Source organism: Streptomyces sp. NC-S4 (assembly GCF_054353315.1).
Window position 1 is genome coordinate 168,024 of the sequence record NZ_CM135937.1, and the last position, 56,429, is coordinate 224,452.

A 56,429-nucleotide genomic window follows, 5' to 3' on the forward strand; every position below is an offset into this window, starting at 1 on the left:
CGACGAACGGTTCCGCGGGCAGGTCGGCGTGCTTGCGGGCGATTTCCAGCAGGCCCGTCTCGTCGAGGCGGTCGGAGCCGGGTCCGATGCGCCCTTCGATCAGGCCGTCCGTGAAGAGCATCACGGCGCCGCCCGCCTCCACGGCCACCTCGGTGACGGGCCAGCCGGCGCCCCAGCCGGGCAGGATGCCCAGCGCGGGCCCGCCCGGAACCGTGCGCAGCTCCACGTCGGCCGTCGAACGGACCAGGAATCCGGGGTGGCCGGCGCGCTGTACGGAGACGGCGCGCGTGCCTGCCGGACGGGTCAGGGAGACGAGGGTGGCGAAGATCTCGGGGCCCGAGCGTTCCGCCAGCAGGATCCGCTCCAGGAGCCCGAGCAGTTCGGCGCCGCGGGCGCCGGCCATGACGAACGACCGCCACGCCACGCGCAGGCAGACGCCGAGCGCCGCCTCGCTGGGGCCGTGGCCGGACACGTCGCCGACGACGGCGTGCGTGGCCCCGTCCGGGGTCTGGACGACGTCGTAGAAATCCCCGCCGAGCAGCGTCTGGGCGCGCCCCGGCTGGTACCGGGCGCAGACGGTGACGGCGTCGGCCGCGTCGTCGAGCAGCAGCGGCGTGGGGAGCAGGCCGCGTTCGAGGCGGGCGTTCTCCTCGGCGCGCAGTTTGCCCGCCTGGAGGGCGACGGCCGCCAGCTCGGTGCGCTTGCGCTGGATCGCGTAGCGGATGGCCCGCATGAAGACGTCGGCCTCAAGGCGTCCCTTGACCAGGTAGTCCTGGGCGCCGGCCGCGACGGCGGTCAGTCCCGCCCGTTCCTCGGACAGGCCCGTCAGGACGACGACCGCGGCCTCGGCGGACACGGCGAGGACCTTCTCCAGCCCGTCCAGGCCCTGGGCGTCGGGCAGGTGCAGGTCCAGCAGGACGCACTCGGGGGCCTCGGTCTCCAGCAGGTGCCGGGCGTCGGCGAGGGAGCGGGCCCGGCCGAGGCGGACCTCGATCCCGCTGTCCGCCACGAGTTCCTCGACGAGCACGGCGTCGCCTTCGTCGTCCTCGATGAGCAGGACGTACGGGGGCAGGCCGTTCCACAGCGCCAGCGAATCGTCCGGTCTCCCGGCGGACTCCTGCCGGGGCCGGACCACCGGCGGCTGGGGCGTGCGGGCGGACGGGGGTTGGGCCCCGAGCCCGGAGAGGCTCACCATGGCGTCTCGTCTGTCCCTTCTCATCTCGGACGGCGGACGCCCGACGGACGCGTGGTTGCGTCGGACAAGCCTAAAGTGATCATTTGCCGTTCGGCAATATTTTACAAGCTCAATGATTCTGTCATCCCGCGGAGGGACCGGGAACCACCCATGGACAGGGAGCCGCCGACGGGACTCGAAACCAGCCCCGGACCAGGAGCGGCCGGCGGGGCCCGGACGTCAGGCGCTGTCGGGGACAGGGGCCGGCGCCGACGCGGCGGTGGGGCCGGCGCCCGCGGGCGTACCGGCACCTGCGGGCGGGCCGGCGACCGGGTACGAGCCCGCGGCGGCCTCGCGGAACGCCTCCAGGCCCGCCACCAGCGCGTCCACCGCCTCGGGCGCCATCCGCCCCAGCACCGCCGACAGCTCGCGCACCCGGATCGCCCTCCGCTCGGCCAGCAGCGCCCGCCCTTGCGGTGTGAGCCGTACCTCCACCTCGCGGCGCCGGGACGGATGGGGCGAGCGGGTCAGCAGCCCCATGGCCTCCAGCCGGTCGCAGAGCCGGGTGACGGACGGCGGACGGGAGCCGAGCACGTTGCCCAGAGTCCGCAGGTTGCCCCCCTCGGCACCCTCCACGGCGAGCAGTGCCCGCAGCTGCGACGGCGATACGGCCGGATCCACACCGTCCTGGCCCCTGGCGTGCAGCACCGCGAGGAGGTCCGCCGCGGCGGCGAGGGCCGCGGCCGGGTCCTCGTACGCGCCGGAGCGGCCGGGACGGGGCATGCCTCCACTGTGCCACCGTCCGGCGTGCTTCGGCCCCGGCCGCCTACCGCGCGGCGCCGCCGGCCTCCGTACCGGACCGGCCGCGCCAGTCGAGGCAGACGGCCATCGCGTCGTCGGTGGCGTCCACGTCGCCCCGGTACCCCGGCAGCTCCTTCAGGAGCGCCCGCGGCACCTGCGAGGGCGGCAGCAGCCGGGTGTTCATGATGGCCCGGGTCAGGGCGTGCAGGCCGTACGGCTCGCCCCCGGGGGAAAGGACGTCGTAGACGCCGTCGCTCAGGAAGAACAGCCGGTCCCCGGGCAGCACCTGGAAGCGCTGGACGGTGTAGACGGTGTCCTCGAACATGCCGAGCGGCAGCTGCGCCTCCAGCCCGACCCGCTCCACGGTGCCCCCGCGCAGCCGCCAGACCCGGGGCGACCCGGCGTCGATGACCTCGACCTCGCCGGTGTCCAGGCCGAAGCGGAGCAGCAGCATCGCCAGGTGCAACCGCCCCTGGTACTGGCCGTACAGGGCCTGGTCCGCCAGGGCCGCCTGATCGGCGAGGTCGAGGCCGGCCCGCCGGGCGTTGCGCAGGGCGCTGACGGCGAGGCTGGTCAGCAGCGCCGCGTCGATACCCTCGCCCATGCCGTTGTTGACGGTCAGCGTCAGATGGTCGGCGGAGGCCGACCAGTCGAAGCTGTCGCCGAAGATGGCGTACGCGGGCTCCAGTTGGGCCCCGAGATCGTACTCGGGCCGGGAGCACGAGCGCCCCGGCAGCAGCTGCCACTGCATCTCGGCGGCCAGGGTGAGCCGCTTGGCCCGGCGCGCCTGCAGGAAGAAATCGGTGTCGCGGTCGGCGACGAGGATCTCGTGGGCCAGCGCGTCCGCCACGTCCTGCAGCGGGCCGACCGGCCCACCGACCGGGCGGCCTGCCGGGTAACGGACGCTCAGGACCCCGAGCCGGTCGCCGCGCACGGTCACCGGCAGGTGCACGGTGATCCCGTCCTCCCCGGGGACCACGTGCGCTTCCTGGGCGCCGAACGCCCGCCCTTCGGGACTGTTGTACGCCGACACGGAATCGGCGGTGAACGGCTGTGCCGTGACGGGCTGGAGCCGTGCCGAGGCGTAGTCCGCCATCAGCAGTTCGGCGCCGGCCGCCCCGTGGTCGCGGGTCAGGATGCTCCGGACCTCCTCGAACAGCGCGTGGGGGGCGGCGCCGCGCAACACGCGCTCGACGTCCCCGCCACCCCCACCCCCCTCGCCGCGTACGCCTTCAGTCACCGGCCCCGTACCTGTCTCTCTCGCAACTGCCAAGATGGGGGACGACGAAGCCGCCGGTCCGCCGGGGAAGGGCTGCGCGTACGTCCGGTAGGGAGTGTCACATGAGTCAGCGGTCGATCGGCTCTCCGCGGCCCGCCGTGTCGGCGGTGACGGAAATGAGCGAGCTGATCGAGCTGCTGGAGGTGGTCTGGGAGCGGGGCCGGGACACGGCCAGCGCCGCGCCCGTCTCCTCCGCGCAGGCCCGGGTGCTCTTCCTCGTCGAGGCGAACGACCAGCTGAACCTCCGCGAGCTCGGCAGGCTGCTGGAGGCAGCCCCGCCGTCCGTCACCCGGCTGTGCGACCGGCTGCAGGCCGTGGGCTTCCTCGAACGGCACCCCGGATCCGACGACCGCCGCGAGGTGCTGCTCGGCCTGACTCCCGCGGGCCGGACGTATCTGGAACGGCTGCGTGCCCGCAGGCAGGAGGCGCTGGCCGAGGCGATGTCCGCGATGCCGGAAGCCTCCCGGGCCGCCCTGGCGACGGGGCTCGCCGACTTCTGCGCGGCGGTCGCGAAGCCGCTGCGGCTGCCGCCCCCGACCCCCTCCTTCAGCACCAGGACGGCCTGAGCGGGGGCGTGCGTAAGGCCGGGCGACCGCGGGCGCAGCGGGAACGGGCGGGCGCGGTTCAGGTGATCGCGGAGGCGAGAGCGGCCACCACCGCGGCGGCGGCCAGGATCGCGGCCGCGACCTGCGTGGGGCGGCGCGGCTTGCGGGCGAACTTCTCGGTCGTGACGATGCCGGTGAGCAGCACCATCCAGCCGAGCATCCCGGTCCCCCCGCCGGTTCCGCTCGCCACGGCCATCACGAGCATCAGCGCCCAGCAGGAACGGAAGCAGGCTCCGCCGTGGCGCAGCCCGAACCGGGCGGCCCCGGCCACCGCGGGCCAGCCGCTCAGCGGTAGCGGGGAGGATCGGTGGCAGTCCCTCAGGGCACGCCGTTTGCGGACGGTCAGCTGCCATGCGGCCGCGAGCGCCAGCGCCGAGGCGAGTACGACCTCGTCGGGCAGCGACGACCACAGCGGTGCCAGCCCCAGCAGCAGCGCGCCGTATCCGATCCAGACGGCCAGGAAGACGGCGGCGAACGTCGCCATCGCGCGCTGCCGTCGTCTCCGCAGGCTGTTCGTGCCCACGTGCTCGAGCACGGGGACGGCCGCGGGCAGCATCATCGCGAGGCTCATCAGCGTCCACATCGCCAGGTCCATGGGACCGGATGCCCCGAAGCCGGCCGGGGAGCCGCCCGGTTCCACGGCGCCGGCCGCTCCGTGCGTGTGGGTTGCGCCATCCGCGCCGTGCATCCGCCCGGCCACGACCGGCGAGAGCAGGACGACCCAGGCGGCGAAGGCCACCAGCTCGAAGCCGAGGGAGACTCGCGGCCGCAGCAGCCGCCGCACACGTATCGTCCGCGGGGAGCGCACCCGCTGCGCACGCTCCTGCGTCATCAGGTGTAACCGAGGCTGACGCGTCCGATCTGGACCGGCGGGTCGTCCTCGCCCTGCGGCTCCGTGAAGCCGAGCGGCAGGAAGGTTACGCGCACCTCGCGATCGTCCCACGCGTTCTCCGCTTGCAGTCTGCGCACGAGTGGGGTGATCTCCACGGTCACCCGCAGACCGTGCGGGTGTTCATCTCCTCGCGGATCCTGTGCCAGCTCGATACCGAAGAACGGCAGGTTGCCCACTCGGTGGCTCTCCGCCACCTCGTCCGATGCTCCCTCGGGCAGATTGACGTAGATCCCGTAGACGGTGTCGGGGCTCTCGTCGCCCTCGATGTCCTCGACGCTGAGATAGACCCTGCCCTGGGCTTCGGCGGCCATCGCTCCGAGACCCATGCCGAGCGAGCGCACCGTCCGTTCGTCGATGAGCACATCGGTGCTCACGGCGCGGCCGACGAGGCGTACGGGGCGCTGCGACGCGCCGACCAGCTCCCTCCGCTCGGGCCGGGCCGGCCCGGAGGCGTTCGGATTGCTCATCGACATCTCGGGCACCGGGAACGGGGCCGGGGTCGGGGTCGGGGTCGGGGTGGTGATCGCCAGGTTCGACTCGTACGTGTACCCGAGCTGGTTCACGATGTCCTCGATGCCGGCTCCCGTCAGACGCTGCTCGGTCCCGTCGGCGTCGAAGAACCGGTATTCCTGGTCCGTCCAGCGCGGGTCGGTCGGGTTGCTGTGCCCCGGGTGGCTCGACCATTCGAACCACAGGCGGTCGATGTTGGCGTGGTGAAGCCAGAAGACGGGATCCTGCGCGGCTGTGCGGGGGTTCTTCATCAGACCGCCGAGGTGGTTGTGCACGGTGCCGTGCGGCGTGAGCTCGATCTGTCCGTGTCTGTTCCAGATGGAGTCGCCGTCCGGCGTGATGCCACCGCCGAATTCCGCTTCCCCGACGAACTGGGGGCGCGCCAGCGCCGACACCGCAGAGGTGACCTGGAAGGGCAGGGCCTGGCCCAGATTGATGTTGTTGCCCCGCTGGGCGAACAGGGGGTTGGTGCCGCCTTGCGACTCACGAAAGGCGGGCGGGATCCGGGCCTGCGTCCCGCCGGCGTCGTAGCCCCAGTACGGCAGGACCCAGTCGGCCGGGCCGCCGAGATCCTCGACCGTCGCGCGGACGATCCGCTCGAAGAAGTAGAGGTACATGCGGTGCCACGAGAGGAAGAACCAGGACCCGTGCTGGCAGCCGTTCCACAGCGGCTTCGGTGGGGTCACCGTCGTCTTGTGCATGGCTGCCTGGTAGAACCAGCTCGTGGGGTTGTCCGGGTCCCGGCCCTTCATCTCGCGGACGGCCGCGGCATAGTGCGCGAGCGTCTGATCACCCTCCGGAAGTTTCCACACGTTCCTGCGTACGTGCACCACCATTGCGTCCGCCTCCGTCACCCGGCATGGTTCGGTCGCTCGCATCGCCCGGCCGCCCGTCGTCCATCCAGCGGACGGCGAACCAGAATCGTGAGAAAACTACCGAAACGACACGCCTGCACGGATTCGGCGCGCGGGCGACAGGGCCAGAGGGAGGGCGCCCGGGTGGGTCAGCGCAGTCCGGCGAAGAGGTCGTTCTCGGGCAGGTCGGCGTCGGTGGTGTCCTTGACACGGACGAAGGTCTCCACGCCCATCAGGTCGGCGAACCGCTCCTTGCCCATCCTGAGGAAGATGATGTTCTCGCCCTGACTGGCGTGTGCGGCCAGCGCGTCGAACTTCTGGCCGCTGAACGCGGTGGTGTCCACCCACGTGGTGATCTCGTCGTCGGGCAGGCCGATCTCGGCCATCGCGGCAGCCTCTGCGGGATCCGGCTCCGGCATGTCCTCGTGGAACTCGCGCATGATCTCACCGAACCGCCGCATCCCCGAGTGGGGCATCGTCGTCCAGTACACCTTCGGTGTCAGCTCGGTCATCTCCAGCGCCGCCATCGTGATGCGGTGGGCCTGGATGTGGTCGGGGTGGCCGTAGAAGCCGTTCTCGTCGTAGGTGACGACCACATCGGGCCGGTAGTGCCGCATGAGTTCCGCAAGCCGGGCGGCGCCTTCCGCCACGGGGGTCTGCCAGAAGGATCCCGGGGCGTCGTTGCTCGCCCAGCCCATCATCCCGGAGTCGGCGTAGTCCAGCGTTTCCAGATCACTGATCTTCAGGACATCGCGGCTCACTTCCAGTTCTTGACGGCGCATCAAGGCGACGGCCGCAGGGTCGTGGCCGGGATCGCCCGGCTTGACACCTCCCGGTCCGTCACCGCAGCGGCCGTCGGTACACGTCACGAGAACCGTGCGGATGCCTTCCGCCGCGTACCGCGCGAGGACCCCTCCGGTTCCGGTGGCCTCGTCGTCGGGGTGGGCGTGCACTGCCATGAGCGTCAAGGGCCGGTCACTCACGAAACAATCCTCCTGGAGAAGTACTTCTCGGTCCGAGTGCGCGGCGGGCGTACCGCGATCCTGGGGGCCTGGGCCGGGGGCCGGGGCCTGGCGGGGCGGACTACCTCACGGTCTCCGTGTTCCCCAACCGTGCAACCCCGCCGGCCGGACCGGCTGTTCCCGACGCGGCCGCGCGGCCTTCCGGACGGCCTCCGTCCCGGCCCTCCTGGCCGACCCCGTCGCTGATCGTAGCCAGGGAGTCGCCCGAGGCGGAAACGGGCGTTCGACGCGGCAGCCCGCTCGCTGACCGCTCCCGGGAAACCGGGTCGCTGTTGTCCGGGACACGGACCAGACTGTCCCGGTGGATACGCGTCGCCCCTGCCCCTGCTGTGGTCATCTCGTCTTCGATGTCGAAGACGGCTGGCCCGGTTCCCATGCCATCTGCCCGATCTGCTCCTGGGAGGACGACCCGGTGCAGTTCCGCCGGCCGTTCAGGCCGGGTGGCGCCAATCAGTGGTCGCTCGCCGAGTCCCAGCAGAACTTCCGGGCCTACGGTGCCTGCGACCAGCGGGGGCGGCGGTTCGTCCGGCCTCCGGCGGATGACGAACCCGTCGACCCGGCATGGCGCCCGATCGACCCGGCGATCGATTTGTTCGAGGATTTCGCGGGCGAGGACAGCCGTCCATGGCCTGCTGACGGGTCGGCCCTGTGCTGGTGGCTCCCTTCCTTCCGGGGAGTTCCCGAAGAGCCGGAGCACGATCCGAACCGCGAGGTGGTGATCGACGTCGGCTCGGTGCGCGGCGAGCGTGACCTCCATGAGGTCCTCAAGCGGGAGCTGGGTTTCCCGTCGTTCTACGGCATGAACTGGGACGCGTTCTGGGATGCGGTGACCGGCCTCGTCGCGATGCCCGAGCGACTGCGCTTCGTCCGCTGGGCCGAGTTGGAACATCGAGTACCACTGGCTGCGACCACGCTCAGGGACCAGCTGGAGAAATACGACGAGACGGTCCAGGGCTTCAGCGTCGCCTATGAGCAGTAGCGGCGAACAAGGCGGAAGGAACGATCCTCTACGGGGCCTCCCGGGTGACACGGGCCGGCGCCCGGCCCGGCATGCCGACCTGTGGTGATCCGCTTCACCACCATGTGCCGGTGATCCCTTCCCACTTGATCGGTGCGCTCTCCGCCCTCGCCCTGCTCGCACCCGCCTCCGCGTACGCGGCCTCCGCGCCCGCCCCCGTCCCGCCCCCGGCCCACGGGCCGGGCCGGGCCGGGGACTTCTTCGCCGACCTCCCCAAGGGTGGTGACCTGCACAACCACCTGTCCGGAGCGGTCACCACCGAGTTCCTGATCGAACTCGCGGCCGGGGACGGCCTGTGCATCACCACCGACACCACCACCGCGGTGCCCCCGCCGTGCGGGGCCGGCACCCGGCCCGCCGGCGACGCCGTCACCGACGCGGCCTTCCGCCAGCAGGTCATCCGGGCCTGGTCGATGCAGGACTTCCCGGCGGACGGCAACGGCCACGACCACTTCTTCGCGACCTTCGGCAAGTTCGGCGAGGTGACCTGGCGACACCCGGGCCGGATGCTCGCGGAGGTCGCGGGCTCCGCCGCCCGGCAGAACCAGTTCTACCTGGAGACCATGATCTCCCCGGCCTCCGGCCAGGCCCGTGCGCTCGCCGACCGGGTCGGCTACGACGCCGACCTCGACCGCATGCACGACAAGCTCCTCGCCGACGGGGGCCTGGACGCGGTCGTACGGCAGGCTCGTACCGACGCCGACAGTACAGATGTCGAGTTCCGCAGCGCCGCGCACTGTGACACTCCGCGCCCCGACGACGCGTGCTCCCTGCCGTACCGGTGGATCTCCCAGGTCGCCCGCGCCGGCACCCCGGAGCGGGTGTTCACCCAGATGGCGCTCGGCATGCGGCTGGCCGAGCGCGACCCGCGCTTCGTCGCCGTCAACCTGGTGCAGCCGGAGGACGACCCGGTCGCCCTGCGCGACTACCGCCTGCACATGCGGATGCTGAACTACCTCAAGACCCAGTACCCGAAGGCGCACATCACCCTGCACGCGGGCGAGCTGGTGCCCGGCCTGGTCAAGCCGGAGGACCTCACCTTCCACATCAGGGAGGCCGCCCAGACCGGCCGCGCCGAACGGATCGGGCACGGCGTGTCCGTCCTGCACGAGGACCGCTGGGAGTCGCTCATGCGCTACATGGCCGAACGGCGCATCGCGGTCGAGGTCCCCTTCCACAGCAACGAGCAGATCCTGCGCGTCTCCGGCGACGCGCACCCCTTCGCCACGTACCGCCGCCACGGCGTACCGGTCGTCCTCGCCACCGACGACCCGGGGGTGTCCCGGATCGAGATCACCGACGAGTACCGCAGGGCGGCGGAGATGTACGGACTCGGCTACCCGGAGCTCAAGGACCTGGCCAGGGCCTCCCTGGAACACTCGTTCCTGCCCGGCCGGGGCCTGTGGAACCGTGACGTCCGTACCGGATACCGTCCCACCGGGGCGTGCGCCAAGGACCAGCAGGGCGCCGAGCACCCGAGCGAGCGGTGCGCCCGGTTCCTGAAGGCCAGCCCGAAGGCGCAGGTCGAGTGGCGGCAGGAGGCGGCCTTCCACCGCTTCGAAGCCGAACACGCCCGCGCCACCCGCCCCGGATCCCACTGATCCCGGGACCACCCGGCCGGAGCCGGCCCGCGCCCCTCACGGGCGCGGGCCGGTCCGCGTTACCGGACCGGCCATGAATGTCTCGCCCTTCGCTCCCGCGTCGGCCGTGACGCCCCCGCACCCGGACCGTTCTCCAAGGCACCAGTGAAGGAGCTTCGATGAACGATTCCGTCGAACCGCAGGGCACCGCCGCACTCCTGGTCGACTCGCGGGGCCGGTACCTGCTGCATCTGCGCGACGCCAACAAGAACATCTGCGATCCGGGCACGTGGTCGGTCCCGGGCGGAGGCCGGGAGGGCGGGGAGACTGCGGCGCAGGCCGTCGAACGGGAACTCCTCGAGGAGACCGGCCTGACCGTGCCGTTGGAACCCTTCACGATCGTCGCCTGTCACGGGCCCGGGCCGGACGGGCCCGCCGAGGGCCGTATCCAGGTGTACCTGGGGGCCTGGGACGGCGACGCCGACGAACTCCCTTGTCCCGAAGGCATCATGTTCCGCCACTTCGACGCGGCCACGATCGCCTTCCTGACCATGTGCTCATGGACGAAGGAGGTCATCGACCTCCACCAGGCCCGGGGCCTCGCCCCGGCCGCCGTACCGGACCGTGCCCGGCCCGGCACCCGGGCACGGCGGAACATCGTCGGCGTCCACCTCTACCTCGAACGGGACGGGCAGATCCTGCTCGGGCTGCGACACCCGGACTCCGCCTTCGCCGCGTCCACCCACCACTTCCTCGCCGGACACTGCGAGCAGGAATCCGCCGTCGCCTGCCTGGTGCGGGAGGCACAGGAGGAGGCCGGCCTGGGCATCGAACCGGGCGACGTGGAGCTGGTACACGTCGTGCACGTCGTGGACCGACCGGGCGGCCGACCCCGTATCCAGCTCGTGTTCCGCGCGCGCCGCTGGCGCGGCACACCCGAGGTGTGCGAACCCGACCGCTGCCTGTCCTGGGGCTGGTGGCCCGCCGACGACCTCCCCGAACCGGTCGTCCCCTACGCCCGGACCGCGGTCGAGGGCATCCGGGCCGGCCGCCTCTACTCCGAGCTCGGCTGGGCATGAACCACCCATGACCACGATCCGCTTCGCCGTCACCGCAGTGCCGGGCCACCCGCACGGCCGCGGTCGCCGCGAGCCCCGCGTCCGCCGCCTCCGCCGCCCCCGGACCGCGCCGTGAGCGGCGGCCCCCGGCACACGGTGCCGGTCGACGTCCATCTCCTGCTGCGCCGCGAAGGAGCCCGCGGTCCGCAGGTACTGCTGTCGCGCCGGGCCGGGCCCGTGTACGCGACGGGCCTGTGGCACCTGCCCTCCGGGCACCTCGACCCGGGCGAGGACATGGTGGAGGCGGTGATCCGGGAGGCCCGCGAGGAGACCGGTGTCCTCATCGCGGCGCAGGACGTGACCGCGGCGGTCACCGTCCACCACCGCCCGCCACGGGGCGGCAGTTCGCGGATCGGCGTCTTCTTCGAGGTACGGCGGTGGACGGGCCAGCCCCGGGTGCGCGAGCCGGACCGGTGTGACGGCATGGGCTGGTACCCGCTGGGCGCGCTGCCCGAGCCGATGGTCGCGTACTGCCGGGCCGGCCTGGAGGCCTACCGGGCCGGCGCGCCCGCCGCCGTGCACTTCCAGCAGCCCGGCGACCCCGTCGAGTACGCCGCGGACGGCGCCGACCGCACCCGTCTCCTGCCCGGCCCGCCCCCTCCCGGGCCTCTCGGGGAACGGTGAGGTGCACCGGATGACCGTGGGAAGCGAAGGGACCCGGCTCGTGGTTCTCCGGGGGAACTCGGCGTCGGGCAAGTCCTCGGTGGCGGCGGGGATCCGCGACCGCTTCGGCCGTGGCCTGGCCCTTGTCGGCCAGGACAACATGCGACGGACCGTCCTGGGAGAGCGTGACGTGCCCGGCGCCGCCAACATCGGGCTGATCGACACCGTCGCCCGCTACGCGCTGCGCGCGGGCCATCACGTGGTCGTCGAGGGAATCCTGTACGCCGACCGGTACGGCGACATGCTCGCGGGCCTGCTCGGCGACCACCGTGGGGTGTCCCGCTGCTACTACCTCGACATCCCGTTCGAGGAGACGCTGTCCCGGCATTCCTCGAAGGGCGACGCCGCCTATCGGGCACAGGTCACCGAGCGAGAACTGCGCGACTGGTACCGCGAGCGGGACCTCCTTCCCCGTGGCGTCGAGACCGTCATCGGAGCCGACAGCACGCTGTGCGACACGGTCGAACGCATCCTGCACGACACCGGTCTCGCGGGGTTGCCCGGACGCGCCGGCTGACTCTGCCGCTCCTTCGTGCCGTCCTCGCCAGGAGCGTTCTTGACCTGAAGTGCGCTTGGGTTTCCAGCGTGTCCTCGAGTCGACCGACCGCCGACTGGAGAACGCGCCCATGATTCTCGTGACCGGAGCCACCGGAAACATCGGCAGTGCGCTGATGAAGGAGTTTCACAAGTGCGGTGCGGGGCCGCTGAGAGGTTTCACGCGTGACGCCTCACGGACGACGTTCCCCGGGGGGGTGTCGAGGCCGTCGAGGGCGACCTGTCGGTGCCGGAGTCGTTGGGGCCCGCTCCGGGCGGGGTGCGCTCGTTGTTCCTGGTGTCCCGTGTGGGCCCGGACGCGGACGTCCTCGCGGCGGCCCGCCGCCGGCGAGAACCTGGCGGTCGAGCGGCCGCTCAAGGACAGTGGCATGGCGTGGACGATCCTGCGGCCGACGCAGTTCGCCTCGAACGCCATGATGTGGGCGGCGACGATCCGCGACGGTCAGGCGGTCCGCGCGCCGTACGCGGACACCGGGCTGCCCACGATCCATCCCGCTGACATCGCGTCGGTGGCGCGGGTTGCGCTGACCGGGCCCGGCCATCGGGGGCGGACGTACGCCCTGACCGGTCCCGAGCCGGTGACGGCCCGGCAGCAGGTCGAGGCCATCGCCGCGGGGCTCGGGCGGGACGTGCCCTTCGTCGGGACCGGCCGGCGGGAGGCACGTGCCCGGATGGCCGCGGTCTTCGGGGAGGAGGCCGCGGATGCGGTGCTCGATGTCACGGGCGGAGACGTCAATGCCGAGCTGCTGGCCGTGCGTGACACGGTCTCGCACATCACCGGCTCCCCGGGCAGGCCGTTCCGGCAGTGGGCCGAGGCGAACGCCCACCTGTTCCGCTGACGGCAGGGCTCCGCGTCGCCCGCCGTCGCCGGCTGCGGAGGGTCAGAGCGTCTCGCTCAGCGAGTCGGCCGGCCGCCGTCGGGCCGCCCGGGTCGCCGGCAGCGCAGCCGCCACCACGGCGCCCAGCACCGCCCCGACGATCACGGTGAACAGCACGGGGAGCGTCGGCAGCTGGGCGATGCCCGCGCCGATCCCGCTCGACGCGCCCTGGGCGTCCACGAGCCATCTGCCGGACAGCACTCCCACGGTCGTGCCCACCACGGCGGATGCCAGCGCCGTCAGCCCGGCGGCCGTCACGATCATCGCGCCGATCTGCCGGGGGGTGAGCCCGATCGCCTTCAGCGCGAGCAGGTCCCGGCCGCGGTCCCGTACGCCGGTACCGATCAGTGTCAGCAGCTCGATCAGCCCGATCAGCGCCAGGACCGCGATCAGGGCGGCGATCACCGCGCGCGCCGGTTCCAGCCGGTCGACGGGGTTCGGCGTCTCTCGGACCTCGAGCGTTCCGGCCGCCGCCCCGGCGAGCGCGGCGCTCACCGCCTCGGGGTCCGCGCCCTCGCTCAGCACCAGGGCGTGGAAACCGGGCCGCAGCCCCGGGTCGCGCTCCCGCAGGGCGTCGATGGTCGTGGTGATCACCCGGCCCCCGGATTCGGGTTCGATGGTGCGGCCGACGACGTGCAGGATCTGTGGCCGGCCCTCGACGGTCATCCGCACCCACGCGCCGACCCGTACCCCGAGGAGGTCGAGCAGCCCCTGCCCGGCCACCGCCTCGTCCGGACCGCTGACGGCCCGCCCTTCCACCACCTCTGCGGGGTACGGGTCCCGGGCCGTACCCAGGCCGCGCAGCGTGATGGTGCCGGTCTGCCCCGGCACGAGCGCCGCCATCTCGGCGCCGGGGTGGACCGCGGCGACGCCTCGGACCCCGGCGAGGGTCCGCTCCAGTTCCGCGTCGGACGCCCCGGCCGGCTGTCCGGCCCGTACGGTCAGGGCCGCGGCCAGTCCCATCTGCGCGGGCCGGCTGCGGAACTGGTCCAGCGTCGACCAGGCGACGAGCGCGACGGTGATGAGGACCAGGGGCAGGGCGAGCCGGGCGACGGGGACGAGCGTGCGGCCGCGCCGCGGGAAGGCCGCACGCCAGCCCAGGACCAGGGCGGGCGGCACGCGTACGCCGAGGGCCCGCCTGCCGAGCGCGGTCATCGGCGCGGCCGACGGCAGCGCCGCCCGGGCCACCGGCACGGGCGGGACCCGTCCGGCCCGCCAGGCCGACAGTCCGGTCGCGGCCGCGATCAGCAGCACCGCGCCGCACGGGATGCCGATCATGAGCGCGGTGTGGCCGGGCAGGTCCTGCCAGACCGCGGTCGCCTCCCCGATCCGCCCGGGTATCCGGGCACCCAGCAGGGCGATCGCCGCCGTGCCGAGAGCCACGCCGAGGAAGGCGAAGGCCAGGTGCTGCACGAGGAAGCCGCGGGTCACCTGGCCGGGGGTGAATCCGACGGCCTTGAGGATCGCGATGTCCCGCAGCTGGCCGCGGACGCGGGCGCCGATCGCTCCGGCGGCGGCGAGCGCGGCGGCGAGCAGCGCGCCGAGTCCGAAGACGGCGAACATCTGCCCGAGCAGCCGGTCGTCGCCGCCCGCCTCGGCCCGTGCCTGCTGCCATTTGGTGACCTGGGCGACCCGGTCGGCGCCGAGGACGGTCACGGCCCGCTGGACGGTGAAGTCGGTGTCGTCCGGATCCTGCAGTCGCAGGCCCACGCTCTGCCCGGTGTCGCCGTGGGCGACCTCGTCGAGGGTGTCGTCGAGGACCCAGCCGATGCCGGGCGCGCCGCCCGGGTGGTAGCGGGGCTCGGCCACCTCGGCGATCCCGCTGACCCGCAGGGTGTGCGGGGCTCCGTCCGGGCCGGTGACCCGTACGGTGTCGCCCGGCTCCGCCCAGAGGGCCCGGGCGACCGAGGCCTCCAGTACGACGGCGCCGGTGCCGGTTCCGGTTCCGGTGGTGTCGGGCCGCGCCAGCCAGTCGCCAGCGGTGACGAGCGGCCGTCCGGTCTGCGGGGGCACGGTCGTGGCCGCGCGCAGCGTCACCCCGGCCCGGGCGCCGCGCGACTCGACCGTCGTCGCCGTCGTGCGGTAGGGCCCGGAGAGAGCGGCGACCCCGTCCACGCGGGACAGGGCGGCCGTGTCGGCGCCGGCGCGGGTGTGCAGCCAGATGTGGGCGCCGCGGGACTGGTTGAAGACGCGCTGCCAGGGGTTGGCGGCGTAGCCGAAGAGGGCGCCGGCGAGCAGGAGCGAGGCGATGATCCCGGCGCTGGCCAGGACGACGAAGAGGGCTTCGCCGCGGTGTGCGCGGAAGTCGGCGTGCGCCCAGCGCAGCGTGGCCCGCACGGTCACTGCCTTGGTTCCAGGTCCAGGTCCAGCACACCGGAGACGCCGCGGCCCGGCCCTCGGCGTCCGCCGCCGAGCTGTGCGTCGTCGGCTATGCGCCCGTCGAAGAAGGAGATGACGCGGTCGGCGGCGCTGGCCATCCGGGCGTCGTGGGTGACCATCACGATCGTCTGGCCGCGCTGGTGGAAGCGGGAGAGCAGCCGCAGCACCTCGCGGGTGCCCTTGCTGTCGAGGCTGCCGGCCGGCTCGTCCGCGAGCAGCAGGGCGGGGTGGTTGACCAGGGCGCGGGCGAGTGCGACCCGCTGCTGTTCGCCGCCGGACAGTTCGCCGGGCATGGAGCGTTCGCGGCCTTCGAGGCCGAGTTCGGCGAGCAGCTCGGCGCGGGATGCGCGGGCGGCCTTGGGGGACGCTCCGGCGAGCAGGGCGGGGAGTTCGACGTTGTCGGCGACGGTGAGGTTGGAGACCAGGTTGAAGAACTGGAAGACGACACCGATGCTGCGGCGCCGCAGGACCGCCCAGCGGGCCTCGCGGTACGCGTCGACCCGCTCCCCGCCGATCCACAGTTTCCCGCTGTCGGGGCGCTGGAGGCCGCCCATCAGGTGCAGGAGCGTGGACTTGCCGGCTCCGGACGGTCCGGTGACCGCGACGAATTCGCCGGGCCGGACGGACAGGTCCACCCCGCGCACGGCGTGCACCGGTACGCCCTCGCCGTGGTGCGTCTTGGTCAGGCCCTCGGCCCGCAGTATGGGCTCGGCGGACGTGCCGGGAGCGGCGGTGGCGGCCTCGTCGCTCATTCCAGCTCCTCCTGGCAGCGTTCCAGCCAGTCGAGGTCGGCCTGCAGGTGCAGCATGGCGCCCTCGATCAGCAGTTGGGAGATCTTGTTGTCGCGGTCCTCCGCCGCGGCCAGCTTGGACAGGTCCCGCATGGTGTTGAGGTACTGCCGCCGCTGCTTGTTGATCAGCGCGACCGGATCGGCCAGACCCGACTGCGGCGCGAGCGCGAGTTTCATGAAGAACTCGTCCCGTACCCGGGGCTCCTCGGTGGTGTCCTCGAACCAGGCCAGTACGGCCTCGCGTCCTGCGTCCGTCAGTTTGTACGTGCGCTTGTTGGGGCGCCCCGACTGTTCGACGTCCTCGCCCTCGATGAGGCCGCTCTTCTCCAGCCGTCCGAGGGTGACGTAGATCTGGCCGACGTTGGGCTGAGGGTACGCGGCGCCCAGGAGCTTCTCAAGGTCCTGCTTCAGCTCGTAACCGTGCGCAGGGCTACGGGTGAGGAGCGCAAGGAGCGCCAGCCGCACTCGCTCCCCCTCCTTCCCGCTCCGTAGTGAACGGTTCACTCGGCAGCGGGCCGAGTTGCGCCGCCGTCCGTCTTGTCTGCCTGGGCGTCTAGTATCGCCCATGCCTAACGGGTATATATAGGCCACGGTGGTCGGCGACGCAGCCGGATCGTGTACTGGGAGGAATCTATGCGGTGGATACGTGCCGCGGGTAGAGCTCTCCTGGTCGGGGCGGTGGTCCTGGCGGGGTACACAGGTCTCGGCGTCCGTGCCGACGGCGTCGGAGCGGGCGCGGCTTCCGGGGACCGTGGCCGCGGTCCACTGACGCTCGTCACGGCGGGCGATCTCACGGACTATCTCCCTCCGCTCCTGGCGGACTGGAACGACACCCATCCCGGCGAGCGCGTCACGCTCGTCGAACTGCCCGACTCGGCGGACGAGACCCGGGCCCAGATGATCAGTGAGCTGCGATCCGGTCGCGACCGGTTCGACGTACTGAACATCGACGTCGCCTGGACGTCCGAGTTCGCGGCGGCGGGATGGATCTCCCCGCTGCGCCGCGAACGCTTCCCGCTGGACGACTTCCTGCGGCCCGTCGTCGACACCGCGACCTTCGACGGCCGGCTGTACGCGGTCCCGTACGTCACCAACGCGGGACTGCTCTACTACCGCAAGGACCTCCTGGACCGGGAGGGCGAGCAGCCGCCGCGCACCTGGGAGGAGCTGGCCCGCCAGGCGCGCACGATCGCCCCGAAGTACGGACTGGACGGCTACGCCGGTCAGTTCCTGCCGTACGAAGGGCTCACGGTCAACGTCACCGAGGCCGTGCACTCGGCGGGCGGATCCATTCTGCGCGACGACGGCGCCCGCGTGAGCGTGGACTCGGACGCGGCGCGCGCCGGGCTGCGGTTCCTCGCGGACGGGGTGCGGGAGGGCTGGATCTCCCGCGACGCGCTCGGCTACAAGGAGGAGGAGTCGCGGCGGGCCTTCCAGGACGGCCGGCTGCTGTTCCTGCGGAACTGGCCCTACGTGTACGCGGACGCGGGCGCGGAGGGCTCGAAGGTCGCGGGCAGGTTCGGCGCCGTCCCGCTGCCCGGCCCCGACGGGCCCGGCACCAGCGTGCTGGGCGGCTCCAACCTCGCCGTGAGCAGCCATGCGCGGCATCCGGCGTCGGCGGCCGACCTGATCTCCTACCTCACCAGCGAGCGGGTCCAGCGGCAGGTGCTCACCAAGGGGGCGCTGCCTCCGGTGCGCGCCGCGCTGTACGAGGACCCCGAGCTGGTCCGGGCGTATCCGTACCTGCCCACGCTGCGCCAGAGCGTGCTGTCGGCGGTGCCGCGTCCCAAGAGTCCGCGCTACGACCAGGTGAGCCTCGCCGTGCAGGCCGTGGCGCAGGACGTGCTGGCGCTGCGCCAGACGCCGGAGCAGGCGTCGGCGCGGCTCGCGCGCGAGCTCGGGACCATTTCCCGCACGGGCTGATCGCACCTTTCCGCTCCCTTCTCGAGGGCCTCTACTTACATGTTAAGTAGAGGCCCTTCCTTTTGCATGCGGGCAAACACACACAAATCACCCCAGCTTTTCGCTGTTTCTGGACACATCGTTGACACCTTCCAGTCGCCGCTACTTAACATGCATGCATAACAGCGCACCGATCCGGAGCGCTCTCGCATTCAGCAGACAGGTCGACGCGAGATGCTCAGCACCCTTCCGGCCGCTACCGGCCACCCCTCCCCCATCGCCAGCGCACCGGCCCCTTGGTGGCGTGACGCGGTGATCTACCAGGTCTACGTCCGCAGCTTCCTCGACAGCACCGGGGACGGCATCGGCGACCTGGCCGGCGTCCGGGCCGGGCTTCCCTACCTGCGCAAGCTCGGTGTCGACGGCATCTGGCTCAGCCCCTTCTACCCGTCGCCGCAGCACGACCACGGCTACGACGTCGCCGACTACCGCGGTGTCGACCCGGTCTACGGCGACCTCGACGAGTTCGACCGGCTGGTGGCCGACGCCCGCCGGCTCGGGCTGAAGCTGCTCCTCGACATCGTTCCCAACCACTGCTCCAGCGAGCACCCGTGGTTCCGCAGCGCGCTCGCCGCGGCGCCGGGCAGCGCGGAGCGCGCCCGCTTCCACTTCGCCCCCGGCCGCGGCCCGGACGCGGCGGAGCCCCCGAACAACTGGCGCGCGATGTTCGGCGGCCCCGCCTGGAGCCGGACCACCGGCCCCGACGGCACCCCCGGCGAGTGGTACCTGCACCTCTTCACGCCCGAGCAGCCCGACCTGAACTGGCGCGATCCGGCCGTGGGCGACGACTTCGAGGAGGTGCTGCGCTTCTGGCTGGACCGCGGGGTCGACGGCTTCCGCATCGATGTCGCCGCCGGGCTGTTCAAGCACCCCGCGCTGCCCGACTCGGACGACCCGGGAGCCGACGAGCGGGCCCGCGACGCGGTCAACCAGCTGGCCTGGAACCAGCCCGAGGTGCACGGCGTGTGGCGGCGCTGGCGCTCGGTCTGCGAGGAGTACACCGCCCGGGACGGCCGCGAGCGGCTGCTGGTCGGCGAGGTGTCCGTGCCCACCGCGCGCGAGCACGCCGAATACGTCCGTCCCGACGAACTGCACCAGGCCTTCTTCTTCGACCTGCTGAGCGCCCCCTGGGACGCCGACGCCTTCCGCACGACGATCACCGACGCGATGCGCGACATCGCCGGTACCGGCTCCACCGTCACCTGGGTCCTCAACAACCACGACCAGGTCCGCACGGTCACCCGCTACGCGGGCGAGCCCGGGGTGGAAGGCAGCGGACTGGGTGCCGCCCGCGCCCGCGCCGCGGCCCTCCTGATGCTCGCGCTGCCCGGCGCCGCCTACGTCTACCAGGGCGAGGAACTCGGCCTCCCCGAGGTCCTCGACCTGCCCGACGAGGTCCTCACCGACCCGATCTTCCACCGTACGGGCAGCCGCAAGCACGTCCGGGACGGCTGCCGCGTGCCGCTGCCCTGGTCCGGGCACGCCTCGCCGTTCGGCTTCTCCGGGGAAGCCGCCGGGGCCAAGCCGTGGCTGCCGCAGCCCGAGTGGTTCGCCGAGCACGCCACCGACCGCGCCCTGGCCGACACCCGTTCCTTCTGGCACCTCTACCGCGACGGGCTCCAGCTGCGGCGGACCCTGCCGCAGCTCGGCGAGGGCCCGCTGCGCTGGCTGGACGCGCCCCCTCAGGTGCTGGCGATCAGCCGTGGCGACGGCCTGGTCTGCGCGGTGAACTTCGGCACCGAGCCGGTGCCCGCTCCGGTCCCGGGGAGTCCGCTGCTCGCCAGCGGCCCCTGTCCCGACGGGGTCCTGCCGGCGGCGACCGCCGCCTGGTGGGCGGCCGAATGCCCGGCTCCCGTGACGCCCGCGCCCGTGACCCCCGGCCCCTGACCTCCCCTTCTCCGCCCGCCTCCCCTTCCTGACCTCCAGACAAGGACTCCCTCATGCGACGACCCAGCAAGACGACCCGGCGGACCGCGGCCACCGCATCGGCGGCCCTCGCCCTCGCCCTCGGTGCCACCGCCTGCGGCAACGCGACCGGACCCGCGAGCGACGGCGAACTGAGCGGCCAGACCGTGACCGTGACCGGCGTCTGGACCGGCAGCGAGCAGCAGAACTTCAAGAAGGTCCTGGACGCCTTCTCCGAGCGGACCGGCGCCAAGACGGTCTTCGTACCCTCCGGCGACAACGTCTCCACCTTCGTCGGAAGCAAGATCGAAGGCGGCAACGCGCCCGACGTGGTGCTGGTTCCCCAGGTGGGGGTGCTCCAGCAGTTCGCCAAGGAGGGCTGGCTCCAGCCCCTGTCCGAGCAAGCCACCCGGAAGGCCGGATCCACCCTCGCCCCGGTGTGGCGGAACTACGGCACCGTCGACGGCACCTACTACGGGCTCTACTTCAAGGCCGCCCACAAGTCGACCGTCTGGTACGCCCCGGAGGCCTTCGCCCAGGCCGGCGTCAACGAGCCCACGAGCTACTCGGACATGCTGAAGGCCGGCCGCACCCTCGCCGACTCCGGTCGCCCCGCCTTCGCCATAGCCGGCGAGGACGGCTGGACCCTCACGGACTGGTTCGAGAACGTCTACCTCTCCCAGGCCGGACCGGAGAGGTACGACCAGCTCGCCCAGCACAAGCTCAAGTGGACCGACGAGACCGTCGTCAGGGCGCTGACCACCCTCGGCGAACTGTTCAAGGACAAGCAGCTCGTGGCCGGCGGCGCCCAGACCGCGCTCAGCACCGACTTCCCCACGTCGGTCGCCCAGGTCTTCGGCCCCGGGCCCAAGGCGGGCATGGTCTACGAGGGCGACTTCGTCGGCGGCATCGCCAAGGACCAGTTCGGCAAGAAGCCCGGCAAGGACGCCAAGTTCTTCCCGTTCCCCGCGGTCGACGGCGGCAGGATGCCGGTCGTCAGCGGCGGTGACGCGGCCGTCGTCCTCAAGGACGCGAAGAACGGCAAGGCCGGCATGAAGCTGCTCGAGTTCCTGTCGAGCCCGGAGGCCGCCGAGGTCTGGGCCCGCGCCGGCGGCTTCCTGTCCCCGAACAAGGAGCTCGACCTCACCGCGTACGGGGACGAGGTCACCCGCAGCACCGCCGACTCGCTCATCGCGGCGGGCGACTCGATCCGCTTCGACATGTCGGACCAGGCCCCGGCCGCGTTCGGCGGCACCAAGGGCGCGGGCGAGTGGAAGCTCCTCCAGGACTTCCTGCGCGATCCGTCGGACCCGCGGGGCACGGCCGCGAAGCTCGAGGCCGAGGCCGCCAAGGCCTTCGGGAACTGAGGCGCCTCCCATGGCTGACACCATGACCGCCGCCCGTGGCGCCGCCGACGGGCGGCGCCGGGCCCAGCGCAGAAAACGCCGCCTCGCGGTCGTCTTCGTCCTGCCCGCCCTGCTGCTGCTCGGCGCGCTGGTCGTCTACCCGGTCCTCTTCTCCCTCGGCCGCAGCCTCTTCGACGCCGACGGCGACCGCTTCGTAGGCGCCGCCAACTACGCGGCGATCGTGCAGGACCCGGCCACCCTCAAGGCGATCCGCAACAGCGCCCTCTGGGTCGTCGTCGCGCCGACCCTGCTGACCGGACTCGGGCTGGTGCTCGCCGTGCTCACCGAGAAGGTGCGCTGGGCGACCGCGTTCAAGCTCGTGCTCTTCCTTCCGATGGCCGTGTCGTTCCTCGCCGCGGGCATCATCTTCCGGCTCGCCTACGAACAGGACCCGGCGCGGGGCGTACTCAACGCAGCCGTCGTCGGTGTCCACGACGGCTTCGTGGACACCGCCGCCTATCCGACGGCCCGCGCCCGGGAGGGCCAGGGCCTGACGGGCGGCCCGGGTGGCCCGTACAGCACCGGGGAGGCCGTCCGCCCCGGCCGGTCGGTCGCTCTCGGCCTCATCGGGGTGGCACCCGACGCGATGCCGGCCGGTGCGCAGCACGCGGCCCCCGCGGCGGACCGGCCCGACAGCATCGGGGGTGTCGTCTACCTCGACTTCGCCCCCGGTGGCGCCGGCACCCCGGGCCGCATAGACCCGGGCGAGAGCGGACTGCCCGGTATGACCGTCGAGGCCGTCCGGGACGGCCGGGTGGCCGCCACCGCCGTCACGGCGGCGGACGGGTCGTTCCGCTTCACCGGGCTGGCCGACGGCCCGTACACCGTCCGGTTGCCCGCGGCGAACTTCGCGGCCCCGTACCAGGGGGTGAACTGGCTCGGTCCGGCGTTGGTGACACCGGCCATCATCGGCGCCTACCTGTGGGTGTGGACCGGCTTCGCGATGGTGCTGATCGGCGCCGGCCTCGCGGCCATTCCGCGGGACGCCCTGGAGGCGGCGCGGATGGACGGCGCCTCCGAGGGCCAGATCTTCCGCAGGATCACCGTGCCGCTGCTCGCTCCCGTGCTCACCGTCGTCTTCGTGACCCTGGTGATCAACGTGATGAAGGTCTTCGACCTCGTCTACATCATCGCGCCCGGCCCCGTGCAGGAGGAGGCGAACGTGCTGGCCACCCGCATGTGGCTGGTCTCCTTCGGCGGCGGCAACGACCAGGGGCTCGGCAGCGCGCTCAGCGTGGTTCTCCTCCTGCTCGTCGTCCCGGCGATGGTCTTCAACATCCGGCGATTCCGAAGGAGTGGAGCATGAGCGGCCACGGCACCGTCGAGCGACGGCCGTCCCGGCGGACGACCGCGGTCCGCCCCGTCCCCGGCCCGTCGGCGAAGGGGCCCGCACACGGACCCGGACGCCGGCGCGGGCAGCGGTTGTCGCGCCTGCTGGGCAACTCCGTCGTCCAGGGCGTGCTGATCCTGGTCGCCCTGGTGTGGATCACCCCGCTGGCGGGCCTGCTCGTCTCCTCCCTGCGTTCCGAGGGCGACAACGCTTCCGGCGGCTGGTGGACGGCCCTGGCCGATCCGTCCCGGCTGTCCCTGGAGAACTACTCGGCCCTGCTGAAGGATTCCGGTATCGCGGCGGCCTTCGGGAACACCGTCCTGATCTCCGTGCCGACCACCGCCCTGGTGGTCGCCATCGCGGCCCTCGCCGGATACGCCTTCGCGTGGCTGGAGTTCCCCGGCCGGGACGCCGTCTTCCTGGTGGTCGTCGGACTGCTGGTGGTACCCGTGCAGATCGGGCTGCTGCCCGTGGCCAAACTCTTCGGTGCGGTGGGGCTGTTCGGCACGGTGGCGGGCGTGGTCCTCTTCCACGTCGCCTACGGGCTGCCGTTCGCGGTCTTCCTGCTGCGCAACTACTTCGCCGAGATACCGCGCGAGATGCTGGAGGCCGCCCGGATGGACGGCGGCAGCGAGTGGCGGATCTTCTCGCGGCTGGTGCTGCCGCTCGGCCGCCCGGCCATCGCGAGCCTGGCCATCTTCCAGTTCCTCTGGGTCTGGAACGACATGCTCGTCGCGCTGCTCTTCGCGGACAGCGGGTCCCAGCCGCTCACGGTGGCACTGCAGTCCCAGATGCGGCAGTTCGGGAGCAACATCGGCGTCCTCGCGCCCGGGGCGTTCCTCTCCCTGGTGGTCCCGCTGATCGTCTTCTTCGCCTTCCAGCGGCACTTCGTCCAGGGGGTGATGGCGGGCTCGGTGAAGTGACCGCCACCATCCCGCCGGAGCGGGTACCGCACCGGGATCAGGAGGTGGGTACCGGCCAGGGAACGTCGGTGGCCACCGCGGCGGTGTAGTCGACGCCCGGCACCGCGAATCCGTACAGGCGCTGGACCTCGGTGCGCAACCAGTCGAGGTCGGCGAGGGAGGCGACGGTGTCGGTCGTGGCCGCCTCCCAGCGTTCCGCGACGGCCGCCTGGACATCGTCGGCGAGTTCCCAGGTGTCCAGGCGGACCCGGCCGTCGTCGTCCAGGGCGAGCGGCGCGGCACCGGTGAGCTGGTCCCACAGGGCGGCGAGCTGACGCACCGGCGGGACCAGGTCCGCGCCGAGGACGCCGCGCAGCAGGCCGGTGTACAGCGCGATGCCGGGGACGGCGGTGGAGGACTGGGTGACGGCGGCGCCGTTGACGGAGGTCACGGCCCGTCCGCCCACCGCTTTTCCGAGCCGCTCGTCCAGGGTGCGGGCGGTGGCCTCCAGGTGGGCCTTGGCCGCTCCGATGGTGCCCTGCCGGTAGATCGCCGCCGTCAGCGGCGAGCCGATGTACGACAGCGCGGCGGTGGAGAAGCCCTCGCCGAGCAGTCCCCGGCCGGCCAGGTGGTCGATCCAGCGTTCCCAGTCCGCGCCGCCCATCACGGCCACGGTCTGCTCGATGTCATCGCCCTCGGCGGGCCCGGTCTCGACCTCGCGCACCTCGGGAACGCCCTCGTCGTCGAAGACGAGGGTCTTGGTGCGGGTCGCCCGGCCGATCGGCTTGAGGACGGAGGCGTACGCGGTGCCGGTCTCCGGGTCGGTGCGCCGGGGCGCGGCCACCGAGTAGATCAGGTGGTCCAGCCTGCCGCCGAAGCGCTGCTCGATGAGGTCGGCGACCTCGTTCTTCATCGCGTCGGAGAACCCGTCGCCGTTGAGGAAGACCAGATCCCGCCCGGCGGTACGGGCGAGGTCGGCGGTGGCGGCCGTGCGGTACCAGCCTGCCGTGGCGGTACGCCGTTCGGTGGGCGCCTTCTCGAAGGAGACCGCGATGCCGCGCACACCGGCGCGCTTCAGTCCGGCGACCGTGGCCGCGAGGCCGTATCCGGCCGAGGAACCGATGATCAGGGCCACCGGCCCGGCCCCGGCCGGAAGGCCGGCGGGGGCCGGGCAGGCCTTCCACATGTCGGCCACCAGCTGCTCGCAGCCCGCCGGGTGGGAGTCGAGGAAGAGGAAGCCCCGGTTGCGGGGGACGAGAACGCGCTCGCTCATGCTTGCAGTCCTTGGTCGATCGGGTCGGGGTGGCGGCAACCGGCCGGACCACCGTGTCCCGTCAGTCTGCGACAGGCCGGACACGGACAGTGGCCACCGCCGGGCACAAGGATCGCCAGTCGATCTTGGAGCGTTCCGCTACTTGCGGCAGCGCTCGACACGGTCGCCGTCGACGCTCAGCGCGCGGAACTCCGTCGGGGTGAGGCCGTACCTCTCGCGGAAGGACCGGCTGAAGACCGCCGGGCCGCTGAACCCCCAGCGCGCGGCGATCGCGTGCACGGGGTGACCCTCGGGCTCGGGGCGGGCGAGGTCGCTGCGGCACCGCTCCAGGCGGCGTCGGCGGATCCGGGCCCGGACGGTCTCGGGCTCCGTCCCGTCCTGCCGCCGGAAGAGCTGGTGGAGCGTGCGCACCGAGATGTGGTGGCGAGCGGCGATCGCCGACGGGGTCAGGGCCGGGTCGGCGAGGTTGCGGTCGATGAAGGCGTGGACGCGCTGCAGCAGGGCCTGCGTTCGGACTTCCGGGGGGAGCTCGGCCTCGGCGTCCAGGTGCTGGGCCAGGCAGGCGGCGACGAGGTCGACCGCGACCGTGCCGAGCCGGTGCAGTTCGGCCGGGGCGCACTGGCCGCCGTGGCCTTCGAGCGCGTCCACGAACGCGGTCAGGACCGCCGCCGCGCCCTGGTCCCCCGGAATCCGGCGGGCGAGCAGCCGGCCGAGCCGGTCGACGTTCAACGGCATTGCGTCTTGGGGCAGTTGGAGCATGGCGAGGCGCACCAGGCCGTCATCGGCGGCGGTCTGCACGTCGGAGGTGCGCGAGGTGTCCCAGAGCAGGATGTCCCCGGCGCCGACACTGCACTCACTGCGCTGCTGGGCCAGGCACGCGCGCCCGCCCCGCATCAGGCCGAGCTGGTACTGCCCGGGGTCGCCGCGCCGGATCAACGCGGGGGTGCGCCGTGAGCCGAGCGGGGAGAACTCCAGCCTGGCCAAGCGGAGTTCGCCGAGTTCCAGGACGGCGGCCTCGGCCTGGAACTCGGCGGGCCGCTCGGTACTCAGCGCGGTGGGCACCACCTCCCGCGAGAGCGTGTCGGAGAACCAGTCGAAGCGCTCCCCCGCGGGCAGCTCGCTCGCCGACACCACTGACCACATGTTCCGTCCCCGGCTCAAGACCTCCGACAGAGGCCAGGATGCAACAGGCGTACGACTGCCGACGCATGGTTCGGTGCGGCGTGGCGTGGCGTGGCGTCGCTGCGCCCGTGGCCGACGACGCCGCCTCCGACCCCGCCCGGTCCGTCAGGGCACGGTGAAGAGGACCTTGTCGTCGTCCGACGAGGGGTCCGCCCGCTTGAGCCTGGCCCTGACGCTCGCGCCGAGCAGGAGCTTCCGGCCGTTGGTCGAGGCGACCTTGGCCAGCACCGCGGGGTCGGCCAGGTACACCTTGCCCTTGAAAGGATCGTCGCGCTCCGCGTCGGTGTCGATGACCGCCGCGTCGAACACCTCGCCCACGCGGTGCATGAGCACCGCGGCCTCGGCCAGGTCCACGGTCTGCCGGTCCGCGGCACCCCCCTTCCCCCGTGCCATGTCGCACGGCAGGCAGTGCAGGGCGTCGAGCACCCACTTCGGCGGCGGTTCGTCCGCGCACGCTGCCACGCACAGCTCGCCGGCGTACCGGTCGACCAGGCGGCGCAGCGGAGCCGTGCAGTGGGTGTACGGGGCCGCGATCGCCGCGTGCGTCGTGTGCTCCGGTGTCCGGTGGTCGCGGAAGACGGTGTATTCCGCCTTGAGCATCGTGGTGGTGGCCTCGGTGAGGAAGGCCAGGTGCTTCTGGTTCTTCGGATCGAGCTTGCGGACCAGCGCGGCGTACGAGACACCGGGGTCCCAGACGATGCCCAGGCACCTTGCGATCTCGTGCAGGCGCCTGACCACGTGCTGGTCGGCCTGCTCCTTCTGGGTCCGCAGGATCCCCGTACCGCTGTCGATCATGATCTGGGCCGCGGCCATTCCGGTCATGAGGGAGATCTGTTCGCTCCAGCCCTCCACCGGCAGCGTCGCCGCGTAGCTCAGCCGGAACGATCCGCCTTCGAGGCCGACCTCCTGATCCGGCAGGTTCACCGAGATGCCCCCGCGCGTGATCTCGACGGCCTCCCGCAGCTTGCCGATCTCGCGCAGCAATGCGACGGACTCCTTGGCCGTGCCGTCCTCGATGGTCTGCTGGACGCCCTGGTAGCTGAGTTTGGCCTGGCTGCGGACGATGGCCCGCCTGACGGACGATGCGGTCACGTTGCCGGCGGCGTCGAGATCGTGCTGCCACAGGAGAGCCGGGCGGGCCTTGTACGGCAGCAGGCTGGCCGCGTCCTCGGAGAGCACCGGCGGGTGCAGCGGCACCTTGAGGTCGGGGAAGTAGAGGGTCTCGATCCGGTCGTGCGCCTCGGCGTCCAGGGGGCTGCCGGGCCGGACGAATGCGGCCACGTCGGCGATGGCGTAGTACACGCGGAAGCCGCCGCCGGGCCGCCGCTCCAGGTGCATGGCCTGGTCGAGGTCCTTGGAGGTCGGCGGGTCGATCGTGAAGAACGGCAGGTGGGTGGCGTCCTCGTGGTTCGGTAGCGGCTGGTTCGCCGCCCTGTCGGCCGCCTTGAGCACGCGTTTGGGGAAGGCAACGGGGACCTTCAGCTCCGCACGGAGCTCCACCAGCGCGGAGCGCAGGGTGTCCAGAGCCTCGTCGGACATGTGCATCGGGCGGCGGCGTCGCATGCCCCGAGCGTAGGGCGACGGTCACGCGGCGGCGCGGTGAGCGGGTCCGAGCGGGCCGCTCCGGCCCGGGCACCCGGCGCGGCGCGTTGGGGTGCGGCCGCCGGAGGGGCGGCGCGCCGGCTTCGGCGCGGCCCCTCCGGTGTGCCGGACGGTCAGTTGCCCGGGGTTTCGGGGGTCTCGCCCTGTTCCCGCATGCCCCACGGGGAGCCGTAGGCGGTGAGCAGGTCCAGGAAGGGGAGCGGCGGAAGGGCCTCGGGGCCCAGGACGCCGGGCTGCGACCAGACGCCGGTGGCCAGGAGTTCGAGGGCCACCACCGGGTTGACGGCGGTCTGCCAGACGACGGCCTGGGAGCCGTACTCGCGCATGGACCACTGGTTGTCGACCACGTGGTAGAGGTAGACCTCGCGGGAGCGGCCGTCCTTGGTGCCCTTGACCCAGGTGCCGGCGCAGGTCTTTCCGGTCATCCGGTCCCCGAGGGTCGCCGGGTCGGGCAGGCATGCGGCGACCACGTCGCGCGGCGAGATCCGGACCTCACTGCCGTCCTCGCCGCGGACCGTGACCCGTTCGGTGGAGTCCAGGCCGAGGGCGTGGAGGGTCTTGAGCTTGCCGATGAAGTCGTCGCCGAGGCCGTACTTGAAGGTGACCCGGCGGGCTCCGACCCAGCGCGGGACCAGGAGGACCTCCTCGTGTTCGACGTTGACGCACTCGACGGGGCCGATGCCCTCGGGGAAGTCGAAGACCTCCGGCTCGCTGAACGGCTCGGTGGTGAACCAGCCGCGCTCGCGCTCGTAGACCACGGGCGGGTTCAGGCACTCCTCGATCGTCGTCCAGATGTTGAAGGACGGGGCGAAGTCGTAGCCCTCTACGGCCAGGTTGGCTCCGTCGCGGATGCCGATCTCCTCGATGTCGTCGAAGAGGTGGTCGGCGGCGTAGCGGGCGAAGACGTCCGAGAGGCCGGGCTCGACGCCCATGCCGACGAGGGCGAGGCGGCCCGACTTCTCCCACTCCTCGGCCCGTGCGAACTGCTCGTCGCCGAGCTTCACGCCGCATTCGCTGTGCGGGCGGTCGGGGTGCGGGCGGGAGAGGGACATGGCCATGTCGAGGTAGTGGCTGCCGGCCGCGAGCGCGGCGTTGAACAGGGGCATCACGAAGCGCGGGTCGGTGGCGTTCATCAGGACGTCGCAGCCGCGCTCGGTGAGCAGCCGGGTGACCGCCCCCTCGTCGGAGGCGTCGACGCGGCAGGCGCTGAACCGCTGCTCGTCCGCGCCCAGGGCCGCGACGGCGGCCTCGGCGCGGGCCAGGTCGTAGTCGGCGACGACGAAGTGGTCGAAGAAGTCGCGGCGGGCGGCGATCTTGGTGATCGCGCTGCCGACACCGCCGGCACCCACAAGCAGAACACGCATGGCGAGGTCCTTTCTGTGTGAGGCGTGCGCCTCAGGGGGCTGATGGAACCGTTCCGTCCGAGTTAAGGTCAATGGTGTTGGCATAAGGATGGACGGAGGCGGGCGATGGCGAAGGACGTGGTCCCGGAGGAGGCTCGCAGGCGGCGGCGCCCGACCCGGCAGGGGACGGTGCTCTCCGAGCGGCTGATCGTCGAGACGGCCCTGCGGATGGTGCGCGAGCACGGGAGCGCGGGCCTGTCCGCCCGGCGGCTGGGGGCAGCTCTGGGGGCGGACCCCAGCACCCTGTACCGGTACTTCGACGGCATGGACGGGCTGACCCTCGCCATCGGCGAGGAGCTGATCGGCCGGGCGCTCGACGGCTGGGTCCCCACCGGGCGGTGGCGCGAGGACCTGCGCTCGCTCGGGCTGCGCATCCACGGCGCCTACCTCGCGCATCCGCAGGCCGCGCTGCTGACCGCGAGCCGGGTGAGCGGCCGCCCGCGCGAGATCGCGGCCGACGAGGCGATCCTCGGCAGCCTGCGCGGCGCGGGCTTCGCGGACGTGGACGCCGTACGGATCTACCACGCCTACATCGACCAGGCCCTGGCCTTCGCGGCGCTCGACGCGGGGCCCCTCGCCCTGACGGACAAGGCACGCGAGTCGGACGAGGAGCGGTGGGAGTCGACGTACGCCAGGCTGCCGGCCGAGGCGTACCCGAACATCGCGGCCACCGCGGGACTGCTGGCCGCCCGGATGCCGCACAGCGCGTACCCGGTGGCGCTGGAGATGCTGCTGGACACCGCCGAGCGGCAGCTCGCGGACGCGGCGGGGGCCGGGGGCGGGGACGCGGCGGGGCGCGGCTGAGCGGGGCCTGCGGGCGGGCTTATGCCAACACCATTGACCCCCTGTGCGGAGCACGGGTTTCCTCATCGCATTCACGCCCCGTTCACAGTGCACCCAGTGAGGGACCATGGTCGAAGACACCCCGCGGACGCCCGCCGCCACCGCCACGCTCAGACCGAACGCGATCGGGTTCGTCGACGCCCTCGCCATCGGGCTGAACGCGACCTCGCCGGCGTACTCCCTGGCCGCCGTGATCGGGCCGATCGTCGCCCTGGTCGGCGTCCACGCCCCCGGGGTGATGCTCGCGTCGTTCGTTCCGATGGTGCTCATCGCTTCCGCCTTCTACTACCTGAACCGGGCCGACCCCGACTGCGGCACGACCTTTTCGTGGGTGACGCGCGCACTGGGTCCCACGGCCGGCTGGCTGGGCGGCTGGGCGATCACCATGACCGGGGTGCTGGTGGTCGGCTCGCTCGCCGATGTCGCCGTCAACTTCGGCCTGCTGGCCGTCGGGTTGGACGGCTGGGCCGGGAACACGCTGATCCGCCAGGCATTCACCGTGCTGGTGATCGTGACGATGTCGGCGCTGTGCGTCCGGGACACCCAGGCGGCGGCCCGTCTGCAGAACGTCCTCGTACTGCTGCAGACCGTCTGCCTGTTCGTGTTCGCGGCCGTCGCCCTGTACCGGGTCTACGCCGGAACCGGCTCCCCGGGCGCGCTGCGCCCGTCCGCCGACTGGCTCGACCCGTTCGGGGCCGGGAGCACGGCGCTGACCGGCGGACTGCTCCTCGGTGTCTTCGTCTACTGGGGCTGGGAGTCGGCCGTCAACCTCACCGAGGAGACCAAGGACCCCTCCTCCGCCCCGGGCCGGGCCGGCATCTGGTCGACCGTGGTGCTGCTGGGCACCTACGTCTCCGTGGCCTTCGCGGTGGTCGCGTTCGCGGGCACCGGCTATCTCGCCGCGCACGCCGACGACGAGGAGGCCGTCTTCGCCTCCCTCGCCCGCGAGGCGCTCGGCGGCTGGGACTGGATCGTCCTGCTCGCGGTCGCCACCTCGGCGCTCGCCTCGACCCAGACGACGATCATCCCTGCCTCCCGTACCGCGCTGTCCATGGCGCGCAGGCACGCCCTTCCCCGCCGGTTCGGTCTGATCCACGACCGGTACCGCACCCCCGCCGTCAGCACCTGGTGGGTCGCGGGCACGGCCACCGTCTGGTACCTGTTCATCCACCAGGTCAGCGAGAACGCGCTGGCCGACTCGCTGACGGCCCTCTCCCTGCTGATCGCCTTCTACTACGCCCTCACCGGTATCGCCTGCGCGGTGTACCACCGGCGCCTGCTGACGGCGGGAGTGCGCGAGTTCCTGTTCATCGGTGCCGGTCCCCTCATCGGAGCGGGGATGCTGATCTGGCTGCTCGTCGAGGCAGTCGTCGACATGGCGGACCCGGCCAACTCCTCCGGCGGAACCTCCTGGTTCGGCCTCGGCCCGCCGCTGGTCATCGCCCTGGGCCTGAGCCTCGTGGGGCTGCTGACGATGCTCGCCCGGCGCGCGGTGTCCGGGACCTTCTGGGCGGAGCGTCCGACCGTCCACGAACGCCCGGCCGTCCCCGGAGGTCCGGCGGACCTGCCGGACACGACGGAGGGGGCCGCGGCGCGGGCGGCCGAGCCCGCGGCACGAGGCTGAACACGCGGTGGGCGGGCGGGCCGTGACGGCCCGCACGCCCACCGGGAGGAGCCGGGGGCGGGCGGGCCGGGGCGATTGTCAGTGGCACGCGAGAGGATCACTCCCATGACGAACCTTTCCGCCGATCAGGCGCTGTCCAGCACGTCCGGCCGCTCCGCCTACGAGGCAGCGCTCGGGCGCCTGCGCGACGCCTCGGGGGCGTACTACGCCGACGGCGACAGCCCGATGGACGATGCCACCTACGACCTGCTCCGGCTCGCGGTGCTGGCGTGGGAGACGGAGCACCCCGACGAGACCGCCGCCGACTCCCCCACCGGGCAGGTCGGCGACGGCGCCGCCCCGGCCGGCGATGTCGCGCACACCACCCGGCTGCTCAGCCTGGACAACGTGTTCAACCCCGACGGTCTGCTGTCGTGGGGCGAGTCCCTGCAGAGACGGCTCGGGAAGACCCCGGCCGGCGGGTTCACCGTCGAGCCGAAGCTGGACGGCGCGGCCGTCGCGGCCCGGTACCGGGCCGGGCGGCTGGTGCAGATCATCACGCGGGGGGACGGCAGCACCGGGGAGGACGTCAGCCATGTGATCGGGCAGATCGAGGGCCTGCCCGAGCGGCTGCCGGTGCCGGCGACCTTCGAGGTGCGCGGGGAGGTGCTGTTCACCCAGGAGCAGTTCGAGACGGCGAACGCGGTCCGCACGGCGCACGGCGCGCAGGTCTTCGCCAACCCCCGCAACGGCACGGCCGGCACGCTGCGGGCCAAGGACCGCCCGTACCGGCTGATGATGACGTTCTGGACGTACGGCGCGGTCGAACTGGACGGGGAATCGTTCCTGCCCGCCGGAGCCACGCACGCCGAGACGCTGGCCGCGGTCGCTCGGGCCGGAGTCCGGACGACCGCGGACACTCCGGCCGGACTGCACGTGGTCGCCACCCTCGCCGAGGCGCAGGAGCGGGTCGACGAGATCGCCGCCCTGCGCGCGGGGCTGCCGTTCGGCATCGACGGGGTCGTGATCAAGCTCAACGACGCGGCCGAGCAGGAAGCGGCGGGCCTGGGCAGCCGGTTCCCCTACTTCGCCGTCGCCTTCAAGCTCCCGGCCGTCGAGCGGCAGACGGTGCTGGAGGACGTCGTGTGGGAGGTCGGACGCACCGGGGTGCTCGCCCCGACCGCCGTGCTCGCCCCGGTGCTGATCGACGGGTCCACGGTCACCCGGGCCACCCTCCACAACCCGGCCGACATCCGGCGCCGCGACCTCCACCTCGGCGACACCGTGACGGTCTACAAGGCGGGCGACATCATCCCGCGGGTCCAGGCCGCCGTGGTGGCGCTGCGCCCGGCCGGGGCGACGGAGGTGCCGCTGCCCGAGGCGTGCCCCAACTGCGGCGGGGAGATCAACAAGACGCAGGAGCGGTGGCGCTGCGCGCAGGGCGCGGCCTGCGCCCTGCCGGCGCTCATCGAGTACGCCGCCGGACGCGAGATGCTCGACATCGACGGGCTGGGCAGGACGTACGTCAAGGCTCTGGTCGACGCCGGTGACGTCACGGACGTCGCCGACCTGTTCACCCTGTCCCCGGAGCAGCTCACCACCGCTTCCGGCAGCGCCAAGCGGGCGGCGAAGCTGGCCGAGCAGATCGAGGCGGCGAAGGCCCGGCCGCTGAGCCGTGTCGTCTGCGCGCTCGGCATCCTGGGAACCGGGCGCAGCATCTCGCGCCGGATCGCCCGGCACTTCGGCACGATGGACGCCGTCCGCGGGGCCGATGCCCTGGCCATGCAGGCCGTGGACGGCATCGGCCCGGAGAAGGCCCCGGTCATCGTGGAGCAGATCGCCGCCCTGGCCGCGGTCATCGACAAGCTCGCCGCGGCGGGCGTCAACATGAGCGAGCCTCAGGAAGCGGCGGCGGCGCAGGAGTCGGGGCCGCTGGCCGGGAAGGTCGTGGTGGTGACCGGGAAGATGACCGGAGCGCTCGAAGGCCGGGGGCGGGACGCGATGAACGCGCTGATCGAGAAGGCGGGCGGGCGTGCGGGCAGCAGTGTCAGCGCCAAGACCACCATCCTGGTCTCCGCGCCCTCCGCGAGCGGCAAGCCCAGTTCGAAGGCGGTCAAGGCCGCCGAGCTGGGTGTCGAGGTCCTCACCCCGGAGGCCTTCGCCGAGCTGATCGCCGACTTCCTGGGCTGAGCCGGGCCGATCGCGGCCGGCCGGCGGTCCGGCGTCCGGCGTCCGGCACGGAAAGACCTCCGGCCGTCCCGCGTGCTGCGGAGACGGCCGGAGGTCTCGAGTAGGCGGCGAGGAAAGCGAAGAGGCTACTTTGGGAGTGTTGAGAAGGAAGCCCCTTCATGGCCTCGCCACGGCCACGTTAACAGTCAGGCGGGGATCAGGTCACGCAGGTTTCCGGGGGTGACGATCCGCGACCCCGGGTGCAGTTTCTCCGGCCGCTCCAGGCCGAGGTAGGTGACGGGTCCCGCCGGAACGCTCTTCCCGTCCCACACGGTGACGGTCGTCGCGCTGCCGGTCATCAGCTCGACGAGGTAACGGACGGTGAGCTGCTCGCGCTCGACGACGGCGCGCATGAGCGTCGCGACCGTCACGCGGTTGTCCTCGACCCGGTTGTACGACGGAGATCCGGTGAGGCACAGGTGCAGCCACTTGGCGCGCCACCGGCCGTCGGACCCGCGCAGGAACACCAGCGGCAGCGCGACCCGGCCCGGACCGCGCAGATCGGACTTCATGCGCACCGTACGCGGCTCGAAGGGGCGTCCCTTCTGCTCGGTCTCGCGCAGCATGAACCCGAAGAAGGACTCCTCGACCTCCTCGAAGCCTTCCCCGGAAAAGATGTTGACCTGCGGGACGATGCAGGTGGCCTGCACCGCGTCCAGGTGCAGGTCGATGAACTCCGAGGCCCCGTGGGGCGCGTTCGTGATGTCGCCGGAGTGCTTGCCCCCGATCTCGGTCAGGTTGGTGTACGAGAGCCAGGAGACGGTCGAGTAGTCGGTGTCGAGCAGTGCCGCGGACAGGTCGTAGTCGGTGCTGCGCGCGGTCTGCTTCCAGTACACGAAGAAGCGCAGCAGTTCGCCGTCGACCCGGGACACCGAGCCGCGCGGCAGCACGCCGAGCCCGGACGCGGTCGCCCTGCCGCTGAGCGGCAGTGCCACGTCCAGCACGTCCGGGTCGATCAGCAGGTGCTCCGCGGCGGGCATCCGGCGGCGCAGTTCCGCGTCGATCGCGGCGATCATCCGCCCCCGCTCGGGTGCGAACACCGGCGGACGGGTGTCCTCGGTGACCCAGGCCCGGCCGGAGCGGTTGACGAACACCCGCTGTTCGCCGGTCTCCTGCCCGCGGTTGTGCAGGTGCTCGCGCACCGACAGCAGGACCCGGCCGGAGGTGTCCGGGAGGGCCTGCTCGGCGGCGGCCGCGACCGCGTCGCGCTCGTCCTGGGTGTGGGCGGAGCGCAGCAGCCGGTCCAGGGAGCGCAGCAGCTTGCCGGGCGCGCTCTTCAGCAGCTCGGCCGCGCCCGTGGGGTCGAGCCGGGCGTGCAGTTCCTCCACCCGGCTGTCGAAGGTGCGGACCGTCTTCTCGCCGCGGGCGACGGCGAACACGTCGGCCGCGTGCGGCCACTGCGGGTACTCGTGCGGGTGCAGCCGCTCGCCGAGCCGCTTCCACATCTCGCGGTGCGCGTGCACGTCGGCGAGCTTGGCGGGCGCCGCGGCGACCACGGTGTCCAGGCCGGCGAGCAGGGCCCGGCGCACCGGACGGGAGAGCCCGCGCAGCCGCGTCGGCTCCTGCAGGGCCACGTCACCGCCGGCGAGGGAACAGGCGAGCCGGAGCACGTCGGTGACCGTGTCCAGCAGGAGGCCCGCACCGGCGTTCAGCCGGGCCTCGTTGACCACGGCCCGGTTCTCCCGTACGGGGATCTCCTCGGGCTGCGGTCCGTCCGCGCAGTGGCCGGCGAGGTCCCGCAGGTCCCGCAGGCCGTCCTCGCCCAGGGGTGTGGTGCTGCCCGCCAGGGCCAGGTAGAGGGAGGTGAGTTCGTCGTCCGGGGCGCCGCCGAGGTGCAGGACCGTCATGCGGTCGCCCGCCACCGCGATCAGCTCGTCGTGGTGGGTCAGCATCTCGGCGTAGGTGTGCCGGTGGTTCCCGTACGAGGGGAGCGTGAGCAGGTCGACGACGCCGGTGCTCAGCTGCTCCAGCGTGCTCGTGCGTGCGTCGTCGTCGGCGAGCGCCTCCGCAATGCACCGCATCCAGAAGTCGAAGGTGTCCGGCACGTTGGCCGGGAAGTCGATGAAGTACACGTTGTGCTGGACGTGGTCCCCGACCATCTCGCGGACGGTGCCCAGGGTCCGTTCGGCGGTGTCGACGACCGTCCGCCCGGAAAGTCCCGACAGGTGCTCGAGCAGCTGCGCCGAGAGCTTGAAGCCCACGGACATCAGCGCGGCGTCGAACTGCTGCGCCGCGACGCCGCCTTCCCCGACGGGTCCCGTGGGGCGGGGGATGCGGTGGGTGTGCCGGAGTACCAGAGGGTCGAGTCGGTGGACCATTCCGGCATGATCCCAAGGACGTACGGGCGGCCGCACCCGGTTTTCCCGGGCCGGGGTGGATCGGTGTGCGCCGAATACCGCTCGGTTCCGGACGGGAAGCGGCCTACTGTGGCGCGATGACTCAGATGATCATTCTCAACGGTGGTTCCAGCTCCGGGAAGTCCGGGATCGTCCGCTGCCTGCAGTCCGTGCTGCCGGATCCGTGGCTGGCGTTCGGGTGCGATGCCTTCGTCGACGCCCTGCCGGCCGCGATGCGTGAGGCGGAGGAGGGGATCGAGATCGCGGCGGACGGCACGGTGACCGTCGGGGCGGCCTTCCGGGAGCTGGAGGCGGCCTGGACGGAGGGGATCGTGACGATGGCCCGTGCGGGAGCGCGGATCATCATCGACGACGTGTTCCTCGGTGGCGCGGCCTCCCAGCGGCGGTGGCGGGAGGCGCTGGGCGACGTGCCGGTCCTGTGGGTCGGGGTGCGGTGCGACGGGGCGGTGGCCGCGGGGCGGGAGATCGCGCGGGGCGACCGGGTCCGGGGAATGGCCGCGGCGCAGGCGGACGCCGTGCACCGGGGAGTGGCCTACGACCTGGAGGTGAACACCACGCGCACCGAATCCCTGGAGTGCGCACGGATCATCGCCTCTAAGGCCGGCTGACCGGGGTATCCCCTCCCGGCGAAGGGATACCCCGGCAGATGCGCCCGTGCGATCAGCGCGTGGCGCGGCCGTGGAGCAGCGTCGCGCGGGCGAGAGCGGCCAGGGCCGCGGTGCAGAGCAGGGTGCGGACGATGTTGGTGGTGACCCAGGTGGTCTTGAACCGTTCCACGATCGAGAAGTCCGTCATCTGCTCGACCGCGCCCCCGTCGGCGAGCTCGTTGTTGAGCGGGATGTTCACGCCGAAGGTGATCACCAGGACGGCGAGGTACGCGACCGCGGCCGTCCCCACCCACAGGGCGGTGGTGCGGCGGCCGCCGCGGTACTCCACGACCGCCGAGGCGGCAGCCGCCAGCAGGGCCAGCAGGAACACCGAGCCGAAGAGCGGATTGCCGTCGATGGCCTTGTTGAAGGCGCGCATCGCGGTCACGTAGGTCGCCTCGTCACCGGCCGCCAGACCCGGCATCACCGAAACGTCGAAGGCGAAGAACAGCCCGGCCATCAGGCCCACCAGTACGGTGGACAGCGTGATCAGGGTGGCGGCGAGCGGGGTGCTCCGCGGCCGGTCGGGAACGTGCGGCGTCGGGTTGCTGGTCATTCGGCTTTCGTCCTCTTCCCACAGTCAATACGGCACGGTGCGATGCAGTGCGGTGCGACGCTTTCTGGACACGAACGCCCGATCGTGACATCACCTGTTCGATGTTCTGCCAGGTTTCACCGACCCCTTGGGCGAATCTTTAGCCGCTCCTGCGCATTCCCGGGGAACGCCGGAGCCGGGGATACGCTGGGGCCATGCCAGTCCTGAACACCCAAGCACCCGGCCCGCTGCGTCTCGAGCCCGTCACCGGCGACAACTTCGACGCGGTCTGCGCGATACAGGTCCGCCCCGACCAGGCCCATCTGGTCTCCCCCGTGATGAAGTCGCTCGCCGAGGCGTACGTGCACGCCACGACGGCCTGGCCCCGGGCCATCGTCGACGGCGACGAGGTCGTCGGCTTCGTCATGGCCTTCCACGACATCGTCTGGGACCCGGCCGCCGACCCCGACGACCGGCGCAGCGGCATCTGGCGCCTCAACATCGACGCCCGCCACCAGGGCAAGGGTTACGGCCGCTTCGCCGTCCGGGCGGCCACCGAAGAGATCCGGGCCCGCGGCATCCACGACGCGTACGTCAGCTGGAACACGGGCGCCAACAGCCCCGAGCCCTTCTACCTCGGCCTCGGCTTCCGCCCCACCGGCGAACTCACCGGTGACCAGCGCGTCGCCAGGCTCTCCCTCGCCCCGGACGGGACCTGACGGCCGCCGAGCGATCCGGTGCCCCGGGTGCTCGCCTCAGGAAACGGCCGGGCCGAGCACGACCGTGCCCCGCGGACCCTGCACGATCGCCGCACCGGGCGCCGTCGCTCCTGAGCGGAACTCCCGTGGGCTGACTCCGCGGACCCGCTTGAAAGCGGCGGACAGCGCGAAGGCGCTGCTGTAGCCGACCTTGCGGGCCACCTTCTCCACCGTGGCGTCCGGTTCCCGCAGGAGATCGGCCGCCAGCGTCAGGCGCCAGCCCGTCAGATATCCGACCGGCGGCTCGCCCACGACCTCCGTGAAGCGGCGTGCCAGCGACGCCCGGGAGACGCCCACCTTCAGGGCCAGCTCCTCCACGGTCCAGCCGTGCGCAGGGCTCTCGTGCAGCAGCCGCAGCGCCGGCCCGACCACCGGATCGCCCTGCGCCCGGAACCAGCCCGGGGCGCCGGACCCGGGTGCCGCGAGCCATGCCCGCAGCACCCCGATCAACAGCAGGTCCAACAGCCGGTCCAGGACCACTTCCTGGCCCGGCTCCTCGCTGGAGATCTCCGAGGCGAGGAGCGCGATCAGGGTGGAGTCGGCGGTCCCGGCCGGCCTCACCAGGATCGTGGGCAGCGCGCCCAGCAGCCGGCCGCCGACCTCGCCCGGCGCCTGGTAGGTGCCGCTCAGCATCACGGCCGCCCCCGGGCCCGGGCGGGCGACGCCCCAGGTCCGCACACCGAGCGCCATCGAATCCGAGACGTCCTCGCCCTCCGGCGTACTGCACCGCTGGTCCGGCCCGACCGTGATCCGGACGGGGGTGTCCGGCAGGTCCGCGACCGTGTAGGGCTCGGGTCCCCGTACGACGGCCACGTCCCCGGGGCCGATCCGTACCGGATCGGCGCCCCGGCCGTCCGGCAGGAGCCAGGCAGAGCCCTGCACCATCGTCACCACCGACAGCGGGGCACGGTCCTCGATCCGCACCGACCACGGAGGGTCGAGCACCGACTTCAGCAGGAACGCGCCCCGGGCCTGCGGGCCCGTGAGGAGACCGGCCAGCATGTCCATACGCACATCCTCCCCATGACGGAACAACACCCCGGCACCGGCCCGGGCGCGGGCACGGCCGGTCCGCATCAGAGGGCCCGGACGCCCCAGACGCCGGTGGCCGCCGCCTCCCGGGCGAAGTCCGAGAAGTCCCGGGGCGGCCGCCCCAGCACCTCCTCGACCCCGTTCACGAGGTGCGCGTTGCGCCCGTCCAGGATCAGGGTGAACAGCTCGGCGAACTCCTCCGGCAGCCCGTTCTCACGCAGCACCGCACGATAGTCCTCCATCGGGATCGGCGCATAGGTGATCTCACGGCCGGTCACCTTCGAGAGTTCGGCGGCCACGTCCTCGAAGCCCAGCAGGCGCGGCCCCGACAGCTCGTACGTCCTGCCGATGTGCCGGTCGTCGGTCAGCGCGGCCACCACCACGTCGGCGATGTCCCCGGTGTCGACGAAGGCCTCGACCGCGTCCGCCGTCGGCAGGACGATCTCGCCGGCCCGAACGGCGTCGAGGAAGAAGCTCTGGTCGAAGCTCTGGTTGAACCAACTCGACCGGACGACCGTCCAGTCCGCGCCGGAAGCCTTCAGCCCTTCCTCGGCGAGCCGTGCCGCCTCCTCACCGCGCCCCGACAGCAGGACCAGGCGCCGGGCCCCGGCCGCCACCGCCACCTCCGCGAAGGCCGCCACCTGAACGGCAGCCCCCGGGAAGGCGAGATCGGGGTAGTACGTCACGTACACCCGGTCCACGTCCTCGAGCGCCGGAATCCAGGTCGCGGGGTCGTTCCAGTCGAAAGCCGGCTCGCCGCTGCGGGATCCGACCCGGACGGGGCGGCCCTGGGCGGTGAGCCGCTCGGCGACCTTCCGGCCGGTCTTGCCGGTACCCCCGATCACCAGGGTGATGCCGCCGGTGGCCTGCGCCGCGTTCGCGTTCTTCGTCGTCTTCGTCATGCCCCCAGTCAAATCCAGCGACACGAGACGCGACATAGCCGAAGAGCTCAGCCGCATACGCGTACGTCCACCGGACCGTTCGGGGTGGGGACTCCGGGAAACCGGACGACAGGGCCGCAGGAGGGGAGGAAGTGCCCGGCCGACGACGGGACCCGGAGCCGCTCGCGGCGGCTCCGGGTTCCGTACGGGCTCGGGTCTGCGCGCCCGGGTCGGTCAGTACACCAGCTTGTACGTGACGTCCTTCGGGACCGGGGCCGGTGCGGTGTCCGTGTAGAGGAGCCGGATCGTGGTGAAGCGCTGGACGTCCGGGTGGCCCGGCCAGGGCTCCGGAGCGCTCAGGGTCACCGTCACCGGGTAGGACCGGAAGCGGCCCGCGGCGCAGTAGGGAACGCAGTCGTTCACCATGTCGGTGCCCTTGGCCGTCGCGGTCTTCGGCCCCCAGGTGTCCCACTTCAGCCCGACGAGCCGGTTGTTGCCGTCCCCGCAGGCCAGCAGGTACTCCTCGGGGCGTACCTGGGACTGCGAGAAGCAGTCGACGACCACGAGGGGTTCCGCCGGAGCCGATACGGCCCGGGGACTCTGCGCGGAGGCCGGGACGGCGGCCGCGGCAAGAGCCGCCGCCGCACACAGAACGGTGGCGGTCCGCACCCTGGACCGGAACCAGGACCGGGACCGGGACCGGGGTGCACGAATGAGCCGTCCGTCTTCTGAGGTATCCACGAGGCCCTCCTCGCCCTTCTGTCCCGCTGTCGGCGGTTCGGCTAGACCAGCTTCCCCCATCCGGGCGGGCCCCGCACGTGCAGGACCCGGGAGCCGCCCTCCGCGCCGTGCGGGCCTGCTGGGGCCGAGGCGGCCGATCGCCGGACGGGAGCAGCACAGCGGGGGGACGGTACGGAGTTCGAGGTCCGGGCGGGCGTCCGGCACCGCGGTGAGTCCGGTGCCGACGGAATTGGCCCTGCTCCGGGAGGCGTGATCCCGCCCGAAGCATGTGATCATATTGCGGCATGACCACGAAGACTCTCCACCTGCTCTGCTCCGCCGCCCCGCCCGTCTTCGACGTCGCCCGGGTCATCGAGGACGCCCAGGCCCGCGGCTGGGACGTGTGCCTCGGCCTCACCCCCACCGCCGCGCACTGGCTCTCCGAGAGCCTCGACGGACTCGCCGTTCTCACCGGCCATCCCGTCCGCTGGCAGTACAAGCTTCCCGGCCAGCCCGACGTATGGCCCGAGGCCGATGCCCTCCTCTTCGCACCCGCCACCTTCAACACCGTCAACGCGTGGGCCCTCGGCCTGACCCACAACCTCGTCGTCGGCCTCGCCGCCGAAGCGACCGGCAAGCGCACGCCCGTCATCGCGATGCCCTGCACCAACACCGCCCTGGCGGCCCACCCCCAGTTCGAGGTCTCCCTGAACACCCTGCGCAACGCCGGAGTCGAGCTCCTCCACGGCGAAACCGGATACACCTCCGACCCGGCCGACCCCGACGCCCCGCTCCACTTCCCCTGGCCCACCGCCATCAATGCCCTGGACGCCCTCGACCACTTTGTGCCCCAGCTCTGAGGGAGTTCCGCCGCTGCTCGCCGGCCCCCGCGCTGCCTGCCCCAGCGCGCCCGGAGCCGGCGGACGCCGGAGCCGCGCCGCGGGCCCGCAAGCGATTTCCGGTGGGCTGATCCCCGTACCGGCGGGTTCCGGCCAACCTCCCGGGCGTCCGCGCCCGGGAGCCCGACGGCGCCCGAACACGATCAGCGGCCACGGCTGGGGAGCCGTCGCCGCGAGGTAGGCCAGATCCCGCTGCTCCGGACCTCGGCCTGCGCTGTACTCACTGCTTCCAGTTCCCGCGACCACGCAGCCGCCCCTCCGCACACCGTGGAGACGGGCTTCTCCGGCATGCGCTGCGAGCGTCGAACCGGCCTCCAGGACAACCCGGTTGAAGGAGAGGCAGCATGTCCGAGCAGCAGACCGAGAACCGCAAGACCGCCGCACCACCCGCCCCACCGGAGTTCAAGTACACCTGGGGCCAGCACAACGAGACCATGGAGGCGCTGTCGCTCGGGCAGATGGCCCGCCGTGTCCCGTCCGCCCTCCGGCAGACCGCGCGGCTCGCGCTGGCCGTCAACCGCACCGCGTTCCACGTACTGGTCGGTGCCCAGATCCTCGGCGGGATCTGCACGGCGGCGGCGCTCGCGGCGATCTCGCGGGCGATGGTCCCGCTCCTGACCGGCGACGGCATCGAGCAACGGATTTCGGCGGCGGCCTGGCCGCTGGTCGTCGCGGCCGCCATGACGGCGCTCGGGGCGCTGGCCTCCATCACCTCGGGCAGCGCGGCCCGCCGCCTCAATCCCGGCATGGCCACCCTCGCCGACCTCGCCATGGTCGACGCCCACATGGACGTCGAACTCGCCGCGTACGACGCTCCCGACTTCACGGAGCGTTCCGAAGCGGCCGAGACCGGATCCGCCCGCTCCGCCATGCTGCTGCAGGACGCCCTCGGCTTCACCGGCGGCCTGATCGACATGGTCGCCGTGGCGTCCGTCCTCGCCGTGGTGCACCCCGTGCTGCTGCCGCTGCTCCTGCTGTCGGTGGTCCCCCGCGGCCTCGGCTCGGTCTACGCCGCCCGCCTCGACTACCGCCTCCACAACCAGACGGTCGCCTCCCGCAACATCAAGCACATGATGCGCTGGCACCTGACCACCCCGAAGCTCGCCGACGAGCTGCGCGGCAACAGCATGCGCCCCTACGCCCACCACTGGTACGCGGCGGTCTGCGAGCGCATCGACTCCAGGATGGTCGGCTCCGCGCCCCGCTACCTCACCGTCCACCTGATCGCGGCCGCCGCCTCGGGGGTTTTCGTCGTGGCGACCTACGGGGCCCTCGCCGGACTGGTCGTCGGCGGGTACATGGCGATCGCCGCGGCCGGTACGGCGATCGTCGCCATGCGGACCTCCACCGCCGCCCTCTCGCAGCTCGTCGTGTACGGGGCGGCCATGTTCCAGCACGCCCTCTACCTCGGCGACTACACCACCTTCGTGGCCGAGGCCGCCGAGAAGTCCGGTCCGCGCGGACCCCAGGTCATGGAGGCGGCGCCCGAGAAGATCCGCCTGGAGGAGGCCACGTACACCTACCCCGGCAAGGACACGCCCTCGCTCGGACCGGTCTCCCTGACCCTGTCCCGGGGCGAGGTCATCGCCGTCGTCGGGGAGAACGGCGCGGGCAAGTCCACCCTGATCCGGCTGCTGACCTCATTGACCGCCCCGACGTCCGGGGTCGTCTCCTGGGACGGGGTCCCGACCTCCGACGCCGACCAGCGCACCGCCTGGCAGCACGTCGGCCTCGTCACCCAGTCGTACGGGTACTGGCCCTTCTCCGCCAGGGAGAACATCACGCTCGGCCAGCCCGGCCCGCGCGGTGAGGAGGCCGTCTGGGAAGCCCTGGACGCGGTCGGCATGCGGGAGGCCGTCCAGGAGTTCCCGGACGGCCTCGACACCCTGCTGGCCCGCTCGGTCTGGGGCGGGCACGAACCGTCCGGCGGCCAGTGGCAGCGCCTGGCGTGCGGACGGGCGTTCCACCGCAAGCCCGGTCTGCTGGTCATGGACGAGCCGACGTCGGCCATGGACCCGCGCGGTGAGCACATGGTGTTCTCCGGGCTGCGGGACATGAAGGACGACCGGATCACGGTGATCGTCACCCACCGGATGGAGAACTGCCGCCTCGCCGACCGGGTCATCGTCCTCGACGCGGGACGGATCACGGAACAGGGCCGTTACGAGGAGCTGGTACGACTCGACGGCTCCTTCGCCGAGCTGGTCCGGCTCTCGCAGGACCGGTAGTCCGATGACGTCCGGGGGACGCGCGGTCCCGCGCGTCCCCCGGGCGTGGTCACCCGACGCCGCCGGCCTGATGCTCCTGCCGGAAGTGGACGACGGTGATGGTGTCGGCCGGTCCGATACCGGGGTAGTGGTAGCGGAGTCTGCCGTGGAGCTCGGCCAGGTCACGGAAGCCGTCCGCCCGGGCGTCCGCCTCGCTGAGCCGCGCGACCGTCTTCTCGGTGACCTGAGTGACGACACCGGGCAGGACGACCTCCTCGTCCAGCTCGAACACCAGGCTGACGGGGCCCGTCTCCACCGGGTCGCGGAAGCGGACGGTGGTCGTCTTCCGGCCGGCCCGTACGGCGTCCAGGTAGTCGGGATGGAAGTACAGGGACTGCGGGTTCATCGGCAAACCCTAGCCTCTGCCGGACGACGGCGCGCTCGTCGGGGTGCGCTCGGCCCGGCGCGGGGTGAAGCTGGTCCTGACGTCCTGGCGGTTCGACGCCCTGACGTCCCGGGCGCCGCGTACGACAGCGAACCCACCACCGCGATCTGAACCCGATGACGAGACGGCCGACGGCCGGACCGGGAGGCGTGGGCATGAGGGCACGAAGCAGTTCCGGGCCATTGCGCGTACAGGCCATCGCGGGAACGCATGTGGTGGTCCTGGGATTCGACCACGACCGGGCCGCCATGGGTGACGTCCTCGGTTTCGGTGTCGAACGGTTCGACCACACGGAGGGCCAACACCGTTGGCTCGACAACCGGCTCCGATTCCCCCAGGCAAGACGCCGATGGGGCTCCAACTGGAACCCGTTCCAGACGTTCTCCTGGGCTGACTACCGCGTCAAACCCGGGCAGACCTACACCTACCGCGTGCACTCCATGACCGGCACCCCGGGGGAGGAACTCACCCCGGTCTCGACCGTCGAGCTCCAGGTGCGGACCGAGGAGCCGGGCGTCCACGGTGTCTGGTTCAACCGTGGCGTGTACGCCTCACAGGCCTACGCCGAACGCTTCAAGAACCGCCACCCCGATGACATCCCCCACCGCGCGGCCTGGCGCTGGCTGTCGCGGGGCCTGGAGGAGGCCCTGCTCTCCTTCATCGGCACCGCCGACGGCGACCGGTGGCAGCTCCACGCGGCGCTGTACGAGTTCGAGTACCTGCCCGTGCTCGAAGCCTTCCGCGTGGCCGCGGAGACAGGTGTGGACGTCCGGCTCGTCGTGTTCGACCACCCGGACAACCGCAAAGCGGTGGCCGCCGCCGGCATCGACGACCTCGTCGTCACCTGGCGGACCCGGGCCACGATCCCGCACAACAAGTTCGTGATCGCGAGCCACGAGGGTGTGCCCCGGGCCGTCTGGACCGGATCGACCAACATCACCGAGAACGGGATCTTCGGGCAGTCCAACGTCGGACACACCGTCACCGATGCTTCGGTCGCCCGGCAGTACCGTGACTACTGGGACCAGCTCGTCGCGGACCCGACGCCCGGCACCCTCAACAACTGGGTGGACGCCGAGAACCCGATGCCCGACCCCTGGCCCGCCGGCATATCGGTCGTGTTCAGCCCGCACACGCACACCACGGCGCAGGACCGTTACGCCGCTCTCTTCGGATCGGCCCGGGACCTGCTGTGCATCACGTTCCCGTTCAACTTCGATCCCCGATTCGCCGACCAGCTCGCCGGTGACCACCCCGCGCTGCGCTGGCTGCTGTTCGAGAACGCCAAAATAGCCGACGCGCACCGGAGCCTGGTCAGCGATCCCGAGACCGAGCTGGTGGCCTGCGGCCTCGTCGAGGAGGGCGGCCTCAAGGGGTGGGCGGCCGAGCACATCAATCCGTTCTCCCACAACATCGAGTACCTGCACACGAAGTACCTGCTGATCGACCCGCTCGGCGACGATCCGGTCGTGGTCACCGGCTCGGCCAACTTCAGCAATCCCTCCGCGAACAAGAACGACGAGAACATGCTGGTGATCCGGGGCGACCACGGCCTCGCGGAGATCTATTTCACCGAGTTCTCCCGCCTGTTCAACCACCACCGCTTCCGGGACTCGCTCCGCCTGGCCTCGCACCAGCCGACGCCCGGCCCCGAGACGGGAGTCGAAGCCCCGGTGCCGCTCGTCGCCGGGCACTGGTCGGACAAGTACTACGACGAACCGGCGCGGATCCACCAGCGCCGGCTGCTGGCCGGCTCGCCGTAGCGCATGTCCCTCGGGCGGCGCCGTACGGCTCAGACCTCGGGCAGGGACGGATCGGGTGTCCAGGGGCTCGGCGCGGTGACGGCCCAGCGTTCGTGGTCCCGCCAGTCCCCGTCGATGTAGAGGTAGGCGGGCGAGAGCCCCTCGCAGCGGAAGCCCAGCCGCTTGACCAGGGCCAGGGACGCCGTGTTCGCCGGCTGGATGTTGGCCTCCAGCCGGTGGAGCCGCAGGTCGGTGAAGGCGTACCGCAGGGTGGCGGCGACCCCTTCGGTCATGTACCCGCGCCCCGCGGACGGGGCGAAGGCCGCGTAGCCGAGGGAAGCGCCCTGGTACCGGCCCCGGATGACCGAGTTGATGTTGACCATGCCGACGGCCGTGCCGGTCTCCCGGACACGGACAAGAAAGCCCAGGTTGGTGCCGTCGTCGAAGCGGCGCGTCCAGACCTGGAACTCCTGCGCGGTCGCCGGCAGCTGCATCCACGGCCGGTGCAGCTCGGCGCTGGCCCGCACGAGCGTGCAGAACTCGTCCTGGTCGGATGGGGTGAGCGGGCTCAGTTCGACGCGCGACGGCATATTGATCATGGGCCAACGTTAGGGCCTGCCGGGCCGTCGCCCGCACACATGCTTTAATAAATGCACGTGCATTTATTAAAGAGGAGCGACTGTGGCCGGACGTCCCCGCGGGGTGGAAGACGAGGCGATCCTGCGCGCGGCGGCCGAGGTGATGGGACGGGTCGGACCGTCCGGGCTGACCTTGGCAGCGGTGGCCCGCGAGGTCGGTCTGGTGCCCGGCACGCTCGTGCAGCGGTTCGGCTCCAAGCGCGGCCTGCTCCTGGCACTGGCCGATCAGTCCGTGCGGGACACGGACGCGCTGTCCGACCGGGTCCGCGAGGAGCGCGGCTCGGCACTCGGGGCCCTGGCCGCACTGGTCGCCCAGTGGACGGCTCCGATGGTCACGCCGGAGACCTTCGCCAACCATCTGGCGTTCCTGTGCATGGATCTCACGGACCCCGAACTGCACGAGCGGGCCCTCGCCGTGCACGAGGCCCAGCGCCGGGCGGTCGGGACGCTGCTGGCGGCGGCCGTCTCCACCGGCGAGCTCCGTGCCGCGACGGACGTGGCGGCGCTGACCACGACCGTGCAGGCCGTCACCTCCGGCGCGGGGCTCGTCTGGGCCCTCGACCGCCGGGGCACCCTCGGCCGGCGCGTCCGGGACGGTCTCGACGCCGTGCTGGCCCCCCACATCACCACCGACACCGACACCAACACCGCGTGAACCCGCGGCAGGACCTGGAGAAGAGATGGCCGAGAAGACACGAGAGCTCACCGGAAGGGTCGCGCTGGTCGCGGGCGGTACCCGGGGCGGTGGGCGGGGAATCGCCATCGAGCTCGGAGCCGCCGGCGCGACCGTCTACGTGACCGGCCGCAGCAGCGGAACGCACCGCTCCGATCTCGGCCGCCCCGAGACCATCGAGGAGACGGCCGAGAGGATCACCGCCGCCGGAGGCGTGGGTGTCCCGGTCCGCACCGACCACAGCGACCCGGAGCAGGTCCGGGCCCTCGTGGCGCGGATCGCGGCGGAACAGGACGGCCGGCTCGACGTCCTGGTCAACTCCGTCTGGGGCGGCGACCAGCTCACCGACTGGGAACACCCGCTGTGGGAGCAGGACCTGGACCAGGGCCTGCGCCTCCTGCGCAGGGCGGTGGAGACCCATGTGATCACCAGCCGGTACGCGCTGCCGCTCATGGTGGCCCGCGGGAGCGGCCTGGTCGTGGAGGTCACCGACGGCAACACCGCCCGCTACCGCGGCTCGTTCTTCTACGACATGGCGAAGTCGGCGGTCATCCGGCTGGCCGTCGCGCAGGCGGCCGAGCTGCGGCCGCACGGCGTCGCGGCCGTCTCCCTGACTCCGGGGTTCCTGAGGTCGGAGGCGCTGCTGGAGCACTTCGGGGTCACCGAGGCCAACTGGCGTGACGGCGCCGCCCAGGACCCGAACTTCGCCCATTCCGAGACCCCGGCCTACCTGGGGCGGGCGGTGGTGGCCCTGGCGGCCGACCCGGACGTCATGGCCAGGACCGGCCGCGCGCTGGCCACCTGGGACCTCTACAAGGAGTACGGGTTCACGGACGCCGACGGCACCCGGCCCGACTTCGCCGCGCACTGGGCCAGCAACCTGGAGGCGGAGTACGGACCGCTCGGCGACCCGCTCTGACGCCACCCGGTGAGCGGCGGCGCTGTCAGTGGCAGGGGCTAGCCTGCATCACATGATCAAGGGGGAATTCGCCGTACCGTCACTCGGTGCGCTCGCCGACGAGGTCGCGGCCGTGCTGGCCGGCCGCCACGACCCCGGCGTGGTGCCGTTCGAACGGGTGCTCAACGCCGTGGTGAGCCACGCCTTCCGGGACAGGGAGGCGCTGGCCGCCACGCTGGGCTGCGTCCCGCGCGAGTTCAAGGTGAAACCGCACGCGCAGGTCCGGTGCCTGGCGGGCATCGTCGGCGCGGCGGTCGAGCCGGTACGGACGGAGGAGTCCTGGGAGAACGCCGCCGGGGCGGGCTGGCTCGAACTGTGTCAGCACGTGGCGCTGGACTACATAGCGGGTGCGCGCGCCGCCGAGGTCGCCGCCCGGTTGCGGGCCGGTGACCCGGTGCCGTTCCTGCTCTCCGTACCGAGCGGGCCGACGGGCGCGGTGGACGCGTACGAGCTGGTCGAGCGCCTCGCGGAGTACGAGCGCCTCGGTGTCCGGCCCGGACCGGCGGACCTGGGTCAGGCACTGCTGCGGTGCGGCGGCCGGATCGATCCCGCAGCGGTGCGCGCCGCGGAGCGGCTGGAGTCGGCCGAGGGGGCCCGGGTGACCGCCTGGCTGCGGCAGGGCGGTCTGCCCGGACCGCAGTGGTGGCGGGAGCGCGAAGCGGGTGAGGCCGAGCGTCCCAGCAGGCGCCGGGGAGCGCGCATCGGCCGCCGGATCCTGGTGGGGCACGAGGCCCTCGAAGGCCGCGGTGCGTTCCCCCGGCAGTTCTGGTCGCTGTTCCGCATCTTCGAGCCGGCCATTTCCTGTCCGCACTGGTCCCTGCCGGACTACCGGGACGCCCACACGGTCGCGACGCTGCCCTGGCATCCGGAGATAGCCGCGGCCCGGCTGCTGACGGGTGTCGCGTCGGCGGCCGACCAGGACGGCCGCGGCTCCCCCGCCTTCCTGGAGGCGCTGGCCTCGGCCGACGGCCCGGCCGGGCCCGCCGTGCACCTGGCCGTGGCCTACGGGCTCGCCTCCGTCCCCGAGCCCGACCGGGAGGCCGCCGTGCGGGCGCTCGTGGTACTGGCCTCGCGGGGCCGGCTGGACGGCGAGCTGCTGGGCCGGGAGCTGACCGAACTCGTGGGGCTGGGCACGCTGAGGGTGCCTCTGCTGGCCGAGTCGCTGCGGGCGGCCGTCGCCGTACCGGAGGGCGCGGGGGCGGTGTGGGCGGTCCTGGCCACCGCCCTGCCCGGTCTGCTGGACCGTACCCGGCCCCAGATGCACGGGGCGCTGCTGGCCGTCGCGGCGGACTCCGCCCGGCTGTCGGGCGCGCGCGGGGAACTGCCCGAGGTCACGGCGCTCGCGCAGCGCCCCGGCTCGTCCCAACTGCTCAGACAGGCAAGGAGGTTGCGTGACGCGCTGGCCGGGGTCTGATCCGGCGGGTCCGGGAAGCGCGGCCGCCGGCTGTCAGCCGTGCTGGTGCTGCTCGGGCAGCCGGCTGTCCGGGTGCACCCACAGCAGTACGTTGTCGGGCCGCTCGTCCTGGAAGAAGTCCAGGACGTCCCGGTCCGAGTGACGCAGGCTGAAGTGGGTGAGGACGAAGAGGGTGTCCGGGTGGGCCTCTACGACGGGTTTCAGCCGGCTCCAGACGGTGTGTCCCACCCGGTCGGCCCGCTCCAGCTCGGCGTCGTCGAGAAACGTGCACTCGGTGATGACCACCGGGTACTCGAAGAGCCACGGGTTGTCCGCGAAGACGCTGACGTGGGTGTCGCCGAGGAAGGCGAACAGCGGTCTGCGCACCTCTCGTTCGACCTCTGCGCCCGCCGTGCGGCGCTGCGCCAGGACGCGGCCGAACTCCGCGCCGCGGCCCTGTTCGGCGAGGGTCCGGCGCAGTTCCTCGTACTCGGGCAGCAGGGCCTTGCGGCGTTCGGCGAACGCGTATCCCACGCAGGGCACCTTGTGCGCGCACTCCACCACCCGTACGTGGTGGCTGCGGCGTCCGAAGGTGAACTCGTCGCCGCCGCGCACCCCGTGGAGCCGGCAGCCCGCGGCGAGCGCCGGATCGTAGGCGCTGCCGTGGTTCAGTTCGGCGGAGGCCCGCAGGAAGTTCTCCACGTACGGCACCGCCGCGGCGGGCAGATGGATGTCCACTCCGCCGGGCCTGGCCGCGAGGTGGTCGAGGTCCTTGGAATGGTCGTGGTGCGTGTGGGTGAGGAAGACGGTTTCCGGCTGACGCCCTTCCACCAGTCCGGCGTCGAGCGCGCAGCGCAGTTCGGGTACGTGGAAGAACGTCTTGTCGTTGGCGCGCGAGTATCCCGTGAGGGTGAGCCCGGTGCCGGGGATCCGCCAGGTCTTCCACTGGCGGAACGGGTGTCCTCGCTCCAGCCGTTCGGGATGGGCCGGGGTCCGTGCAGGAGCCGCTGTCATCGGTGCCTCCGTCGGACCGCCATGATCGGGTGAAGGCCGATCATAACGGGCTGCGCCCCGTCGCGGCCCCCCGTTTTCCGTGCGCCGGGCACGGCACGGCTCGGGCCGTTTCCTCCCGCGCGTGGTCCCTCGTCCCGCCCTCCCCAATGCCCCGGAACCGGTGGACGCCCCGTACCCGGGGAGCCGAAGATGGGGCCGGCCCGCGCCCGGTGGGCCGCGAAGGGAGTGCCATGACGACGTCCCCCGTGGCCGGCAGGCCGGCGCCACCACCGAGCACGGCCAAAGACGTGCCGGACAAGGGCAAATGGGCCGTCAAACCACTGAACGACGGCAAGTCGGCCTACGCGTTACCCACCGAGTGGAAATCCGGTGCCTTGCACCACAAGATCTCCAAGGAGCGGCTCAGCTCGATCGCCGAGCAGCTCACCCCGGCCTGGAACGCGAAGGAGCCGAAGCTCCAGGGGGCGGCGCGGGCGTTCTGGAACCTGTGCTGGGCGGTGGCCGGCGAGAGCGTCGCCGGTGCCGTGGCCATGGCGGGGCCGGGCGGCAGCCCCAACCCGCACCGGCTGCTGTGGAACCTGCCGCTGATGGTGTCGCTCGGCCCGCAGAGCCCGGCCAACGACCCGGGCATGAACTTCGACCCCGACACGGAGCCGGTACCGGGCGGCCCGGGAACCCGTCGGATGGACACCGTATCGGTCGCGCTCAAGGAGCTGGAGAACGCCTGGCTGGCCGCTGCCGAAGCGAACCAGGGGCACGGCGTGTACGACGCCGCGCTCTGGACCACCCTGCACCGGCACCTGCAGAGCGCGCACCTCGCCGCCGAACGGATCGCGCGCGGTGAGCGGGTGCTGTATCCGCCGCTGCGCGAGCAGTGGGTGTACGACTCCACCACCAAGCAGAACCTGCGCAAGGGCCTGACCCCGTTCCCGACGCCCGAGCAGGGCCGGCGCCTCTTCGCCGGGGCCCGGACGAACGCGCCGTCGATCGCGGCGTACGCCGCCTCCGCATCCGCCGCCGCGACCGCCACGGTCCGCGCCGAAGTGGGCGATCGGGACGTCACCCTGCGGCTGACGGCGGCCGAGGAGAACGTGCACCACGTGTGCGTGCGCCACACGCTCACGTTCTTCGACTTCACGGACGCGGCCCGACCGCGGCCCATCAACACCTTCTGGCCCGACGTGCGCACCTTCGCCGACGCCAAGGACCTCACTGCCGCGCTGCTGCCGGGCATCGGCCGCAGCTGTCTGCGCGAACTGAACCGCACGCAGGGCAACGAGGCCGAGGCCATCCAGTGGCTCGACGCGGTCCTGGAGATCTCCAACGCGGACGTCGACGGCCGGGTCGTCTTCTACAACGTGCAGATCACCGGGGTGAGCGGCACGGACGCGGCCCCCGTCGTCGACGCGGTCATCGAGTCGTTCGCCCCGGACGGCGCCGACGGTCCGGGCTTCACCCGCGGGGACCTGGACCTCATCGCCGGACAGCTGTAGCCCCTGGGAAAGGGGGAGGGCACGGGCCGTGCCCTCCCCCGCCGTACCCTGAACCCGTGCCGCCCTCCCGCCTCCACCGTGTAGCCGTCCTCGTCCTCGAGGGCGCGAAGCCCCTCGACGTCGGAATCCCGGCGCAGGTGTTCACGACCCGCGCGAGCATGCCGTACGAGGTGCGGGTCTGCGGCGCGGCCCCGGGTCTCGTCACCGGCGGCGACGGCCTGTCGTACCACGTCACCCACGGGCTGGACGCGCTCGCGTGGGCCGACATCGTCTTCGTCCCCGGCTACCGCTTCCCCGACCGCGAGGACCCGCCGCGGGCGGTCATCGACGCGCTGATCGCCGCCCACGGCCGAGGGGCGCGGCTCGCCGCCATCTCGACGGGGGCGTTCGCGCTCGCCGCCACCGGGCTGCTCGACGGCAAGCGCGCCACGACCCACTGGCACTACGCGCGGGCCCTCGCCGCGAAACATCCGCTCATCCGGCTCGACGAGAACGTCCTGTTCGTCGACGAGGGCAGCGTGCTCACTTCGGCCGGCGCCGCCTCGGGCATCGACCTGTGCCTGCACATCCTGCGCCGCGACCTGGGTGTGGCCGCCTCCAACCACGCGGCCCGGCGTCTGGTGGCGGCCCCCTACCGCAGCGGCGGCCAGGCGCAGTACGTGCCGCGCAGCGTGCCCGAACCGCTCGGCGAGCGGTTCGCCGCCACCCGTGAGTGGGCGCTGCACCAGCTGGGCGAACCGCTCACTCTGGAGGCGCTGGCGCAGCACGCGGGGGTCTCGCCCCGGACCTTCTCGCGGCGCTTCGCCGAGGACACCGGGTACACGCCGATGCAGTGGGTCATGCGGGCCCGGATCGACGTGGCGCGTGAGCTGCTGGAGCGTTCCGAGCGCAGTGTCGAGCAGATCGCGGACGATGTCGGCCTCGGCACCGGCGCGAACCTCCGCCTGCACTTCCACCGCATCCTCGGCACCACCCCGACCGAGTACCGGCGTACCTTCACCCAGGGCGAGTAGCCCGGAAGCCGCCGCGTGGCGAGCATGGGGGCGTGGCGAGATCCTTACGAACCCTGGCGATCTCGCCGCTGTTGCGGAGGGTGACCGGCGGCGAACCTGATGGCGAACGAAAGGGACATCGTCATGACTCGCATTGCCATCAACGGATTCGGCCGCATCGGACGCAACGTGCTGCGTGCGCTCCTGGAGCGCGACACCGACCTCGAGGTCGTGGCCGTCAACGACCTGACGGAGCCCAAGACCCTCGCGCGGCTGCTCGCGTTCGACACCACGTCCGGCCGGCTCGGCCGCCCCGTGACCGTCGAGGGGAACGTGCTGGTCGTCGACGGACACCGGATCACGGTGCTGGCCGAGCGCGAGCCCGAGCAGCTGCCCTGGGCCGAGCTCGAGGTCGACCTCGTGCTGGAGGCGACCGGCCGCTTCACCTCGGCCGAGGCCGCCCGCGGCCACCTCAAGGCCGGTGCGCGCAAGGTGCTCGTCAGCGCTCCGTCCGACGGCGCCGACGTCACGCTCGCGTACGGTGTCAACACCGACGCCTACGACCCGGCCCTGCACACGATCGTCTCGAACGCGTCCTGCACCACCAACGCGCTCGCCCCGCTGGCCGCCGTGCTCGACGAGCTCGCGGGCATCGAGCACGGGTTCATGACCACCGTGCACGCCTACACGCAGGAGCAGAACCTCCAGGACGGCCCGCACCGCGACCCCCGCCGTGCCCGCGCCGCCGGCGTCAACATCGTGCCGACCTCGACCGGCGCCGCGAAGGCGATCGGCCTCGTCCTGCCGCAGCTCGACGGCAAGCTGTCGGGCGACTCGATCCGCGTGCCGGTCCCGGTGGGCTCGATCGTCGAGCTCAACACCACCGTCGCCCGCGACGTGACGCGCGAGGAGATCCTCGAGGCCTACCGCGCCGCCGCGCAGGGCCCGCTGGCCGGCGTGCTGGAGTACTCCGAGGACCCGCTCGTGTCCGCCGACATCACGGGCAACCCCGCCTCGTCGATCTTCGACTCCGAGCTCACCCGGGTCGACGGCCGCCACGTCAAGGTGGTCGCCTGGTACGACAACGAGTGGGGCTTCTCGAACCGCGTGATCGACACGCTCACGCTCCTCGCCGCGGGCTGACCCGACAGCGGCCCCCGGTGGGGCGGGCCAGGCGCCCGCGCGCAGCAGGTCCAGGTCATCGATTCCGGTGGCCGGATCTTCCCGGCCGCGCGCGGGCGCCTCGGCGTACCCGCCCGGCCGCGCCGGTGCTTCGTACTGCTGCGGCCCGCTCAGCGCATGCGCGGAAGGCGGAGGCTGAGCAGGACGGTCAGCGCGATCAGGCCGAGCTGGACGAGCAGGGTGGTGGACACCGCCGCGCGCAGGCCGGCCGTCGGGACCAGGGCCAGGAAGAGGCTGCCGAGCGTGGCGACGCCGAGCGCCAGGGCGGACTGCTGAGCAGTGATCATGACCCCGCCGCCCACCCCGGCCCGGTCGGCGGGGACGTCCGACAGCATCAGGCGCATCAGCACGGGCAGTTGGAGGCCCTGCCCCAGTCCCGCGAGGGCCACGCCCGGGGCGAGCACGGCCACGCCGAGGTCCGGCCAGCCGTGGCGGAGGGTGGCCAGCAGGAGGGCGATCCCGGCCGCCTGGAGGACGCCACCGGCGGTGACGATCCGGCTGCCGAAGCGGGAGACCAGGCGCGGCCCGGCCAGCGCGGCGGCGAAGAAGGCCACGGCCATCGGCACCAGCGCCAGGCCCGCCGCCACCGGGCCCATGCCCAGGCCCTGTTGGAGGGTCACGGCGAGGACGAACATGAAGCCGCTGAAGCCGATGGAGAACGGCAGCAGGAGCACGAGGCCGCGCCGCAGCGACTGCAGCCTCAGCAGGCTCGGCGGCACCAGCGGTGTGCGGCCCCTCCGGTCGGCCCGGCGCTCGGTGACGTAGAACGCCGTGGCCGCGATGGGGAACACGCCGAGCGAGACCCAGGTCCACAGCGGCCAGCCGGCGGCCCGCCCCTCGGTCAGCGGCAGCAGCAGCGAGACCAGCGACAGCGCGAGCAGCAGGGTTCCGGGCACGTCCACGGCCGCGGGCCGGCCGGCCCGCGTGTCGGGGACGGTGCGCACCGCGAGGACCAGCCCGAGAACCACCACGGGTACGTTGACCAGGAACACCGCACGCCAGCCGGTTCCGCCGAGGTCCGCGGCGACCAGCACGCCGCCCAGGATCTGCCCGGCGACCATCGACAGGCCCCCGGTGGCCCCGTACAGGCTCATGGCCCGGGCCCGGCGCGGTCCCTCGGTGGTGGCCTGGATGGTGGCGAGCACCTGCGGCAGCATGAGGGCGGAGGCCGCGCCCTGGGCGACCCGGGCGGCGACGAGGGTCCAGGCGTCGGGGGCGAGGCCGCAGGCGAGCGAGGTGACGCCGAAGGCGGCCATGCCGATGAGGAAGAGCCGGCGGCGGCCGAGGCTGTCGCCGACGCGCCCGCCGAGGACCAGCAGGACGGCGTAGGCGACGCCGTAGCCGCCGACGACGAGTTCCAGGAGGGCGGGGCCGGCGGCGAGGTCGTGCTCGATGGACGGCAGCGCGACGTTGACGATGAAGAAGTCGATCAGGGGCAGGGCCGCGCCCAGGAGCACGGTGAACAGGCCGGGGCCGCCCAGGTGGGGCGCGGCGGGCGCGGGGGTGCGGTGCACGGGGTCGGTGCGTGCGGGGTTGCTGCGTACGGGATTGCTGCGTACGGGGATCTGAGTCACCCTCCGACGATCACCCGGCCGTCAGACGGGTACCAGAGTGTCGTTATCCGGGTACCAGGACTACCTGGCAACAGGATGGGCGGTGCGGCAGGCTGGGAGCATGACCACTGTGGCCCCTGGAAGCGATGTCCGCCGGCACGAGCTGGCCGAGTTCCTGCGTACCCGCCGCGAGCGGATCACTCCCGAACAGGTGGGGCTGGTGCGCGGGCCGCGCCGGCGGACCCCGGGGCTGCGCCGCGAGGAGGTCGCGCACCTGTCGTCGGTGGGCGTGACCTGGTACACGTGGCTGGAGCAGGCGCGCGACATCCAGGTCTCGGCCCAGGTGCTGGACGCGGTCGCGCGGGCGCTGCTGCTCGACGTGAGCGAACGGGAGCACCTGTTCGCTCTGGCCGGGAGCCTGGACCCGGCGCCGCCTGCGGTCTGCCCCAGCGTGACGCCGGCCGTGCGGGCCATGCTCGACCAGTTGGGCCACATCCCGGCGTGCGTCCAGAACAGCCGGTACGACATCGTCGCCTACAACGCCACGTACGG

48 protein-coding genes and 1 pseudogene (2 of these 49 cut by a window edge) are annotated in these 56,429 nt (G+C 72.4%); 27 read left to right on the forward strand and 22 right to left on the reverse strand.

What is annotated here, in order from left to right; genetic code table 11:
- From ACXNSR_RS00855 to ACXNSR_RS00865, 3 genes are all read right to left on the reverse strand, one after another.
- On the reverse strand, positions 1-1,195 hold the 5' portion of the coding sequence (locus tag ACXNSR_RS00855; RefSeq protein ID WP_458640191.1) for a PP2C family protein-serine/threonine phosphatase. It extends 98 nt beyond the left edge of the window; the window shows 1,195 of its 1,293 coding nt (coding positions 1-1,195); the start codon lies at positions 1,193-1,195; its stop codon lies off the left edge, out of view.
- A gap of 219 nt (positions 1,196-1,414) precedes the next feature.
- Complete coding sequence (locus tag ACXNSR_RS00860) at positions 1,415-1,957, reverse strand: MarR family winged helix-turn-helix transcriptional regulator (RefSeq protein WP_458640192.1); 543 nt, start codon at positions 1,955-1,957, stop codon at positions 1,415-1,417.
- 43 nt (positions 1,958-2,000) lie between these two features.
- Complete coding sequence (locus ACXNSR_RS00865; RefSeq protein ID WP_458640193.1) at positions 2,001-3,215, reverse strand: PP2C family protein-serine/threonine phosphatase; 1,215 nt, start codon at positions 3,213-3,215, stop codon at positions 2,001-2,003.
- Positions 3,216-3,316: 101 nt separating this feature from the next.
- Here ACXNSR_RS00865 and ACXNSR_RS00870 point away from each other — a divergent pair, with 101 nt between their 5' ends.
- The gene (locus ACXNSR_RS00870) at positions 3,317-3,820 is read left to right on the forward strand and encodes a MarR family winged helix-turn-helix transcriptional regulator (protein ID WP_458640194.1); all 504 of its coding nucleotides are present in this window, start codon (positions 3,317-3,319) and stop codon (positions 3,818-3,820) included.
- Positions 3,821-3,878: 58 nt separating this feature from the next.
- Here ACXNSR_RS00870 and ACXNSR_RS00875 read toward each other — a convergent pair whose 3' ends face one another.
- The 3 genes from ACXNSR_RS00875 to ACXNSR_RS00885 all read right to left on the reverse strand — a co-directional run bounded on the left by ACXNSR_RS00875 (position 3,879) and on the right by ACXNSR_RS00885 (position 7,098).
- Positions 3,879-4,691: a copper chaperone gene (locus ACXNSR_RS00875; protein WP_458640195.1), complete on the reverse strand. Its 813-nt coding sequence runs from the start codon at positions 4,689-4,691 to the stop codon at positions 3,879-3,881.
- Positions 4,691-6,097, reverse strand: coding sequence for a tyrosinase family protein (locus tag ACXNSR_RS00880; protein ID WP_458640196.1), 1,407 nt, complete (start codon positions 6,095-6,097; stop codon positions 4,691-4,693). Before ACXNSR_RS00880 ends, ACXNSR_RS00875 begins: the two co-directional genes overlap by 1 nt.
- Before the next feature lie 167 nt (positions 6,098-6,264).
- Positions 6,265-7,098 (reverse strand): PIG-L family deacetylase, encoded by an 834-nt coding sequence (locus ACXNSR_RS00885; RefSeq protein WP_458640197.1) that lies wholly within the window; start codon positions 7,096-7,098, stop codon positions 6,265-6,267.
- 340 nt (positions 7,099-7,438) lie between these two features.
- Between ACXNSR_RS00885 and ACXNSR_RS00890 the strand changes: the two genes are divergently transcribed.
- From ACXNSR_RS00890 to ACXNSR_RS00915, 6 genes and pseudogenes are all read left to right on the forward strand, one after another.
- A complete protein-coding gene (locus ACXNSR_RS00890; RefSeq protein ID WP_458640198.1) occupies positions 7,439-8,116 on the forward strand; it encodes a CPCC family cysteine-rich protein in 678 nt (225 codons plus the stop codon).
- A gap of 71 nt (positions 8,117-8,187) precedes the next feature.
- Positions 8,188-9,756 carry an adenosine deaminase family protein gene (locus ACXNSR_RS00895; protein WP_458643519.1) on the forward strand — a complete coding sequence of 523 codons (1,569 nt, stop codon included), beginning with the start codon at positions 8,188-8,190 and terminating at the stop codon, positions 9,754-9,756.
- Positions 9,757-9,914: 158 nt separating this feature from the next.
- Positions 9,915-10,814, forward strand: coding sequence for an NUDIX hydrolase (locus ACXNSR_RS00900; RefSeq protein ID WP_458640199.1), 900 nt, complete (start codon positions 9,915-9,917; stop codon positions 10,812-10,814).
- A 111-nt stretch (positions 10,815-10,925) separates the two neighbouring features.
- Positions 10,926-11,477 (forward strand): NUDIX hydrolase, encoded by a 552-nt coding sequence (locus tag ACXNSR_RS00905; RefSeq protein WP_458640200.1) that lies wholly within the window; start codon positions 10,926-10,928, stop codon positions 11,475-11,477.
- Between the two features lie 10 nt (positions 11,478-11,487).
- Positions 11,488-12,033, forward strand: a complete 546-nt coding sequence (locus ACXNSR_RS00910; RefSeq protein ID WP_458640201.1) for an AAA family ATPase — start codon at positions 11,488-11,490, stop codon at positions 12,031-12,033.
- Positions 12,034-12,142: 109 nt separating this feature from the next.
- Positions 12,143-12,910, forward strand: a pseudogene (locus tag ACXNSR_RS00915) (NAD(P)H-binding protein).
- A 42-nt stretch (positions 12,911-12,952) separates the two neighbouring features.
- Here ACXNSR_RS00915 and ACXNSR_RS00920 read toward each other — a convergent pair.
- The 3 genes from ACXNSR_RS00920 to ACXNSR_RS00930 are packed head-to-tail and all read right to left on the reverse strand — an operon-like array spanning position 12,953 to position 16,583.
- Positions 12,953-15,286, reverse strand: a complete 2,334-nt coding sequence (locus tag ACXNSR_RS00920) for an ABC transporter permease (RefSeq protein ID WP_458643520.1) — start codon at positions 15,284-15,286, stop codon at positions 12,953-12,955.
- Positions 15,287-15,288: 2 nt separating this feature from the next.
- Positions 15,289-16,080 (reverse strand): ABC transporter ATP-binding protein, encoded by a 792-nt coding sequence (locus ACXNSR_RS00925; protein WP_458640202.1) that lies wholly within the window; start codon positions 16,078-16,080, stop codon positions 15,289-15,291.
- Positions 16,077-16,583, reverse strand: a complete 507-nt coding sequence (locus ACXNSR_RS00930; protein WP_314252823.1) for a PadR family transcriptional regulator — start codon at positions 16,581-16,583, stop codon at positions 16,077-16,079. The genes ACXNSR_RS00925 and ACXNSR_RS00930 overlap by 4 nt, the downstream gene beginning before the upstream one ends.
- 168 nt (positions 16,584-16,751) lie before the next feature.
- Between ACXNSR_RS00930 and ACXNSR_RS00935 the strand changes: the two genes are divergently transcribed.
- The 5 genes from ACXNSR_RS00935 to ACXNSR_RS00955 all read left to right on the forward strand — a co-directional run bounded on the left by ACXNSR_RS00935 (position 16,752) and on the right by ACXNSR_RS00955 (position 23,644).
- Complete coding sequence (locus ACXNSR_RS00935) at positions 16,752-18,041, forward strand: ABC transporter substrate-binding protein (RefSeq protein ID WP_458640203.1); 1,290 nt, start codon at positions 16,752-16,754, stop codon at positions 18,039-18,041.
- Positions 18,042-18,254: 213 nt separating this feature from the next.
- The gene (locus ACXNSR_RS00940; RefSeq protein ID WP_458640204.1) at positions 18,255-19,967 is read left to right on the forward strand and encodes a glycoside hydrolase family 13 protein; all 1,713 of its coding nucleotides are present in this window, start codon (positions 18,255-18,257) and stop codon (positions 19,965-19,967) included.
- A gap of 53 nt (positions 19,968-20,020) precedes the next feature.
- Positions 20,021-21,352, forward strand: coding sequence for an ABC transporter substrate-binding protein (locus ACXNSR_RS00945; protein ID WP_458640205.1), 1,332 nt, complete (start codon positions 20,021-20,023; stop codon positions 21,350-21,352).
- Positions 21,353-21,362: 10 nt separating this feature from the next.
- Positions 21,363-22,697, forward strand: coding sequence for an ABC transporter permease (locus ACXNSR_RS00950; protein ID WP_458640206.1), 1,335 nt, complete (start codon positions 21,363-21,365; stop codon positions 22,695-22,697).
- Entirely contained in the window at positions 22,694-23,644 is a 951-nt protein-coding gene (locus ACXNSR_RS00955; RefSeq protein ID WP_458640207.1) for a carbohydrate ABC transporter permease, read from the forward strand. The genes ACXNSR_RS00950 and ACXNSR_RS00955 overlap by 4 nt, the downstream gene beginning before the upstream one ends.
- Before the next feature lie 37 nt (positions 23,645-23,681).
- On the opposite strand, the gene fabV is transcribed toward ACXNSR_RS00955, so the two are convergent.
- The 4 genes from fabV to ACXNSR_RS00975 all read right to left on the reverse strand — a co-directional run bounded on the left by fabV (position 23,682) and on the right by ACXNSR_RS00975 (position 29,044).
- Positions 23,682-24,896: an enoyl-[acyl-carrier-protein] reductase FabV gene (gene fabV, locus ACXNSR_RS00960; RefSeq protein ID WP_458640208.1), complete on the reverse strand. Its 1,215-nt coding sequence runs from the start codon at positions 24,894-24,896 to the stop codon at positions 23,682-23,684.
- Positions 24,897-25,034: 138 nt separating this feature from the next.
- On the reverse strand, positions 25,035-26,039 hold the full coding sequence (locus ACXNSR_RS00965; protein ID WP_458640209.1) for an AraC-like ligand-binding domain-containing protein: 1,005 nt from the start codon (positions 26,037-26,039) through the stop codon (positions 25,035-25,037).
- 144 nt (positions 26,040-26,183) lie between these two features.
- Positions 26,184-27,641 carry a ribonuclease catalytic domain-containing protein gene (locus tag ACXNSR_RS00970; protein ID WP_458640210.1) on the reverse strand — a complete coding sequence of 486 codons (1,458 nt, stop codon included), beginning with the start codon at positions 27,639-27,641 and terminating at the stop codon, positions 26,184-26,186.
- A 152-nt stretch (positions 27,642-27,793) separates the two neighbouring features.
- On the reverse strand, positions 27,794-29,044 hold the full coding sequence (locus tag ACXNSR_RS00975) for a saccharopine dehydrogenase family protein (RefSeq protein ID WP_458640211.1): 1,251 nt from the start codon (positions 29,042-29,044) through the stop codon (positions 27,794-27,796).
- A gap of 105 nt (positions 29,045-29,149) precedes the next feature.
- Here ACXNSR_RS00975 and ACXNSR_RS00980 point away from each other — a divergent pair, with 105 nt between their 5' ends.
- From ACXNSR_RS00980 to ligA, 3 genes are all read left to right on the forward strand, one after another.
- Positions 29,150-29,887 carry a TetR/AcrR family transcriptional regulator gene (locus ACXNSR_RS00980; protein WP_458640212.1) on the forward strand — a complete coding sequence of 246 codons (738 nt, stop codon included), beginning with the start codon at positions 29,150-29,152 and terminating at the stop codon, positions 29,885-29,887.
- Between the two features lie 106 nt (positions 29,888-29,993).
- Positions 29,994-31,550 (forward strand): APC family permease, encoded by a 1,557-nt coding sequence (locus ACXNSR_RS00985; protein WP_458640213.1) that lies wholly within the window; start codon positions 29,994-29,996, stop codon positions 31,548-31,550.
- A gap of 105 nt (positions 31,551-31,655) precedes the next feature.
- On the forward strand, positions 31,656-33,719 hold the full coding sequence (gene ligA, locus ACXNSR_RS00990; protein ID WP_458640214.1) for an NAD-dependent DNA ligase LigA: 2,064 nt from the start codon (positions 31,656-31,658) through the stop codon (positions 33,717-33,719).
- Positions 33,720-33,904: 185 nt separating this feature from the next.
- Here ligA and ACXNSR_RS00995 read toward each other — a convergent pair whose 3' ends face one another.
- Complete coding sequence (locus ACXNSR_RS00995; protein ID WP_458640215.1) at positions 33,905-36,076, reverse strand: TerD family protein; 2,172 nt, start codon at positions 36,074-36,076, stop codon at positions 33,905-33,907.
- Between the two features lie 125 nt (positions 36,077-36,201).
- Here ACXNSR_RS00995 and cpt point away from each other — a divergent pair, with 125 nt between their 5' ends.
- Positions 36,202-36,723 carry a chloramphenicol phosphotransferase CPT gene (cpt, locus tag ACXNSR_RS01000; RefSeq protein WP_458643521.1) on the forward strand — a complete coding sequence of 174 codons (522 nt, stop codon included), beginning with the start codon at positions 36,202-36,204 and terminating at the stop codon, positions 36,721-36,723.
- Between the two features lie 52 nt (positions 36,724-36,775).
- Here cpt and ACXNSR_RS01005 read toward each other — a convergent pair whose 3' ends face one another.
- A complete protein-coding gene (locus ACXNSR_RS01005) occupies positions 36,776-37,318 on the reverse strand; it encodes an anthrone oxygenase family protein (RefSeq protein ID WP_458640216.1) in 543 nt (180 codons plus the stop codon).
- A 194-nt stretch (positions 37,319-37,512) separates the two neighbouring features.
- On the opposite strand from ACXNSR_RS01005, the gene ACXNSR_RS01010 reads away from it, so the two are divergent.
- Positions 37,513-38,016 (forward strand): GNAT family N-acetyltransferase, encoded by a 504-nt coding sequence (locus ACXNSR_RS01010; RefSeq protein ID WP_458640217.1) that lies wholly within the window; start codon positions 37,513-37,515, stop codon positions 38,014-38,016.
- A 36-nt stretch (positions 38,017-38,052) separates the two neighbouring features.
- Here the strand turns inward: ACXNSR_RS01010 and ACXNSR_RS01015 are convergent, their stop codons facing one another.
- The 3 genes from ACXNSR_RS01015 to ACXNSR_RS01025 all read right to left on the reverse strand — a co-directional run bounded on the left by ACXNSR_RS01015 (position 38,053) and on the right by ACXNSR_RS01025 (position 40,709).
- Positions 38,053-39,063, reverse strand: a complete 1,011-nt coding sequence (locus ACXNSR_RS01015; RefSeq protein WP_458640218.1) for an AraC family transcriptional regulator — start codon at positions 39,061-39,063, stop codon at positions 38,053-38,055.
- Between the two features lie 68 nt (positions 39,064-39,131).
- Positions 39,132-39,989 carry an NmrA family NAD(P)-binding protein gene (locus tag ACXNSR_RS01020; RefSeq protein WP_458640219.1) on the reverse strand — a complete coding sequence of 286 codons (858 nt, stop codon included), beginning with the start codon at positions 39,987-39,989 and terminating at the stop codon, positions 39,132-39,134.
- 213 nt (positions 39,990-40,202) lie between these two features.
- Positions 40,203-40,709 carry a hypothetical protein gene (locus ACXNSR_RS01025; protein ID WP_458640220.1) on the reverse strand — a complete coding sequence of 169 codons (507 nt, stop codon included), beginning with the start codon at positions 40,707-40,709 and terminating at the stop codon, positions 40,203-40,205.
- Between the two features lie 284 nt (positions 40,710-40,993).
- Here ACXNSR_RS01025 and ACXNSR_RS01030 point away from each other — a divergent pair, with 284 nt between their 5' ends.
- Positions 40,994-41,548, forward strand: a complete 555-nt coding sequence (locus ACXNSR_RS01030; RefSeq protein WP_458640221.1) for a flavoprotein — start codon at positions 40,994-40,996, stop codon at positions 41,546-41,548.
- A gap of 383 nt (positions 41,549-41,931) precedes the next feature.
- On the forward strand, positions 41,932-43,815 hold the full coding sequence (locus ACXNSR_RS01035; RefSeq protein WP_458640222.1) for an ATP-binding cassette domain-containing protein: 1,884 nt from the start codon (positions 41,932-41,934) through the stop codon (positions 43,813-43,815).
- Positions 43,816-43,864: 49 nt separating this feature from the next.
- Here the strand turns inward: ACXNSR_RS01035 and ACXNSR_RS01040 are convergent, their stop codons facing one another.
- Complete coding sequence (locus ACXNSR_RS01040) at positions 43,865-44,200, reverse strand: ASCH domain-containing protein (protein ID WP_458640223.1); 336 nt, start codon at positions 44,198-44,200, stop codon at positions 43,865-43,867.
- 194 nt (positions 44,201-44,394) lie between these two features.
- Here ACXNSR_RS01040 and ACXNSR_RS01045 point away from each other — a divergent pair, with 194 nt between their 5' ends.
- Positions 44,395-46,002, forward strand: coding sequence for a phospholipase D-like domain-containing protein (locus ACXNSR_RS01045; RefSeq protein ID WP_458640224.1), 1,608 nt, complete (start codon positions 44,395-44,397; stop codon positions 46,000-46,002).
- A 29-nt stretch (positions 46,003-46,031) separates the two neighbouring features.
- On the opposite strand, the gene ACXNSR_RS01050 is transcribed toward ACXNSR_RS01045, so the two are convergent.
- The gene (locus ACXNSR_RS01050) at positions 46,032-46,580 is read right to left on the reverse strand and encodes a GNAT family N-acetyltransferase (RefSeq protein ID WP_458640225.1); all 549 of its coding nucleotides are present in this window, start codon (positions 46,578-46,580) and stop codon (positions 46,032-46,034) included.
- An 82-nt stretch (positions 46,581-46,662) separates the two neighbouring features.
- Here ACXNSR_RS01050 and ACXNSR_RS01055 point away from each other — a divergent pair, with 82 nt between their 5' ends.
- From ACXNSR_RS01055 to ACXNSR_RS01065, 3 genes are read left to right on the forward strand one after another with little or no spacing between them, the layout of a single operon-like run.
- Entirely contained in the window at positions 46,663-47,274 is a 612-nt protein-coding gene (locus tag ACXNSR_RS01055) for a TetR/AcrR family transcriptional regulator (RefSeq protein ID WP_458640226.1), read from the forward strand.
- A gap of 25 nt (positions 47,275-47,299) precedes the next feature.
- Entirely contained in the window at positions 47,300-48,211 is a 912-nt protein-coding gene (locus ACXNSR_RS01060) for an SDR family oxidoreductase (protein ID WP_458640227.1), read from the forward strand.
- Positions 48,212-48,263: 52 nt separating this feature from the next.
- Complete coding sequence (locus ACXNSR_RS01065) at positions 48,264-49,664, forward strand: hypothetical protein (RefSeq protein WP_458640228.1); 1,401 nt, start codon at positions 48,264-48,266, stop codon at positions 49,662-49,664.
- 33 nt (positions 49,665-49,697) lie between these two features.
- Here the strand turns inward: ACXNSR_RS01065 and ACXNSR_RS01070 are convergent, their stop codons facing one another.
- Positions 49,698-50,657 (reverse strand): MBL fold metallo-hydrolase, encoded by a 960-nt coding sequence (locus ACXNSR_RS01070; protein WP_458640229.1) that lies wholly within the window; start codon positions 50,655-50,657, stop codon positions 49,698-49,700.
- Between the two features lie 230 nt (positions 50,658-50,887).
- On the opposite strand from ACXNSR_RS01070, the gene ACXNSR_RS01075 reads away from it, so the two are divergent.
- The 3 genes from ACXNSR_RS01075 to gap all read left to right on the forward strand — a co-directional run bounded on the left by ACXNSR_RS01075 (position 50,888) and on the right by gap (position 54,285).
- Positions 50,888-52,150 (forward strand): hypothetical protein, encoded by a 1,263-nt coding sequence (locus ACXNSR_RS01075; protein ID WP_458640230.1) that lies wholly within the window; start codon positions 50,888-50,890, stop codon positions 52,148-52,150.
- Between the two features lie 56 nt (positions 52,151-52,206).
- On the forward strand, positions 52,207-53,163 hold the full coding sequence (locus ACXNSR_RS01080; RefSeq protein WP_189743517.1) for a GlxA family transcriptional regulator: 957 nt from the start codon (positions 52,207-52,209) through the stop codon (positions 53,161-53,163).
- 123 nt (positions 53,164-53,286) lie between these two features.
- Entirely contained in the window at positions 53,287-54,285 is a 999-nt protein-coding gene (gene gap, locus ACXNSR_RS01085) for a type I glyceraldehyde-3-phosphate dehydrogenase (protein WP_458640231.1), read from the forward strand.
- 149 nt (positions 54,286-54,434) lie between these two features.
- Here the strand turns inward: gap and ACXNSR_RS01090 are convergent, their stop codons facing one another.
- Positions 54,435-55,838 carry an MFS transporter gene (locus tag ACXNSR_RS01090; protein WP_458643522.1) on the reverse strand — a complete coding sequence of 468 codons (1,404 nt, stop codon included), beginning with the start codon at positions 55,836-55,838 and terminating at the stop codon, positions 54,435-54,437.
- Between the two features lie 160 nt (positions 55,839-55,998).
- Between ACXNSR_RS01090 and ACXNSR_RS01095 the strand changes: the two genes are divergently transcribed.
- Positions 55,999-56,429 carry the start of a helix-turn-helix transcriptional regulator gene (locus ACXNSR_RS01095; RefSeq protein ID WP_458640232.1) on the forward strand. 460 nt of this gene lie beyond the right edge of the window, so only the first 431 of its 891 coding nucleotides appear in the window; the start codon lies at positions 55,999-56,001; its stop codon lies beyond the right edge, outside the window.

Bases quoted from the DNA above. Each gene is read 5' to 3' on its own strand.
- ligA (WP_458640214.1), top strand. From the start codon at position 31,656: ATGACGAACCTTTCCGCCGATCAGGCGCTGTCCAGCACGTCCGGCCGC.
- ACXNSR_RS00955 (WP_458640207.1), top strand. From the start codon at position 22,694: ATGAGCGGCCACGGCACCGTCGAGCGACGGCCGTCCCGGCGGACGACC.
- ACXNSR_RS00970 (WP_458640210.1), bottom strand. From the start codon at position 27,641: ATGCGACGCCGCCGCCCGATGCACATGTCCGACGAGGCTCTGGACACC.
- ACXNSR_RS01050 (WP_458640225.1), bottom strand. From the start codon at position 46,580: ATGATCAATATGCCGTCGCGCGTCGAACTGAGCCCGCTCACCCCATCC.
- ACXNSR_RS01005 (WP_458640216.1), bottom strand. From the start codon at position 37,318: ATGACCAGCAACCCGACGCCGCACGTTCCCGACCGGCCGCGGAGCACC.
- fabV (WP_458640208.1), bottom strand. From the start codon at position 24,896: ATGAGCGAGCGCGTTCTCGTCCCCCGCAACCGGGGCTTCCTCTTCCTC.
- ACXNSR_RS01020 (WP_458640219.1), bottom strand. From the start codon at position 39,989: ATGACGAAGACGACGAAGAACGCGAACGCGGCGCAGGCCACCGGCGGC.
- ACXNSR_RS00935 (WP_458640203.1), top strand. From the start codon at position 16,752: ATGCGGTGGATACGTGCCGCGGGTAGAGCTCTCCTGGTCGGGGCGGTG.
- ACXNSR_RS01015 (WP_458640218.1), bottom strand. From the start codon at position 39,063: ATGGACATGCTGGCCGGTCTCCTCACGGGCCCGCAGGCCCGGGGCGCG.
- ACXNSR_RS00995 (WP_458640215.1), bottom strand. From the start codon at position 36,076: ATGGTCCACCGACTCGACCCTCTGGTACTCCGGCACACCCACCGCATC.
- ACXNSR_RS01030 (WP_458640221.1), top strand. From the start codon at position 40,994: ATGACCACGAAGACTCTCCACCTGCTCTGCTCCGCCGCCCCGCCCGTC.
- ACXNSR_RS00985 (WP_458640213.1), top strand. From the start codon at position 29,994: ATGGTCGAAGACACCCCGCGGACGCCCGCCGCCACCGCCACGCTCAGA.
- ACXNSR_RS01040 (WP_458640223.1), bottom strand. From the start codon at position 44,200: ATGAACCCGCAGTCCCTGTACTTCCATCCCGACTACCTGGACGCCGTA.
- ACXNSR_RS00945 (WP_458640205.1), top strand. From the start codon at position 20,021: ATGCGACGACCCAGCAAGACGACCCGGCGGACCGCGGCCACCGCATCG.
- ACXNSR_RS00880 (WP_458640196.1), bottom strand. From the start codon at position 6,097: ATGGTGGTGCACGTACGCAGGAACGTGTGGAAACTTCCGGAGGGTGAT.
- ACXNSR_RS01035 (WP_458640222.1), top strand. From the start codon at position 41,932: ATGTCCGAGCAGCAGACCGAGAACCGCAAGACCGCCGCACCACCCGCC.
- ACXNSR_RS00925 (WP_458640202.1), bottom strand. From the start codon at position 16,080: ATGAGCGACGAGGCCGCCACCGCCGCTCCCGGCACGTCCGCCGAGCCC.
- ACXNSR_RS00875 (WP_458640195.1), bottom strand. From the start codon at position 4,691: ATGACGCAGGAGCGTGCGCAGCGGGTGCGCTCCCCGCGGACGATACGT.
- ACXNSR_RS00870 (WP_458640194.1), top strand. From the start codon at position 3,317: ATGAGTCAGCGGTCGATCGGCTCTCCGCGGCCCGCCGTGTCGGCGGTG.
- ACXNSR_RS00950 (WP_458640206.1), top strand. From the start codon at position 21,363: ATGGCTGACACCATGACCGCCGCCCGTGGCGCCGCCGACGGGCGGCGC.
- ACXNSR_RS01060 (WP_458640227.1), top strand. From the start codon at position 47,300: ATGGCCGAGAAGACACGAGAGCTCACCGGAAGGGTCGCGCTGGTCGCG.
- ACXNSR_RS00940 (WP_458640204.1), top strand. From the start codon at position 18,255: ATGCTCAGCACCCTTCCGGCCGCTACCGGCCACCCCTCCCCCATCGCC.
- ACXNSR_RS01065 (WP_458640228.1), top strand. From the start codon at position 48,264: ATGATCAAGGGGGAATTCGCCGTACCGTCACTCGGTGCGCTCGCCGAC.
- ACXNSR_RS00980 (WP_458640212.1), top strand. From the start codon at position 29,150: ATGGCGAAGGACGTGGTCCCGGAGGAGGCTCGCAGGCGGCGGCGCCCG.
- ACXNSR_RS00910 (WP_458640201.1), top strand. From the start codon at position 11,488: ATGACCGTGGGAAGCGAAGGGACCCGGCTCGTGGTTCTCCGGGGGAAC.
- ACXNSR_RS01010 (WP_458640217.1), top strand. From the start codon at position 37,513: ATGCCAGTCCTGAACACCCAAGCACCCGGCCCGCTGCGTCTCGAGCCC.
- ACXNSR_RS00975 (WP_458640211.1), bottom strand. From the start codon at position 29,044: ATGCGTGTTCTGCTTGTGGGTGCCGGCGGTGTCGGCAGCGCGATCACC.
- ACXNSR_RS00895 (WP_458643519.1), top strand. From the start codon at position 8,188: ATGCCGACCTGTGGTGATCCGCTTCACCACCATGTGCCGGTGATCCCT.
- ACXNSR_RS01045 (WP_458640224.1), top strand. From the start codon at position 44,395: ATGAGGGCACGAAGCAGTTCCGGGCCATTGCGCGTACAGGCCATCGCG.
- ACXNSR_RS00860 (WP_458640192.1), bottom strand. From the start codon at position 1,957: ATGCCCCGTCCCGGCCGCTCCGGCGCGTACGAGGACCCGGCCGCGGCC.
- ACXNSR_RS01070 (WP_458640229.1), bottom strand. From the start codon at position 50,657: ATGACAGCGGCTCCTGCACGGACCCCGGCCCATCCCGAACGGCTGGAG.
- ACXNSR_RS00900 (WP_458640199.1), top strand. From the start codon at position 9,915: ATGAACGATTCCGTCGAACCGCAGGGCACCGCCGCACTCCTGGTCGAC.
- ACXNSR_RS01075 (WP_458640230.1), top strand. From the start codon at position 50,888: ATGACGACGTCCCCCGTGGCCGGCAGGCCGGCGCCACCACCGAGCACG.
- gap (WP_458640231.1), top strand. From the start codon at position 53,287: ATGACTCGCATTGCCATCAACGGATTCGGCCGCATCGGACGCAACGTG.
- cpt (WP_458643521.1), top strand. From the start codon at position 36,202: ATGATCATTCTCAACGGTGGTTCCAGCTCCGGGAAGTCCGGGATCGTC.
- ACXNSR_RS00965 (WP_458640209.1), bottom strand. From the start codon at position 26,039: ATGTGGTCAGTGGTGTCGGCGAGCGAGCTGCCCGCGGGGGAGCGCTTC.